The organism is Dyella sp., from assembly GCF_036746095.1.
In the GTDB taxonomy this organism is placed as follows: Bacteria; Pseudomonadota; Gammaproteobacteria; order Xanthomonadales; family Rhodanobacteraceae; genus Dyella_B.
On the sequence record NZ_DAIOEU010000001.1, the window covers coordinates 57,672 to 115,342 of the forward strand.

A 57,671-nucleotide genomic window follows, 5' to 3' on the forward strand; every position below is an offset into this window, starting at 1 on the left:
GCCTATGTCGTCGATGCTCAATCTTGCCTCTCCGTCATTCCGGCGAATGCCGGAATCCAGTTAAAGATGATGTGCGCAGCACACGACATAAAGGTTTTGCGTGCTTCGCACAACGTATTGAAACTGGATTCCAGCTTTCGCTGGAATGACGAACGCTTCGTAGAAACTTCCTGCCGACATTTGGTTTAGGGAATAAACGGGAACACGATTCAACATGCGCGCACAAGAACTCCGCACACTCTTCGTCCGCTACAAGATCCTGGCGCTGCTGCTTGCGCTCGCCGTCATCTGGGTCTTCTTCCACATCGCCACCGACGGCGCCTTCATCAGCTCGCGCAACATTTCCAATCTGCTGCGCCAGACCTCGATCACCGGCATGCTGGCTTGCGGCATGGTGTTCGTGATCATCGCCGGTGAAATCGATTTGTCCGTCGGTTCCTTGCTTGGCCTGCTCGGCGGCATCGCCGCGGTGCTCACGGTCAACCTGCAATGGGGCTCGTGGCCGGCCGTGCTGATGGTGCTGGTGCTCGGGCTCGTCGCCGGCCTGCTCAACGGCTTTATCGTGACGCGGTTGCGCGTGCCATCCTTCATCGTTGGCCTGGGCGGCATGCTCGCTTTTCGCGGCGTACTGCAAGGCATTACGCACGGCGCCACCATTGCACCGGTGCCGGCGGACATGGTGTATCTCGCGCAAGGCTACGTGAATCCCACCCTGTCGAATTGGCTGGCGGCGATCATCTTCGTGGTGCTGGTAGCGATGACCATCATGCGCCGCCGCCGTCGCGCCGCGTTGTCGATTCCGCAATCCGCTGCATGGCGGGATGCCGTAAAAGTGATCGCCATCGGCGCGGTGATGGTGGGCTTCCTGGTCGCGCTCAACCGCTACAACGGTGTGCCGCTACCGGTGATGATCCTGCTCGCCTTGCTGGCGATCTTCACCTACCTTGGCACGCAGACGGTTTTCGGACGACACATCTATGCGGTGGGCGGCAATATGGAAGCCAGCCGCCTGTCCGGCATCGACGTGTCCGGCGTGAAGATGGTGGTGTTTGCGCTGATGGGCTTGATGTGTGCGTTTGCCGGCATCATCAACACCGCGCGTTTGGCGGCAGGGTCGCCTTCCGCAGGTACCAACGGCGAACTGGATGCGATTGCGGCGTGCTTCATCGGTGGCGCCTCGATGCGTGGCGGCGCCGGCACCGTGCACGGTGCGCTGATCGGCGCGCTGGTGATGGCGAGCCTCGACAACGGCATGTCGATGATGGACGTCGACAATTACTGGCAGTTGATCGTGAAGGGATCGATCCTGGTGATTGCCGTGTGGGTGGATGTGTTGTCCGGCACCAAGCGCGATTGAGCATTTGTAGGTTGGGGTGCAATCCCACCTTGCCATGCATGTCGGTAACGGATATTGGGGTTCGCGCCCCAACCTACGATCGTCGGAGTTGCGAGACACGGAATCTTGCCTTGTCGTCATTCCGGTCTTCGCCGGAATGACGACCCGGAGCTACAAACATTCCTGAGGGTGGATGAGTGGTCGATACTTCTCGCCGTAATACTTTCAAGCTGCTGCTGACCAGCGCCGCTGCCGCGCCGTTCATGACGAAGGCAAGCACCACACCATGCGCACCGTATAAGCCCCAATGGACACACGGCCTGGAAAACCAGCGCCAAGCCGACCTAGGCAACGGCACCTACCTCAACCCCATCGTCGCCGGCGATCACCCCGATCCCACCATCCTCAAGGATGGCAGCGACTACTACATGACGTTCACCTCGTTCTGCTACTACCCCGGCATCGTGATCTGGCATTCCACCGACCTGGTGAACTGGTCGCCGATCACCGCCGCCCTGCACAAACCGCTCGGCACCATCTTCGCGGTCGACCTGTGCAAGCACGAGGGCCGCTACTTCATCTACATTCCCGCCGACACCGGCAAGGGCTGGTCCATCCATGTGATCTGGGCCGACGACATCAAAGGCCCATGGAGCGATCCCATCGATATGGGCATCGAGGGCTGCATCGATCCGGGGCACGTGGTGGGCGAGGATGGCAAGCGCTATCTGTTCGTCAACGGCATTCGCATGGTGCGCCTGACCGATGATGGTCTTGCCGCGGATGGCCCGATGCAGCATGCCTACAGTCCGTGGCGCTATCCGGAAGATTGGGTGGTGGAGGATTTCGCGCCGGAAGGGCCGAAGCTTTTGCGCCATGGCGAATGGTTCTATCTGATCACCGCCGTGGGCGGCACGGCAGGCCCGCCGACCAGCCATATGGTGATCGCCGCGCGTTCCAAATCCATCCACGGTCCGTGGGAACATTGCCCGCACAATCCGCTGGTGCGCACGATCAGTGCAGATGAGCCGTGGTGGTCGCGCGGGCATGCGTCCTTGGTGGAAGGACCAGCGGGCGATTGGTGGATGGTTTATCACGGCTACGAGAACGGCTTCCGCACACTGGGGCGCCAGACCTTGCTGTCGCCCATGGAGTGGACTGCAGACGGCTGGTTCAAGGCGACCGGCGGCGATCTTTCCAAACCGTTGCCTGCGCCGAAAGGCGGCAAGCGCAGTGCTTCCGGCGCAGCCTTATCGGATGACTACAGCACCAACCGGTTGGGCACGCAGTGGACCTTCTACAACCCGAAACCGGAAGACATGCGGCGCGCGAGTTACGAGCCCGGCGGTTTGCGCATCGCCGGCAAGGGCGGGTCACCCGCGGATACTTCTCCACTGACGTGCCTGGTTGGCGATCGCTCCTACATTGCCGAAGTAAGCCTGGATCTCGAAGGCGACGCCGAAGGCGGCCTGCTGCTGTTCTACAACCCCAAGGCATTCGTGGGCGTCGGTTTTACGCCAGACACCATGAAAACCTTCGAATATGCATCGGAACTCACCTGGGCACGCAAGCCCATGCGTACGTCCAGCGTGCGCGTCCGGCTCGCTAATGACAACAACGTGGTGACGTTCCACTACTCGCACGATGAAGGCAAAACCTGGACGTTGCTCGATCTGCGCATGGAAGTATCTGGCCTGAATCACAATGTGTTCGGGGAATTCCTAAGTCTCCGCCTCGGCATCTATAGCGCGAAGACAGGCAGCGTGCGTGTGAGAAATTTCATCTATCGCGCCGTTGCTTGAGCGCATGGCCCATTAGGAAGCGGCAATCCATATTGCACGGATGCTTCTGTGAAAATGGATACCCGCTTCCGCGCACTGCTGTCCGGGGAAAATGAAGTTCTTCAGAAATGCGCGGGCATAGCACCCGGCATCGAAAATTTCCCATGGAAATTCAGTGCCATCAGCTCGTCATTCCAGCGAAAGCTGGAATCCAGTGCCTTTGCAGATTTTCAAGTCGCTGGATTCCAGCTTTCGCTGGAATGACGCCGTTTTAGCTTTCCCGCAAGAACGGCGAAAAATTTCCCCGGACAGCAGTGCGCGAAAACGGGAATGACGGCCATGAGGTGAAGAGTTGTCACTTCAGTCTTTGCGTCGACTCTCATGACAACCTGTCGTGACGCCACATTCACGCCATTTACCAAAACAAAAATCATCGCTTACGAATTTGAATGTTCAAACGCATATCTGCGTTTTTTGATTTGACCTCGCGTGCCTACGCGACTATCGATAACGACCAATCATGCGGCTGCATCAGCGCATGAAAAGAGGGGAGTAACAATCCACGTACGCACAAGGGGTTCAACTCCCCGCAGGTGTTTGCATGCCAACAACATGGCTTGAACCATTCACATCGGGAGACATAGAACATGAAGAAGATGCTTGCTTCGATGGTTGCCGGGGTTTTGCTTTGCACAGGTGCGGCCAGTACAGCGCACGCAGGTGCCTACAATCTTTATTCGCCGTATTTCGCCTGGGACAACAACTTCAACAACAGCAATATCGCGTGGAGTCCGTCCAGCGGCCAATATCCGCAATGGACGGCCTCGTTCAATTTCTCCAGCTATAGCCTGTACGGCTATCCGGCCAGCATCCGCGGCTGGCATTATGGCTGGAACCCGACGGGCGACACCTTGTTCCCGAAACGGCTTTCCACCGTCAGCACGATTCCGGCGGCGTTCTCGTATGCCTCCGGCGGCAGCAACATGGCCGGCGACTTCGCCTACGACATGTTCCTGCGCAACGATAGCCAGAAGTCCACGCCGCAGCTGGAAGTGATGATCTGGGCCGGCAACAACTCCTACCCGATCGGCTCGCCGATCGCCACCGGCGTGATCACCGAAAACGGTGTCACCTACGACCTGTGGTATGGCGACAACTCCGCCGCTGGGTACTACGTCTACACCTTCCTGCCCCAGCGCAGCAGCGTGCCGGCGAGCCTGCCGACCAGCGGCAGCGCCAACATCGACATCATGCACTTCTTCAACAAGCTGGTCGGTCGCGCCAGCTTCAGCAAGTCGATGTACCTGGACGTGGTGGAAGCCGGGTGCGAGATCACGCGTGGCAATGGCTGGGTGAGCACCACCTGGTTCCAGGTGAACGCGCAATAAAAAAACGGCGCCGAAGATGTGGGCGGATACATCTTCGGCGCCGTGAGTCGACAACGGTTGCAAAGGGAGGAAAGTCAACCGTTGCGCATGCCGCCGATGCTTGCCGCGTCGACCAGCCGATCACTGGGAGATCAACTGATCGGCGCCATCGCGCGGATGCGCTTGCAGTCTGGCCAAACACCGCTGACATGCCCATGGCGCAAAGGGTCAAATCCCTGTGCGAATGGGCCAACCTCGATCAGTTGAGGATTTCGCGCCAATTGGCCCGGTTGACTCTATTGGGGTTGGTGTTCGAATTGAGGCTATTCAATTTGGGGGTGTTGGTGGTGGTGTTGGTGCCGACCACGGCACTGCCGCCGTTCTGAAGAATCGACACGCCCGTTGGTGCCGATTGCGTCGTCAGGTAATTCACCACGCTGCCGCCGCTGCTCTCCAGCACGGAAACGCCGGCGTAGTTGGTGGCGTAGATCGCGCCTTGCAGCGAGCAAGGATCGGACGACGGAATCACCGTCACCCACGCCAACACGTTCAAGCCTGCCGTGGCCGCGGGGTTTACCACGATGCGTTCGGTGCCGCCGTTGGTGCCGCCAGCCGAACCGGTGAGGTCGTAATACCAGCCCAGCGAGCTGTCGCCGAGGGAAGCGCCCTGGGTGAGATCGGTTACCGCGGTCAGCGAGCTGCGCGTTAACGGAAGGTCGGAGGTGGAGGGCGTGGTGCCCGAGCCGTCGCGCAAGGCATACATGGTTTGCTGCTGCGTGGTGGTGAGGTCGCTGATGTCCAGGAACTGGCCGGTGCCCACGAACACCCAGCGCAGCGTGGTCAAACCGGTCGAACTGATGCTCAGCTCGATGCGCGGCGCGGTGGTGATGGGTTGCGGCTTGTTCGAAACGATGAGCGTGGCAAGCAACGTCGGCGAGGGATAGTTGCCGGTGGGATTGCCGGACGCATCCGTCGCGCCTTCGGTCAGATCGAAACGCCACACGTTGCCGAGCAGATCGCCCGCGTAAATCTGGTCGACGGTGCCATCGGTGATGTCCTGCGAATATGCCGTGGCCTGCGTCAGGCCGGCGGGCGCCGTGGCGCTGCCCACACCGGTATCGATCTTCTGCAGCATCTTGCCGGTCTTCGCGCTGAGCAGGTAGAGGATGCCGTGGCCAGCGAGCGTGCCGCCAGTGTTGTTGTAGCCGGAGGTAACCGCGACTACCCAGCCGTATTTGCGCGTCTTGATGATCAAGGGCGCACCATAGCTGTAACCCATGTCCGCTTCGGTGAATTCCCACAGGACGTTCGCCGCCTGAGAAGTTTCCACTGTCGAGCTGCTTGACGTATCGACGGCTTGCGGCACGCTGGTTACGTCCAGCGCGTAGATGCCCTTGCCGCCCTTGCCGAGGCCGCCCACCAGAATGGTGTGCCAGTCCGAGGTCGATGCCGTAGTGGCCGGCGCGGCCGTGCCATCACTGATATAGGTGAAGTCCACGTCCGCCACTTGCGGCGTAGCATCCACGTAGAAGTGATGCGCGAAATTATTGGTCGAGACGCCGTTGAGGTTGGCCAGCGCCGGCAGGCCATCCACCAGCGGCGTGTTGTTGGGGCCGTTGAACACCATGCTGGGCACATAGGCGAACAGCTCACTACCGCCGCCAGTGACGGCGTTAGTGCTGGTGGCGCCCGTGAAGTCCGCTTCGAACGCGTGCAGCATGCCGTCATTCGCGCCCACGTAGATCACCGGTTGGCGATTGGCGACGGTCTTGCTGAAAGCGGTATAGCCGGGATTGGCCGCTTCGGAATAGGAAGGCGACAGCGCGTTCTGCACCAGCGTCGCGCCGGAGTTCACGATGTCGCCCAGGATGTGGCTGCGTGTGCGGAACAGCGTGCCTTCATTGCTCTTGTCGCCGCGCAGGTAATCCACCAATTGCGAGCCATGCGTGGTGGTATCCATGGCAGCCTGTTCCGAGGTGGAAAGGTTGGCGTAGCGGAACGGCACGCCCTTGCTGCCATTCCACGTCACGATGCGTCTGCCGCTGCTCCAACCCATGGTGGTGGTGCCGCTGCTGCTGGTCGAGGTGGCCTGGGTCAGTGTGTCCAGCTGGATCTGCGCATGCCACGGCGTGCTACCGCTGGCCGTAGTGACGGACGTGCCGGAGGTGGCGGCCACGAAACCGGTGACGTCGCCGGTCCATACCACCGGTACATAGGCCGTGTTGTAGGCGGGAAAGCCAGTCACGGGTGCGTAGTAGGGCGCGGTGTTGGCGATGACGTTGGACAACACGCGCGAAGACGAAACAGTGAGCCCGGCGCCGGTCGCCGAGGCAGTGGAGGCCACGTTGTTGAAGATCTGCTTCAGGCCGCTCTGGATCAGGGTGGGCTGGTTGCCGGGGAAGTAATTGTCCGGCCGCAAATCGTTGGTGGCGGCGGAAGTGCCGTTCGTATGCCAGGTGAGTATGTCGGCCGGTTGGCCGTCACCATTGACGTCGTTGAATCCGCCATATTTCGCGGCCAGCCAGTACATGTCCGGGCCGGAGCCATTGCTCAGCCCGGATGGGTTGTAGGTCGGATGGCTCGAACTGCCGTCGTAGCTGCCCGGTTCCAGGACGTCGACGGTGTAGGTGGTGACTTTCTGGCTGCCGTTGATGTCGGCGCGAATATCCTTGGTGTGCGCGTAGTAGGCGAGACCTGCCATGTTGTACGTCGCGTATTCACCGCTGATTTCGTAAGCGCTCCCAAGTGCGGTGACATTGAGGTATTGCGCCATGGTGCCGGAAGCTGCCGTCGTGCCCTGCTTTTCGATCAGTGGCAGGTTGCCCAGGGTGGTGACATAGCTGGATGCGTCCAGCGCCGTACCCACGGTGCCGCCTACCGTTAATGGCGACAATAAGGTGCCAGCGCTGTTCTTGGCGGCGGGGGCCAACGTGGGCACGGCGGTGTCATACCAGGTGTGTGCATCGCCGATCGTCACGATGGCATTGTTCTGGCAGGTGTATTGGATCGGATCGTTGACCGTTGGGCTACTGGCGGAAGCCACCGCCGTGCCGGTGAATACCGGGAAACTCGGGTCCGCGCTGTTGCTCGATGTGAGACCTTTGGTGTAGCTCGCATCCAGCGGCACCTGCATGTAATAGGCGAGCGTGGCCCAGTACAGGTCGCCCACGTTGTCGTACTGCTCGTAGCCGTTGGAATAGCCGAACTTGTTGAGGTAGTTGATAGTGCCGCTGTCGGTGAATGCCGCGCCGCCAGGCGCTTTGGCGTAAGTGGAATCGGCACTGTCCGGATTGGTGTTGAAAATGCCGGTGCTGCCGTCCCATTCCGAATAGCTGTTGGTTTGCGGCGCGCCGTAGCCGTTGTACGTGGTCGGTCCGTTGTCGCGCAGCAGAGCGCGCACCGCGCCGTTGGGTTGCGTATCACCTCTCAGGAAGCCGTATGCCGAGGCGCCGACGCGGATCCTGGTGTAGTTCTGCTGGATCAGGCCTTCCGGCTTGTTGTACTGGCCTGCGCCGGTGTAATCGGTAGAGGCGTGCGCGCTGTTGCAATTGCTTTCCAGCATGCCTGGCACACACACCTGCACCTGTGCGTTGTAGACCGTGTAGAAATTGTTGTTGCCGTCGTTGACCACCGTGGGCGTGTTGTTGTTGTTTTTGTTGGGCGCCGTGTAGTTGTTGGAAATGATGAAGCTGGAACCCTGCTGGTACGAGAACAGATACACCGTGCTCAGCGAGGAATACTTGCTGTCGCCGATCACAGAGGCGGGCGAAAAGCTCGAACTTGAATTGAGTATCTTGATCGGGAAATTCTGGATGTTGGTCTGCGAATTGAGATTGGAGCGCTTCAGCACGGTGGTTGATGTGGTATCGATCGAACGATTGCCGCCGGTGAGTGCCTGGCGGAACTCGTCCAACGAGGTCATCAGCGCCCAGTTGAGCATGTTGCCGCTCCAGTGCCCGGTGCACACCGGGCCGGTCACGCCACTTACCGGCGTGAAGTAGCCCGCGCCAGTGTTGCTGTTGTAGTCGTAGCATTTGGCCGGATCGAAGTAGCCCAGGTAAGTCGTGCTTTTGGAGTAGTCGCTGCTGCCCTTATAGGCCGCCACCGTGCCGGTCGGATATTCCACCGACAACGCCAGCATCAAGTTCGCCGGTACGTTGGAAGTGCTGTACACCGGTGTATCCGACAGCGTGGTAGCGCCAGCGAGGGCGGCTCCGCTTGCCGTCAGCGCCCATACGCAGGCAAGCAGCTTCACGTTGAAACGCAGTGGACGTAAGGACATGAACATGGCCATTTCCGGAAGTTGGTCAATGGAAGAAGCGCGCGAACCCGCACGCATCAACGCAGAAAACTCTGTACGTACGCCACGGATCCCTTCTTGCCGTTCACGCGCACAGTGAGGCGGAACGCGGCAGTGGCACCGTTGTTGAACGGTTCGTTCTGGTCGGACGTCTGGTTGGAAACCGAAGCGCCCAGGATCTGCGCGCCCGGCGTCACGCAACCAGTCACGGTCGCCGGGCCGGCCGCCTGGCACAGACGTTCCACCACGTAGTAGATGTCGTCATCGTTGGTGTTGGCTTTCGTCATCTGCGCGATGCTGCTGCCGGTCAAGTTGATCAGCACGTTGGGAATGTCGCCCGCCGAACGCGCCGTCGCCGGTTGCGGCTCGGCGTAATAGCCCAGCTGGGATTGGTCGTTGTCGCTGGTCGGCTGTGCAAAGGTGATGTTCTGCTGCGCGTCGACGTAAGCGCGTTCGGCCGATTGCAGCGCACTTTGCCGGAACGTCATGCTGCTGGCGATGGTGTTGCTGGTGTCCACCGAGCGCATCAAGGCGAGCGCAGCAAGCAGCGTCACCACCAGTACGATCAGCGCAATCAAGGTGGAGACCATGCCTTTTTGCCGATGCCGGCTACCGGGGCGGTGCGAAGTGATGAAGTCGATCATGTCGCGTCGCCTGAGTAATACGCGGCAATCAGTGCGTTGCGCACGGGGATGGTGGTGTCGTAGACCTTGTAGTGGTACTGCGTGTTCGTGGTGACCGTGTATTGCAGCGTGGGATCCAGGTCGGGAAACAGCACCAGCTTGGTCGGGCCGGTGTAATCACTCGAACGCTCCGGCAGGCGGCCTTGCGCCACAATCGTTACGCGGATCGCCTTGATCTTCGCCATGGCGGCGCTGGCAGCCGCGGTGCTGGCGGTGAGCGTGCTGATCGAATAATTCCCGGTCGGCTGTACCCAGGTAAGGCTGCTGGAGCCGCTGGTCTGGATGCCGTACAGCGCCTTGATCTGCACGATGCCGTCGGCGATCGGCGTGACGGTGGCGGCGTTGCCGTTGACCGTACGCTGTAGCAGATCGTAGGAGACCAGCGAATTCGTCGAGGTGTCGATGCCGAACAAGGTGAACGCCGGCGCGGGGCCAAAATCGAACAGGTTGGTGGCGGTCTGCAAACCTTTCGTCGGACTGTTGGCGGCGCTCAAGGCAATGGTCGTACCGCTGACTTGTGCGGTCGGCGATGCCGTGGGTATCTGCGCCAAGGCACAGGTGCTGTCAGACAAAGTGCCGACCAGGTAGTCGCCACTGAGAATGCCGAAGCTGTTGCCCACCACCACGCTGGTCGCCGATGGCGTGCTGCTCACTGTGACCTTGAACACCTGCTGCGCCGGGTTGCCGGCAACGATGCCGATGACATCCGGAACGTTGCCGCCGCCGGCGGCGATCAGCACCGGCACCAGGCGCGTGGTAAGCGGCCATCCCGACGAGGTGAACGGCGCGGGCAGGGAAGCGGACGGCAATGTTTGCGTGCTATCGGTGTAGGCCGTGACGGGGCATCCCCACAGACCCCAGTTATTGCCCTGCGTAATGCCGGAACCTGCCGTGCGCAATTGCCGCTCCAGCGTGTACAGCGCATAGCTGCCGTTCTGCTGCGCATCGTTGCCGGTGGTGGTGGTGCGCTTCTTGCCTTCGTACACGGCAAACGCAGCCATGATCGCCAGCATGCAGATCATGCTGACCAGCATGCCGACCAGCAGCTCGATCAGCGAAAAACCTCGCTGATGCGCAGGCGCACGCGGCTTGGGGTACACGGAAGAATCAATTGCCGATCGCGGTGGTGGATACATAGGTATGCGCGCTGCTGTCGCTGGGAGCCTGCCACCGCAGCGTCACCGCGACCTGGTATTGCACGGTGCCGCTGCTGGAGATGGTCTGTGGAGTCACCACGATGGTGGGCGGATTCGAATTGACGCCTGGGAGGCAGTTGGGGAGCTTCGCCGACGCAGTGCAATCGAGCGTGTTGAACCAGCTGGTGTAAGCCGTGCCCCCCGTGCCTTTGCCGTCTTTGCCGGCTGTCCCTGCAAACAAGGTGGACAGCTGGGTGAAATCGGGCGTGGCCCACATTTGCGCGATCACCTGGTCGGTGAGCATGGCCGCGTTGATGCGGTAGCTGGAGGCGCTGGTCATGTCGATGGCCGAGCCCTGCAAGGACACCAGGCCCATGATGCCGACCGAAAAAATCAGGATGGCGACCAGCGCATCGATCAGCACGATGCCTTGGGTTCGCGACGCGCGTGCAGGCAGGTGAAGTTTTTTCATGGACACCCCATCGCGTTGCTACTGAGCAAGAACGCCGGGTCGCACATGCTCACCATGCCGCCGGCGGAGATGATGGTGACCAGCCGCCGGCTGGTCGCCTGCAAGGAGCTTTGTGCGGCAGTGACGTCGATGCGCAGGATGGAATTGCTGCCGTAACTGGTCGGCCGCCCCAAGGGATCGAAGGTGATGCCCGCAGGCAGGCCGCCGCTGATGGTGCTGCTGCCAAACTTGCCGGCGGCCACGTCGGTTACCGCAGTGGAAGCGTCCACCTGCACGTTGCTTGCGCTGCCGGGGGAGCTCCATTGCTGCACGGTGCTGGTGGCGGTGCTGCAATCCGTCGCGGCTGCTGCGCTCGCTGCGCTGGCCGGCAGCACGCACACTTGCCAGCTGCTGGCCGACGTCAACTGGAAGCGCACGTCGTTCGCACGCTGCGCGGCTTCATTGCGCGCCAGCCGCAAGCCGTTCTGGATCGACTCGCTGACCGTGCGGATGCGCGTGTTCAAGGTCCATTGCTGGAAACTGGGAATGCCAAGCACGGTGAGGATCGCCAGAATCGCCACGGCGACCATCAGCTCGATCAGGCTTACACCGCGCTGACCTGCCGTATTCATTGGCAGATTCCCTTGGCAGTTACCCAGCAGCTGGTCATCGTGCCGCTGTACCAGCCGTTGGGGCTGGTGGTGGCATGCGTGTTGTTCTGGTCGATGGTGAAAGCGAAGCCGGCGGTCTGCGTACCCGTCATGCCGGTGGCGGTGATCGTGTAACCCGGGAGACTGTTGACGGTCGTCAGCGCGCAGGTATAGGTGAAGTACTTCGTATTGGGCATGCTGTTGGTGAGCACGATGCCGCACGTACTGTTACTGCCGTATTGGCGGTTGTCTTGGTAGTACTGCTCCATCGCCACGCGATAGGCACTCAGGCTGTTCTGTGCATCGGTGAGTTTGCTGCGCGTGACGTATGTGGAGTAGATCGGTATGGCGATCGCGGCCAGGATCGCAATGATCGCCACCACGATCATCAATTCGATCAACGTAAAGCCAGCCGCTTGCCCGCAGCGCCTGCGTAGTGTGCCCATGGCCCGCCCCTGTACGGTGCGGAGCCTGCGCCAGGCTCCGCAAGATTGCGTCTAAAGAAGTGCTGACGGTGTTCGAATCACCCCTGTGAGTTGTCAGCACAGTGCGTTTGCGACTGCTGCGAATGGAATGATCCGGATTTGCGTGCCCGCTGCCCATTGCAGAAAGTGACAAAGTTGCTGTCAATTGAGGACAGTGTGCGAGCGGCGCGATGCGTGGCACATGTCTGCAAGGAACGCGTGCGCGTTACTGGCGATGGCCGCATCACGCTTGCCGCTGCGAACGGCGCAGGCCGGGATGAAATTCCTGCATGAACCTTTCGCGTGCATGACGAATGCTGGGAATTCATCCCAGGCTACTGGCTGGAGCCATTGAGGCGTCATTGCGGCACGAGCCGTGCCTCATCGCACACAGAGGCGGGAATAAATCGGCGGAGCCTGAGGTTATGCCTTATATGGGCGATCCGACCGTTTCCATCATTCTGCCGACGTACAACCGGCTGGCTTACTTGCGCGAGGCTGCCGCGTCGGTTTTCGTGCAGACGTACGACGATTGGGAAATGATCATTGCCGACGACGGCTCGTCGGAGGAGACGCGTGCCTACCTGCGCGCCATCGCCGATCCGCGTGTGACAGTGTTGTGGCTATCGCATACCGGCATTCCCTCGATCGCCCGCAACAAGGCCATTGGGCGTGCTCGTGGACGCTATCTGGCGTTTCTGGATTCGGACGATCAATGGCGCCCCGCCAAGCTCGCGGTCCAGCTGGATGCCTTGCGCGTATCGCCGGATTGCCGCTGGAGCTATACAGCGGTGGACTTGATCGATGCCGATGGGCATCCGGTCGACCGCGATGGATTGGCTCCCTGGGTGCCGTATGCGGGCGACATCACCGAGCGCCTCCTATGGATCCATGCACACATCGCCATCGATGCGGTGATCGCCGAACGGCGCCTGGTGCTTGAAGCGGGCGGTTTTGACGAACGCCAGCGATTCGGCGAGGACTATGACCTCTACATCCGCCTGGCGATGCGAAGTCCGGTGAAGGTTGTCGACGCCCCGTTGGCTGTCGTGCGTGCCGGCAACGGCGAGAACTACAGTGCCAATCGCATCGAGGCATACGAAGGATGGGTGCAGCTGTATCAGAAGCATTCGGCAACACTCCCCGGCAAACGGCTGCGCGCGATTGCACGGAGCCGTCGGGCTGAAAACCTGTTGATACTGGCGCGCCTCTATACCAACGCAGGTCAGTCATGGGCTGCTTTGCGCACGCTGCTGCTTGGCATCCCTGGGTCTTTGCTCACCTATCCGCCGTGGGCATGGCGCGCGGCGAAAGAGGTTGTTCGTGCCTGCTTCAAGGCAACGCAGCGGCGCATATGACCGATACGGCGCAAACGTAACCATCAAGTCCTTCCCGTTGTTGCCGAGAGCGCCTTCTCGCCATCTTCACAACAGCTCGTCCGGCACCCGCCCGGTTGTCCACGTGCTCGGAGAGTGGCGTAGGCAACACTCTGATCACGTATCGCCGTCGTCACCAGCCCCGTCTGTTCCAGGGCCACGGGGCCGGTGGCGAAGGCAGACTGGCGCATCGTCGAGACAGGGACCTGCGGCATGCGGACAGACAGGGCTGGCCCAACATGTTGAATTCAAAGAGATGGGGGACGCCGGGAAGGCCCGCAGGTTGCGCTTCGCGGCTTGGCAAAGACGGCCAGTCTTCCCGGCGCCACGCAATACACCCTGCGCGCCTTGCAGACATCATGACGACGGCGCTACTTGATCAGTGTTGCCTTAACTTGTTGACCTAAGTAGTTTGTGCGACGAAGCAAATACTCGGCGCCTGATCAGGGGTAGCGTAAGGTGATGGTGCATATGGAAGCTCGCTGGACATCGTTGCGCGCGTGGATGCCGGTGACGGCCCTGCTGGTGGCCATGCTGGCCGGCGGCTGCGCGAAGATCCTCAAGCCGAAGGCGGTTATTACGCCGCGCGCGCAGCCGGTTGCAGCCGCTCCCGTGGCCAGCACGCCAGGCGAAGAAGCGGCGCCACCCAGGCTTTCCCTCTCGGCCATCGTCCATCGGGACCTGCAGAACGGCCATTACGCCGAAGGCGAGAAGGCGCTGCGGCGCTATCTGCAGGATCATCCTGGCGATCGCGCCGCGCAGTCCTACCTGCGGCAATTGACCGATGATCCGAAGAAGCTGCTGGGCGCATCGTCCACGCCGCACATCGTGCAGCCGGGCGAGTCGTACAGCACGCTGGCGGCCAAATACCTTGGCGATGCCAATCTGTTCCTGGCGCTGGCCCGCTACAACGGCTCGACCAACCCGGCCTTGATCCTGGTGGGTTCCACGCTGAAGTTGCCGATGAATGACTCGGCCGCCGCCGCCGTCACTCCCGTGCAAGGTGCGGCCGCCCCCACGCCCGTGGCTACACCCACGATCGTCGCGACACCACCGCCATCTTCGGCGGCGCCACCTGCGCAGAGCGCGCAGCAACTGGAAGGCCAGAGCCTTGCCTTGTACCGGGAGGGCCACAAGGACCAGGCCGTCGCCACCTTCGACAAAGCGCTGGCGCTCAATCCGCAGCTCAAATCTTCCGACCCCAATTTCGCCGCGCTCAGCAGGATCTGGGTGGCGGACACGCATCAGCAGGCGATGGTGTTGTATCTGGACCAGCACCTGGACCAGGCGATTGCGTTGTGGAACCGCATCCTGGCGGTCGACCCAGGATATGAACCTGCGGTGGTCTATCGCACGCGTGCGATGGAGCTTAAGCAACGCTTGCAGCAGTATTAGCGCGACCATTTTCGTTTATCGGCCTGATGGCCCCGTGTTAGTCACTCCGCTTTTGCGGGAATGACGGGCGTGAGCTTCGTAGACCGGGATGAAATCCCGGCTTCGTTGCGTCTTCCTATGCTGGGATTTCATCCCGGTCTACGAGTGCTGCCGCTCTTGCGTTCCAGCCACGGGGAGTATTTGCGTTGGCTGCAGTGCCAAATCCGGCTTGGGCACATCCGATACCACGGCGACTTTTCCCGGTGGCGTGCCCAAGGTTTCGCCCATCAGATTGAACGCGGCAAACAAGCGGCCCAATTCATCGTGGCGAACGATGCGGATGCGATGCTGGTAATCCCCGCGCGCCACGTGCAACAACGAGGCGACCATCAGGTCGAGCGCGCCGCGCAAACGGCGAAATAGCCAATAAGCCGTGAGCAGCACGGTCGCCAGGGTCGTGAGCAGCACCAGGCCGATCACGCCCAAGGCGGTGTTTTGCGCGGTGTGCAAGGGCGCCTGGCTGACGCCGAGGCGCAAGCGGCCCACGGTCTTGGCCTGATAGCGGACCGGCACGTCGAACACGAGTGCATTCTGCAAACCATGCGCGCCGAGCAAGCGGGCGTGATAGCTCTGGGTGCCGTTGGACCACTGCCGCGTGGCGACGGTCACGGCTGGCAAGGTTTGATCGTTTTCGCCGGGTTGCGTGCTCGCCAGGATCTTGCCATCGCGATCGGCAATCGCCAGATAGTCGAGTTGCTCGTTGCGCGCCATGTCCTGCACCAGCGCGCGCGTGGCGGCGTGATCGTCCATCACGATGTCTTCGGCGGCGCTGCGGGCGATCATCTGTCCCAGCGAGCCACCGAAATCTTCCGCCAGGCCGGTGACGGCCACGTGCTGCACTCCGTAGATGGCCAGCATGCCGAGCAGCAGGACGGCTACCACCGAGGCTCCCAACGCCACGGCCCATTGCAAACCCAGCGATTGCAGGCGAGGGTGGGGCAGTTCTTCGCGCGATCGTTCATAGCTGCGGCGCGCCAGCCGCAAGTCGTCCACCACTTCCGCGCCGGATTGATAACGGGCTTCCGGCATCGGCGCCATCAGCGTGCGGATGATATCGACCAGAATCGGCGGGAGCGCCGGATCGCTTGGCTTGATCGGCGGCTCGGGCAGGCGTTGCCGTTGGCGCACATAGCGTTGCACGTCACCGGCATACGTCCACGGCAGTCGTCCGGTGGCCAGCCAGAACAACACGACGCCAAGGGAAAACAGATCGCTGCGCGCGTCCGCGCGTTCGCCGCGCAAGCGTTCCGGCGACATATAGGCCGGGGTGCCGCCGATCTTGCCTTGTGCGGCGGCGGAAGGCCTGCGTGTGGCGCGGCGTTCGGCAATGCCGAAATCGGCGATCTTTGCGTGCCAACCATCCAGCAGCATGATGTTGTCGGGCTTGATGTCGTGATGGATCACGCCTTGCGCGTGCGCGTAATGCAGGGCGTTCGCCAATTGCGCGGCCAGCTCCAACAATGCCGAGGCGGATGGCATGCCGTGCTTGGCGACATACGAATGAAGCGTTTCGCCCGACAGGCGCTCCATCGCGATGTAGGGGCGGCCGTCTTCCGTTTCGCCGGTGTCGAAAATCGTGACGATATGCGGATGGGTAAGCCGCCCCGCCGCGCGTGCCTCCACCTGGAAGCGCCGGCGGTAATCCGGATCTTCAGCGACGTTGCCATGCAGGCATTTGATCGCCACCTGGCGCTGGATTTCCGGATCGAAGCCGGCGTAAACCACCGCCATTGCCCCTTCGCCGAGAATGCCCTCGATGCGATAGCGCCCAATCGTGGCGGGAATGGCCTGGCTCATGCTGGCTGGGCTAAAACCGAAACGCCCACCACGCCACGCCGGCCAGCACCAGCAATCCCAACACCGCCCCGACGGTGTAGCCGATCACGCGTCGTCGCTTGGGCGTGCTTTGCTCGTGCGTCAAAAAGCTGAATTCGGCTTGGCCGAAGCGCAGCCGGTCGCCATGCACCAGCACGCTTTCGTGGATGCGCTTGTCGTTGACGAACGTGCCATTGGTGGAAAGCGTGTTCATCAGCGTGTAGTGACCGTGCTGGTTGACGATCCATGCATGCGTCGCCGATACGCTGGGATCGTTGATCACGATGTCGTTGTCGACGCGGCGTCCGATCGTTTGGCGGCCCTGGCGCAAGGTGAAGCGCTGCCCCTTGAGCGAGCCCTGTGCACCTTCCAGCACCGGTTCGCGCGAAGTGGCACGGCCATCTGACGCCGGCGCATCTTCCAGCGCCAGCCGTTGCATTTCCGCGGCAGACAGCAACTGCGTGCCCTGCGGGCCCGCGCGAAGCTTGCCGGCCTGGGTAGGCTGCGGCTGGCCAGTGTTCATAGACATTCCAGATCCCCTGTTGCAGGAGAAACTATAGCGAAATCGCCAAGGCTTGGGACACTCGGCAAGCCTGCATGCGCGCCGGTGAAGGATGTGTTGCTGACCGTCGCAGTATTTAACGCGCGCGTGCGGATCGAATGGAAATCATCGGATGCCGCGCCTTGCTGGTTCCTAGGCAGCCCGATGCGGTATCCGATGACGGGCGAGAAAATACCCGAAGGCAGGCGTTGCGCTTAAGAGCTATAAGGGCCCAATGACTGTCGCTTTGGGCCAGACGCGGAAATTAAGAAATGTGCGGGGGTGCACAATTCGCTGCGTAACCCCATGGCCGTCATTCCCGCCTACGAGTCAGGCCAACGTCAGGCAGGCGACTTTACTAAAAATAAACCCGTGAAAGCCTGGTAAATAAACGACGAAACGCGGTAAGTTTCTGTTCCTTCCCGGCATCACCGCCGTGAGTTCCAACTGGTAATGGAAAACGCCTATGCGCAATCGCATCAAGCCCACCATGACCGTCTATCCATGCCGCTTTCGCTCGCAGGCCACGCCCGCCGAGGAGCCGCAGGTGTGGGTTACCTGGGAAGCCATCGAGCGTGAGCATTTCAATCCGAATGGATCGCTTGTTGCCGATTTCTCCCATCCGATCGAAGTCGATCCCTCGCTGGTAAGAGACCATCGCTACAAGCCGGAATTGGACACGGTGACGTGAAGCGTGGCCTGTGCGTTTAACGGTGATATTGGTTTCGCTGCAAGACGCGGAAGCCGAACCATCCCCAGTAAACGCAATGCCGCTCTATGAGCCCCTCATCGTTGATGTCCATCACCTCGGTGAAGTCCATCTGCTCGCCGTGGCCGGCATCGCGTGGGTATTCCCAGATCAGGCGCTTGCCATCGGTCAGATAAGGTGTGCGGTAATACTGCCGCACCGGCGGCTTGCGGTCGGCGAGCATGGCAAACAACGGGCGAAGCTCATCGTGTCCATGCAGCACGCCCTTGTCGCCGCCGAGCAGATGCGGAACGAGCGGGCTCTCGAAGTGAGTGTCGCGTGCGTAGAGCGCGAGCAACGCGTCCGCATCGTTGCGCGACAACGCGTCGTTCCAGTTGAAATACATGCGTTCGATAGGAGTGGATCCGCTAGCCATGAGTGCGACTTCCGGTTTGGCTGGAGGTGGCCGCAAGTTAGCGGGCGCGCTGTTTCGCCAAAGTGATCGGCAAGTGTGAGTCGCGGCAAAACCGTAGGTTGGGGTTCGGCTGTGCCTCACCCCAACCTACATCCAATGAATAAGTCCATTTCCAGGACGCTGGGTACTTGTAATCCCTTTCCGACTGTCTGTAAATTTCGCACCCTACGGTTGAGTGGGGTTCCCCGCGCTCCGTTGCCAAGCATCAGTGATGGTGCTTTGCCGCACGACCTGTGCAGGCCTTATCAGGGATGACCATAGTGACTAAAGAAGAAGCTGATGTCGCTGCGTTTTTAAAGTTTATTCGCTTTGCGGAACATCACAACGATAGCGACGACGTCTATTTCCTGCTGTACGGTGGCAAGCAGCGTTTTCTTGACACCAGCAAGCATCCGAACCAGCGCGTTAAAGCTTGGGGAAAAGAGTCCACGGCGGCTGGCGCGTATCAAATCCTTTATCCCACTTGGTATGAAGCCTGGAAAAAAGGCATCGTGACCGATTTTTCCAAAGCGTCCCAAGACAAGCTGGCCATTGAAAAACTGCGCAGCCGCCATGCATTGGGCTACGTTCAACAGGGCGATATTGACCATGCTATTCCGCTGTTGCGTAACGAATGGACGTCACTGCCAGGCGCTTCGCAATCGAAAATGACCATGGACGGAGCCCGTACGCCGTTTGCCAAATACCTGAGCGAGGTAACAGGCAAACCATGAAGCTGCCATTTTTGCCAATATTTCTTGCCGCCATCCTGGCTGTCGCCTGTGCGCAGGCCAGTCCTCAACGTGCGGCGCCCAAGCAAATGACGGCTACCGGCCACCTGAGCTGTGGTGGCGCGCAACTGATGGCCGAAACGGTGTATCTCGACGTACCGGACCAGGATCTCCAGCCGCTATCGCAACGTATTACCTTGCAGCGGCAGGGGGCGAATGATTCTGTAGCGTTGCATCACGATGGGCGTCCATTACGCCAGCCGTTTCTAAAAGACACCCCTGTTTTGGACGCGGCCGTAAGCAGTTGGACGTGCCTGACGGCTGCCGATGGCAAGGCATACATCTATTTGTTTTACGTGTGCACGGAAAGCGATTTGCGTCCTGATTGCGTGGGCACATCCCGTGAGTGGGGGCGTGTGTTCGACCTGCAAGGTAAGGAGCTCAGCGCGGGATTTCCGCACGATGGACCGCGCACGTCTGCGTTGATGAAGCGGTTGGGTCTTGGGCGTTACGAGGACCGGCCCATGCCACTGCAAAGTATCGACGACTCGGCCAATTTACCATGACAATCATGTTGCAGCTGTGCGCACTCTGCAGAAAGAACTTGCGTCCAATCAAAAGGTTGGTTGCTGAGGCCTATCGGCGCCTAACATTTTTTCACCAGATTTTCACATGTCAATTTGGCGTTGCGAGCCGGCTCAATTGAGCATAAATTTAGATGGGTAACAGGGACCTTCTCTTTCGCGTCGTAACCCGTCCTTTTTGCGGCGGTTGCTACGCGCTCGCTTCGCTACGCAGGCCCACGGGGGAGGGCCGCCGAGCCGCTTTGTTTCACCTTTGAAGCCGGGTGCAATGTTTGCTCCGCCGGGTGACGCACGTCTGTCATGTGGCTGTAAACCGCGCTATCCGGCAGCGGTATTCGAATACAAGCAGTTCCACTGTAGTTGATCCTTATTCCAAGGAGACGTCGTATGGCCAAGCAGAGCAGTCAGAAATTCATCGCGCGAAATCGCGCACCTCGAGTGCAGATCGAATACGACGTCGAGGTTTATGGCGCCCAGAAAAAAGTGCAGGTACCGTTCGTGATGGGCGTGATGTCGGACCTCTCCGGCGCCAACAATGCCGAACTGCCGGCGATCGAAGAGCGCAAGGCGCTGGAAATCGACGTCGACAACTTCGACACCCGCCTGCAGGCGATGAAGCCGCGCGTGAGCTTTGCCGTGCCTAACACCTTGACTGGCGAAGGCAATCTCAGCGTCGACATCACCTTCGAGAGCATGGACGATTTCTCGCCGGCCGCCGTTGCGCGCAGGGTGGCGCCGATCGCCAAGCTGCTCGAGGCACGTACGCAGCTGGCCAACCTCGGCACCTACCTGGATGGCAAAGCCGGCGCCGAAAAGCTGATCGCCCAGGCCATCAACGATCCAGCCCTGCTGCAATCGCTGGCCTCCGCGCCCAAGCCGGAAGGGGAGTAATCGATCATGGCAACCGAAAAACTGGCCGAACAAGGTGGCGCGGTACAAACCGTCGACGCCGGCGACTTTGCTTCGCTGCTCAACAAGGAATTCAAGCCCAAGAGCGACCGTGCGCGCGAGGAAGTGGAATCGGCGGTGCGCACGCTGGCCGAGCAGGTGTTGAACAAGGCGGACATCGTTTCCGATGACGTCACCCAGACCATCAACGCCTATATCGCCGAGCTGGATCGCAAGATCAGCGAGCAGCTCAACCTGGTCATGCATCATGCGGATTTCCAGAAGCTGGAAAGCGCCTGGCGCGGCCTGCATTACCTGGTCAACAACACGGAAACGGATCAGCTGTTGAAGATCCGCGTGTTCAACATCTCCAAGAAGGAACTGGGCAAGACGCTGAAGCGCTACAAAGGCACGGCGTGGGACCAGAGCCCGATCTTCAAGAAAGTCTACGAAGAAGAATACGGCCAGCTGGGCGGCGAGCCTTATGGCTGCCTGGTCGGCGACTACTACTTCGATCACAGCCCGCAGGATGTCGAGATGCTGGGCGGCATTGCCCAGGTCGCCGCGGCCGCGCACGCACCGTTCATCAGCGCCGCCAACTCCACCCTGATGGGCATGGACAACTGGAACGAGCTGGCCAACCCGCGCGACCTGGCAAAGATCTTCTCCACGCCCGATTACGCTTCCTGGCGTTCGCTGCGCGAATCGGATGACGCCAAGTACCTCGGCCTGACCATGCCGCGCACGCTGGCGCGCCTGCCGTACGGCGCCAAGACCAACCCGGTGGACGAGTTCGATTTCGAAGAAGACACCACCGGCGCCGACTCGTCCAAGTACACCTGGCAGAACGCGGCTTACGCGATGGCGGTGAACATCAACCGCTCGTTCAAGGAATACGGCTGGTGCTCGCGCATCCGCGGCATTGAATCCGGCGGGGCGGTAGAAGGCCTGCCGGTGCACACCTTCCCGACCGACGACGGCGGCGTGGACATGAAGTGCCCCACCGAAATCGCCATCACCGACCGGCGCTCGGCGGAACTGGACAAGATGGGCCTGATGCCGCTGGTCCACCGCAAGAATTCCGACATGGCCGCCTTTATCAGCGCACAGTCGCTGGCCAAGCCGGAGGAATACGACAACCCCGACGCCACCGCCAACGCGGCGTTGGCTGCGCGCCTGCCGTACATGTTCGCCTGCTGCCGTTTCGCGCATTACCTGAAGTGCATCGTGCGCGACAAGATCGGTTCGTTCAGCAGCCGCGAATCGGTGGAGAAGTGGCTCAGCAACTGGATCAGCCAGTACATCGACGGCGACCCGGACAACTCCAGCGAAGAAACCAAGGCGCGCAAGCCGCTTTCCGCCGCGGAAGTGGTGGTCGAGGAGGTCGAAGGCGCGCCCGGCTATTACACCTCCAAGTTTTACCTCAAGCCGCACTACCAGCTTGAGGGTTTGACCGTGTCGTTGCGCCTGGTCTCGCGTCTGCCGTCGGCGGCGAAGGCTTGAATCAGGAAGTAGTGCAGTAAAAGGAGCCGCCAGTGCGGCGGTAGCCCTCATCAATCAGACCATCATCAATCAGAGCAGCGAGGAGAGGATTTATGGCATTCGACATGCATATCAAGTTTGAAGGCGGCAGCGTGGCGGTCAAGGGCGCTTCCAACCACAAGAAGCACAAAGGTGAAGTGCCGATCCTGGCGTGGTCGTGGGGCGTGAGCAACACCGGCGACCTGCACACCGGCGCAGGCTCGGCCAGCGGCGGCAAGGCGCACGTGCAGGATATTTCGGTCACCAAGTACGTGGACGGTTGCTCCAACGCGCTGTTGCAGGCTTGCGCCACCGGCGCACGCATCGAAAAGGCCACGCTGTACGTGACCAACGCCACCGGCGAGCAGACCGACTTCCTCACCATCGAGCTGAGCGAAGGCGTGCTGGTCACCTCCGTGTCCACCGGAGGCAGCGGCGGCGAAGATCGCCTCACCGAGAACGTCACGCTGCACTTCGGCAAGTTCAAGTACTCCTTCCAGCCGCAGGACGACAAGGGCGGCAAGGACGGCGGCACGAAGGACTTCACCTTCGACATGCAACAGGTCGCCAAGGGCTGAGTCTGATGCCTGCGTTGCAGGCACCCATGCAATGCGAGGAACGGCCTCCTCCCCTGCGTGCAGGGGAGGAGCCATGTTCGTCATTCCGGCGTTCGCCGGAATGGCGGGAGCGGGTTGGCGGAACGCAGGGGCTTAGGACATGACTCCCGAAAACATGCTCAAAGAAGGCCGCCTCGACGAGGCGCTGCAAGGCCTGACCGCGCAGGTGCGCGGCAATCCGGCCGACGCCAAGGCACGCGTGTTCCTGTTTCAGCTGCTGTCGCTGCTGGGGCAGTGGGAGCGTGCGCAAACGCAGTTGAAGGTGAGTGGCGAGCTGGATGCCGGCAACACCTTGATGGTAGAAGCGTACAGCCGCGCCTTGCAGGGCGAGTTGAAGCGCGCGCACGTCATAAACGGCGAGCAGCTGCCGACGGTGATCGGCGAGCCGGCGCAATGGCTGGCGCTGCTGCTGCAATCGCTGCAGCTGATTGGCCAAGGGCATGTCGCACAGGCCGTGGCATTGCGCGAGCAGGCCTTTGAGCAGGCCCAGGCGGTAAGCGGCAACATCGACGGCACGCCGTTCGAATGGCTGGCCGATGCGGACCCGCGTTTTGGCCCCTGCCTGGAAGTCGTCGTCAACGGTGGGTATGCATGGGTGCCGTATGCGCGCATCCGCCAATTGAAATTCGACCCACCCACCGACCTGCGCGACAAAGTGTGGGCACCGGTACAGATCACCTGGAACAACGGCGGCGAAGCAGTCGGCTTCGTGCCGTGCCGCTACCCGAATTCAGAACGTGCCGCCGACAGCGATGTGGTGCTGGCGCGCAAGACCGAGTGGATCGATCTCGGCGACGAGTGCTTCGTCGGCTCCGGCCAGCGCATGCTGGCGACGGATGCGGGCGAGTACCCGCTGCTGGACATCCGCACCATCACCTTCGACGCCTGATAGCTCATGGCCGAGCTCACCACCCAGGAACGCCTGCAGCCGTCGCTGCTGGACCGGCTGGCCGATGACGAGCCGGCCAAAGCCGAGGAAAGTCGCGAAAAACGCGTGATTTCCGCCTCGCGCCTGCGCGATTGCGTGGCCCGCGATATCTCGTGGCTGCTCAACTGCGTGAATCTCGGCATTGATGAGGAGCTGGCCGATTATCCGGAGGTAGCGCGCTCGGTAGTCAATTTCGGCATTCCCGATCTCACCGGCGTGGCCGTATCGGGCGTCGACGCGAAGGTGCTGCAGCGCCAGATCCGCGAAGCCATTCTTACGTTCGAACCACGCCTCACGTCGAACACCTTGCGCGTCCTCGTCAATGCCGATCTCAAGCACATGGATCGCCAGTCGCTCACCTTCAATATCGAATCGGAAATGTGGGCACAGCCGATTCCGCTGAATCTTTACCTCAAGACCGAAGTGGACCTGGAAACAGGCAAATTCAATGTTTCGGATGGCTAGGGCTACGAGGGCTCTGATGCAGGTATTTCCATCATCGCCAAAGACCGCTCCCTCCCCTGTTTGCAGGAGAGGGCTAGGGTGGGGTACGAGCGCAGCGAGCCGTGGGAGCGTTGAAACCATCCTGAAGCGAATCGTCATTCCTCGCTCCTCAAAGCCGAGCACATCCATGTGCTCTCCCCGCGTGCCGGCCTTCACCGGAGTGACGAAGCTGGAGCTCCCGGCAGCCGTTGCATCCTTAAGTTCGGAGCGTTAATCCATGGACCCGCGACTGCTGCGCTACTACAACCGCGAGCTGCAACACGTCCGGGAAATGGGCGCGGAATTCGCACGCGAATATCCCAAGATTGCCGGCCGCCTCGGCATGGAAGGTTTCGAGTGCGCCGATCCGTACGTGGAACGCTTGCTGGAAGGTTTTGCCTTTCTGGCTGCACGCATCCAGCTGAAGCTCGACGCGCAGTATCCAGTGTTCACCCAGCACCTGATGGAGATGATCTATCCGCACTACCTGTCGCCGATTCCGTCGATGGCCGTGGTGCAGTTGAATCCCGACACCAAAGAAAGCGCACTGGCCACCGGCCATACCGTCGCGCGCAACACCGCCTTGCGCAGCCTGATCAGCAACGACGACCGCACCGCCTGCGAATACCGTACCGCGCACGACGTGACCCTGTGGCCGCTGGAACTGGTCGAGGCCAAGTACTTTGAAACGCCAGCCGCCATTGCGGCAGCCAGCGTGCCGATTCCCGCCGGCAAGACCGTGCGTGCGGGCTTGCGGTTGAAATTCGTGATCACCGCCGGTGCACAGGCCAACATGCTGGCGCTGGACGAGCTGCCGATCTTCATTGCCGGCGCCGACGAATTGCCCAAGCGCCTGTACGAGCAACTGCTCGGCAACGCGCAGGGTTTCGTGGTGCGTATGCCCGGCCCCAGCGGCATGCTGGTCGAACACTTCGATGCATCGGCGATTCGGGACAAGGGTTTCGCCGACGACGAGGCCCTGCTGCCGTATTCGGATCGGTCGTTCAGCGGTTACCGCCTGCTGCAGGAATATTTCGCCTGCCCGGAGCGCTTCCTGTTCGCCGTGTTTACCGGCTTGAAACAGGTGCTCGGACGTTCGCAGGCCACCGAATTCGACATCACCGTTTTCTTCGACCGCAGCGTCAGCCGGCTGCACAACGCCGTCGATACCGGCAATTTCCGGCTGTTCTGCACACCGGCCATCAATCTGTTTCCGCGCCGCGCCGACCGCATCCATCTGCAACAAGGTAAGACCGAATACCACGTGCTGGCCGACCGCACGCGGCCGATGGATTTTGAAGTGCACAGCATGAGCCAGGTGGAAGGCTTTGGCGATCGCGCGGAACCCGAGCAGAGCTTTCAACCGTTCTACGGTTGCGACGAGCGCGTGTGGCATAGCGGCAGTGCCGCTTTCTACACGCTGCGCCGCGAACCGCGCCTGTTGTCAGCACGGCAGAAATTGCATGGCGCGCGTTCCAGCTACGTGGGCAGCGAAGTATTCATGTCGCTGGTGGATGCCAACGACGCACCGTATTCCACCAGGCTGCGGCAGGTCGGCATGATGCTGATGTGCACCAATCGCGACCTGCCGTTGCAGATGCCGGTGGGCAAGTCGCGTACCGACTTCACGCTGGAAACCGGCGCGCCGATCACCTCCATCCGCTGCGTCGCCGGCCCCACCAAGCCGCGTGCACCGACGGCGAATGGCGAAACCGCGTGGCGCCTGCTTAGCCATCTGCAGCTCAACTATGTGTCGCTGCTCGGCGACAGCGGCGAGGAAGGCGCCGCGGCGCTGCGCGAAATGCTGACCTTGTATTGCGATGAATTCGACGCCAGCGCACGCCGCCAGATCGAAGGCGTCAAGGCCGTCGGCTGCCAACCGGTGGTCAGGCGTATTCCGGTACCGGGACCGATCGCTTTCGGGCGCGGCCTGGAAATCACATTGACCTGCGATGACGGTGCTTTCGAAGGCACGGGGGCCTTCCTGCTCGGCTCGGTGATGCGGCATTTCTTTGCGCGCTATGTCTCGGTGAACTCCTTCACCGAAACCGTGCTGCGCACCCTGGAACGCAACGAGGTAGCGCGATGGCCGGCCCGACTCGGCAAACGCCAGATCCTGTAGCGCACGACCGTGTAGCGCTTGAGCAGGCGCTGCGCGATCAGCCGGAGCTCTTCGAATTTTTCGAAGCGCTGCGCCGGTTCGAATGCGCCTATCCGGAGCGGCCGCGTTTTGGGCGCTCCACCAAACCGGCGGAAGATCCCGTGCGCCTATGCCAGACGCCATCGCTGGCGTTCGCACCGCGCACGGTGGATCGCTTCGAACCACAAGCCGATGGCAAGCCGCCGCGCATGTATGGCTTGTTCTTCGGCCTGTTCGGCCCGAATGCGCCGTTGCCGCTGCATCTCACCGAATACGCGCTGGACCGCAAGCTCAACGCGCGCGATGGCACCTTCATCGCGTTTGCGGACATCTTCCATCACCGCATGCTGAGCCTGTTCTATCGCGTGTGGGCCGATGCGCAGCCGACCATCCAGCTCGATCGCCCCGGCGAAGACCGCTTCAGTCTTTACATGGGCGCGCTGGTGGGATTGTCCACCGCCAACCTGCAAAGCCGCGATGCACTGCCGGACCGCTACAAGCATTTCTTTGCCGGACGCCTGCTGGCGCAGGCCCGCAATGCGGAAGGCTTGAAACATCTGCTGGAGCATTTCTTCGGCGTTCCGGTCAGCGTGATCGAATTCACCACCGAGTGGATGCGCTTGCCGGCTTCCGCGCATTTGCGCCTGGGCCAATCGCGCGACGTCGCGGGCCTGGGCTCCACCGCGGTGATCGGCGAATACGTATGGGGTGCGCAACAACGCTTCCGCCTGCGTCTTGGCCCCTTGACGCGCTCGCAGTTCAACAACTTCCTGCCGGGTGGTGAAGCGCTGCGCCAGTTGATGGCGGCGGTGAAAACGTACGTCGGCGAGGAAAAAGCGTGGGACGTGCAACTCGTGCTCAAGCACGAAGAGATACCGACCACGCGCATGGGGCAGACCGGACGGATGGGGTTGACCACGTGGCTGGGGCAACCGCAACGCAAGGCGGATAACGATGATGTGGTGTTGAGGCCGGTGGGATGAAATCCATGCGCATACCAATCCCATTTCGAAGCAGGCTGTCATTCCGGCGAAGGCCGGAATCCAGTGAAGCACGTCGTGCGAAGCACACAAAATCTTTGTGTCGTGTGCTGCGCACGCCACTTTTGACTGGATTCCGGCCTTCGCCGGAATGACGACAAGGCGACGTAGGCTGGGATGAAGTCCCGGCTGCTTTGACAGATGCAAGCGCTGGAGTCGCTATGCCAGCGGTGGACTATCAAAATGAAAGGAGATCGTATGTCAACCTGTCCAGCAGATCTTTGGCGAGCGGCCCACACGAGCGACTTTCCACATGGCCCGATCGTAGACGGCGAGCCAGCCGAAGGCATCCTCCATCCGACTTTTGAGCGCAAGCTGATCGGCACGCTTCCCAATGGGAAACCGAAATACCGTAAGCCTGATATCAAGATCAGCGATGACGATGGGAAGGTGAGGCCGGGCGCTGGTACTTCGCTGTTTGACAAAGAAAAGGTATTCAAAGGGAACGCTTGGCGTTCTTTCTATATACCCAAGGACACGCTGGTTGATCCGAATTTGGCTATTACCGGCCCGGACTACAACGAAGTTTTTGATGCCAACCATTATCAAATAGAGCCAGCCAAGCCGATGTTTCCCGACGTATATAAGGGAGCGTTGGACAACTTCGCCAGAGCCGCCGTGGCGAAGGCCTGTGAACTGGCTCGTAGTTAAAGGTCGAATCATGGCAATAAGTATTCACACGCTGACGATGTGCGTCCTTGCAGTCGATGCGAAGGTCAAGGAATTGCAAGAGCAAATAGAAGTTGCGGAGGATCCGGAAATTTCGCACTTGGAAGAGGAGTTGCTTTCCTACTCCAAGGCAAAAATGGAGCTGAAGCGACTTTACATCGAGGAGCAGAAGACCTCTAAGAATCTGCTTCCTTATGAAGATCTTCTGGAATGAATCGGTTGGGATGAAAATCCCAGCTGCTTTAACGGATGTCTGGTGCTGGGATTGTCATCCCAGCCTACGGTCAAGGTGAAGTCGGTGAGCTGGTTCGAAATCGCGCGGTGCGCGTATCAAAAATTTCAGGGGTAGTCGTCATGGCAGAAATCAGTCGCAGTGCACTGTTTGGCAAGCTCAACAAATTGGCCTACCGCGGTATCGAAAGCGCCACGGTGTTCTGCAAGCTCCGGGGCAACCCCTACGTCGAACTGGTGCATTGGATCCACCAGGTCCTGCAACTGCAGGACTCGGACCTGCACCGCATCGTCAAGCAGTTCAATCTCAACCCGTCCAACCTTGCGCGCGACGTTACCGATGCATTGGATCGCCTGCCGCGCGGTTCCAGCAGCATTTCGGACCTTTCCAGCGATGTGGAAGAAGCCGTTGAGCGGGCCTGGGTCTTCGCCACCTTGATGTTCGGTGAAGCGCAAGTGCGCACGGGCTATCTCATCTTTGGCGCCATGCGCACGCGCAACCTGCGCAACACGCTGCTCAGCATCTCCAAGGAGTTCGAGAAGATCAAGCCGGAAACCCTGGCGGAGAAATTCGCCGAAGTGGTGAGCGGCTCGCCGGAAGATGGCCAGAACGCCAACGATGGATTCCGCCTCGGCAGCGCTGCAGTACCCGGTGAAGCCAGTGGCGCCATGCCGCCGGCGCAGATGGGCAAGCAGGAAGCGCTGCGCCAGTTCACGGTGGACCTGACCGAGCAAGCGCGCAACGGCAAGATCGATCCCATCGTTGGGCGCGATGAGGAAATCCGCCAGGTGGTCGACATCCTGATGCGCCGCCGCCAGAACAACCCGATGCTGGTCGGCGAAGCCGGCGTGGGCAAGACCGCCGTGGTGGAAGGCTTCGCCTTGCGCATCGCCGCCGGCGACGTACCGCCGCCATTGAAAGACGTGGCACTGCGCACCCTCGACGTCGGCCTGTTGCAAGCAGGCGCCAGCATGAAAGGCGAATTCGAAAATCGCCTGCGCCAGGTGATCGAGGAAGTGCAGTCCTCGCCCAAGCCGATCATTCTTTTTATCGACGAAGCACATACCTTGGTCGGTGCTGGCGGCGCGGCTGGTACCGGCGACGCCGCCAACTTGCTCAAGCCAGCACTGGCGCGTGGCAACCTGCGCACGGTCGGAGCCACCACCTGGGCCGAATATAAAAAACATATCGAGAAAGATCCGGCGCTCACGCGCCGCTTCCAGACCGTGCAAGTGGACGAGCCCAGCGAAGATAAGGGCATCCTGATGATGCGCGGCGTCGCCAGCGTGATGGAAAAGCATCATCGCGTGCAGATCCTCGACGAAGCACTCGAAGCTGCGGTGAAGCTCTCGCATCGCTACATCCCCGCACGGCAATTGCCGGATAAAGCCGTGAGCTTGCTCGATACCGCTTGCGCACGCGTCGCCATCAGCCAGCACGCCGTGCCGCCGGAAGTGGACGATACGCGCAAGCGCATCCAGGCATTGGAAACGGAACTGGCCATCATCGCCCGCGAAAAGACCGTTGGCGTGAACGTGACCGAGCGCGAAGCCGCCGCCAACGAGAAGCTTGCCGAGCAAAAAACGCGGCTGGAAAAACTCGAAACCAACTGGCAAGCCGAGAAAGTACTGGTCGAAAAGATCCTCGCCATCCGCGCCAGGCTGCGCGGCGATCATTCGCCGGTGGAAGGCACCGGCAGCAAGCTGGAAAAAGCGGCAGAGGCCGAAGCCGCGGCCGACAACGTATCACCTGAACTCAGCGATTCAGAACGCGCCGGCCTGCTCGAGGAACTGCATGGATTGCAGGCCCAACTGGCCGAACTGCAAGGCGAACATCCGCTGATTCTGCCCACGGTCGACTACACCGCCGTCGGTTCCGTCGTGGCGGATTGGACCGGCATCCCTGTCGGCCGCATGGTGAAGAGCGAGCTGGAAACCGTGATGAACCTGGCCAAGCTCATGAGCCAGCGCGTGATCGGCCAGAACCACGCGATGGAGATGATTGCCAAGCGCATCCAGACCTCCCGCGCCGGCCTCGACAATCCGAACAAGCCGATCGGCGTGTTCATGCTCGCTGGCACCTCTGGTGTCGGCAAAACCGAGACCGCGCTGGCACTCGCCGAGGCGTTGTACGGCGGCGAACAAAACCTCATCACCATCAACATGAGCGAGTTCCAGGAAGCGCACACCGTTTCCACGCTCAAAGGCGCACCTCCCGGTTATGTCGGCTATGGCGAAGGCGGCGTGCTCACCGAAGCCGTACGCCGCAAGCCGTACAGCGTCGTGCTGCTGGATGAAGTGGAGAAGGCGCATCCTGACGTGCACGAAATCTTCTTCCAGGTGTTCGACAAGGGCGTAATGGAAGACGGCGAAGGCCGCCAGATCGATTTCAAGAACACCCTGATCCTGCTCACCACCAATGCCGGCACTGATTTGATCGCCAGCCTGTGCAAGGACCCCGACCTGATGCCCGATCCCGACGGCATGGCGAAGGCGCTGCGCGAGCCACTGCTGAAAATATTCCCGCCGGCCTTGCTTGGCCGCCTGGTGACGATTCCGTATTACCCGCTGAGCGAGACGATGCTGGGCGAGATCGTGAAGCTGCAATTGGGCCGCATCAAGAAGCGCATCGAGGCGCGTTACAAGATTCCGTTCGAGTACAACGACGACGTGGTGAAGCTGGTGGTGAGTCGTTGCACCGAGAGCGAGTCGGGTGGGCGCATGATCGACGCGATTTTGACCAACACGATGTTGCCGGATGTTTCCCGAGAATTCCTCAATCGCATGATCGCCGGTATGCCCGTAACTGGTGTGAAGGTTGGTACCGGCGAAGCAGGGTTTTCGTATGCATTAGGATGATACGCCTGATCAAGCGCGAGTCCGACGCGCTCTCGGTCATGCACCACATTCATCTCTTTAAGAGTGAGAGGCAAGCGGCACACCTGACTATTTGCGAGTTCTTGGTCGCGTATAAGCGGTGGTTACCGGAACAGCCTGGTCACTTTTTAGCACCCGCATGGAGGACGACATGGCATATCAATGTAAAGGCTGTGACGAGACAGTCGATGTCTCCGTCAAGCCAAAAACTTGTCCCAAATGCCAACAAAAATTCAAAGGATGGACGCTCGTCGTTTCAAGTCCTGCTGTTGAAGCGAGGGAGACCTCCAGCGTGCCTGAATGGGATGGCGCAGCTACTGTCGCGCTCACGACGGCCAATCTTGTTACTGGCCAGACGCTCGATGCTCTCGGAGGACAACATGGATTCCCCTCGGCGACGTGCCTCAATGCGCTGTATGCGGCCATTGAGGTTCCCAAAGGGGGCAAGCTCGCTAAAAGTATTTACTTCAACGCATTTGCTGCCAATTACGACAAAGATACGGCGAAGCTGACAGGAAAGGTGAGCATAGCCACAAATACTCCTTACACCATCAATAGCACTGCCTCGCAATGTGCTGAGCGTGGCCTCTGGAAAAGCGTCGGAACGAGCTTGACTGGCGTGACCCTGCTGGGCATTGGCCAAACTACGCGTCCCTGCCTGCTATGTTGCGCCCGCTTCAGTGCCCTTGCAGCCAGCAAAGGTGTCACGATCATGATTTATTTCGAAAAGAAATACGATGCTCTGCCTGGCAATACATGGCTGTTGTTTCCTCCAACGGTAGGAACGGCGGGTTATACGAGTTGATGGCGCGCGAAGAATTTGAGGTCTTCGGAGGTGAGAACTCTTTAAAAAAAAACTGGCCTCTCCAAGTGGCGGTTTTTGCTGTGAGTCTTTCCAGGTCAGTGCTGACGGCAGATGGCTGGGTGTTTTTCACGCTTCCTTGGTTCCGACTTGAATCAAACGTCTGGAGGGTGGGCATATGGCTGCCGTTTGGGTGAATTGTGTTGAATGTGGAGACCGTTACCTCAGTTATGCGGAGCACCGATGCGACGGGCGAAAGCCCAGGTCTCTTGTCTCGACCGCGTTTACCAGCAAGGTGAAGCAGCTTGCCTCGAGCTGTTTCGGGGTAGAGGAAAAGCAGTTTTTGCTGAAGGAACATACGAGCTTGGGGTTTGCGCTAAGCGCCACTACGCAGATCCTGGAGCGGGGTTCGATCTACGATTCGACTCTGAAGTCCGTTCCCGAAGATCTGGACGAGCATAGGAAGACGCAGCTGCTTGGCCTTCAGGTAGGAACCAAGGGGCTTACCGTCCACGACGATAGCCACGGCACGATCGTCCATCTGCTGCAAACTCAGAACAGGGTGGATGAGATGCAAGGCACCTACGTTCACGAAGCCATGCATGCCTACTCGCACGACGATTTCAAGGAGCAATTCGGCAAGGATCTCGATGAAGGGACTACCGAATTTTTCGCACGGGAAATCATGGGGAAAATTGATCCTGATCTGCTAGGCAAGCGAAATAGGGTCTACAACCACGAACACGCCTTGGCAGTGACATTCGTGGACACGTTTGGCAAGAAAGATGTGATCGATGCTTACTTTCGCGGCGACAAGCGCATCATTGGACTGGCTGGAGCTGGTTTGCGGGCCAAACCGTTGATGTCCGAGTGGAGAAGATACAAGGCGGCGATGGGTAGAGAGACCGATCCTCCTTTCTTCCAGGTGCTCGGCGCATAAGCAAAACATGGTGCTGCGGCGCTTGCCGCTCGTCGTGTTGGAAAAGCGCAGGCTCTTGTTACCTGTTGTTTTGTAATTTTGACAAAGATCGATGGCCGACTTGATCGAGGAGAAAAGGCATGGGGCGGAGTTTGCGGGCGCGCAAAAAAGTGGACTACGCAGGAATTCTCCACAAATACGACAAGCACTCTTTCGTTTCGACCAAGAAACCGAAGACCAAAGTCATCAGGATCAACGCTGCCAATGGGCGGGCTCTCGCAGCGCCTGTTCTTACGTCATGGCCATTTCTGGGCATGCATCAGGACGTCACGTATCATGACGATCTGAACAATACCTTTGGCTGGAACCTGAGGACAACAAACGAAATCTACCTGCCGTTCGCATGGCTGGATGTGCATGGCCAAGCGGTATGGCAAGGCCTTGAACAGGAGGTTGCAGGATTGGGCGGCGACGCGGTCGCGTGCCAGCACTTCGATCAGATCGCTACCGACATGCGTCAGTTGCTGGCCAATACGCGCATCACCGAATGCGTCGGTGAAGCGGCTGCCGCAATCTATGTGCTCGAGCGGCATCCCGGCCTCCAGATGATATGGGGCTACCATGTTCATTCCGGCACGGGCATAGATCAGATCTGGGAAATTCCGAATCAATCAGGGGGTACGGACTTTCTGATCGTCGAGGCGAAAGGGCCCGGCGCGAACCTGAATTTCTCGGTATTCGTGCCGCCTGGATATAGCCAGATGGAAGAAGGGTGGATAGCGAACCACTTATACAGCATGAGTCAGAACAACCATGCCGCCGGCCTGAAGATTGTCAATGCGTTAGGCCTGCAATTTGTAAATGCGTATCCCAATTATCAGGGCGCCACCAAAAGCTACTATGGTTTGGCAGGGACGAGCAGGCATAAGCAGTCCGCTTCCCGCGTGTACGGAACAGTGGTCCAGGCGCAGTGGCTTTCTGACGGGCGCCTCGGTTACAGCGCCAGCCCTGTGGTTCAATATTTCACCTGATGCGGGACTTGGGGCCGGAGTATTTAGTCATAACTTGAAGCGCTAACGGCAAGGGGGACTTATGAGGCTGAGCGAAGGCCAGACGGGTGCATGTCATGCTGGAGGCGAAGATATCGTGTATCCGGAGATCAACACTTGCATGACCTTGACCGTGGTCTATAAGGACCCCGCGTATGTGATTGGCGGTCATTTTTCACGGCCAGTGGCGGGCATGCAGAGTGTTGCGCCGCTTCAGGTCGTGCAGAACATGCGCTCCAAGCAGGCCCTGATCGGAACGGTCTCGTCGATATTCCTGATCGGGGCAAGGAGCGTTTGGGGCGCTACGGAGATGCAGCCGATTTACGCTTTTATCGGCGAGTTGGACGGAGAGTTCGACAAGTTGCAGGAATTCGATACGACGAGTTGGCAAAGCGTCAACATCACATTTGGATACCTGGGGAATATCGTGGTGGCGCCAACGGCGAGTGGTCACGTTGGGCAAGGGCAGCCGCCCACGCAGTGGCCGTAGCTATTCGGTGACATGACGGGCGAAGCCATTTATAGAGGGCGTTTTTTTCATGAACGGCAATAATGCGAAATTCAAAGCCGATCCCGAAAAGTTTCTGAAAAACACGGGTATTCTGTGCTCGAAGATGGTCAGGAACTCGCAGGTCGACGGCTTCAAGGATATCCAAGGTCACGATGCGGTGGAGTTCGACCTGGTGCCCAAGGGGCGGTTTGTGGAATTGACCATCCTTGGTGCGGTGGGCAGCTATGCCAAGACCAAGCGTCGAGGCAGCCCGATCGTTGGGCATTTTCTGCACTGGAATGGGCAGACCGCATCTTCCGGTTCTGGCAGCTTTGGCAGCATCGATCTGTCCAGCTGCACGGCAGATTACATATTCACCGCCCCATTTACCGGCTGCCGCTTCGTGATGACACGAGATGGCGGTGTTCTTCGTGCCTACCATGAGCCGACACAGGACAACGTGACCGTCAACTACAGCGGTAGCGTGCTCTTGACGCTTGGGCCGGATTACGACGCAGGTGACGGCGTATCGGGCAATGGTGTCATCGTGCGCCGCCCAGGCGGCTGGAAAGCGATCGTCAGCACCATGGTTTTCGGGGCGACATCGGCGGCGGTCCAGAGCGGCGATGTTTAGTTCAGGCTCAAAAGGGCAGTGATCACCTTGCAGGAAAGACGATCTTGAAGAAGGGATGGCTATTTGCCGAAAAGCGAGATCGCCATTGACCATCATTGCGGCCTCCGCCGCTGATGGAAAGTAAGTTGTCCGAAGACATTATCGTTACCAGCGTTTGGAGTACCCCCCATGCAACCCGCAGCCCGCCTTGCCGACATGCACACCTGTCCGATGACTACCGGGCCAGTGCCCCACGTTGGCGGCCCGATATCCGGCCCCGGTGCGCCAACCGTATTGATCGGTGGCATGCCGGTGGCATGCGTTGGCGACATGGCGGTTTGCGTGGGGCCACCGGATGCGATCGCGATGGGCTCGCCGAAGGTGTTGGCGGGCGGCCGGCCGGTCGCGCGCATGGGAGACAGCACTGTCCATGGCGGCGTGATCGTGCTGGGGTGCTTCAAGGTGATGATCGGCTAAGACGTGGCAAGCCATGTGGAGTTCGCGGCGGGACAAGGGGTGAGGCGAAGAATGCATGTGAAGCCGTGGCTGATTTACCTGTTGATTGCCTGTATCGGTCTGTTGCCGATACTACTTGCCATGCTGGCGAGTGCCCTGGCCAATTGGGCGAAGTGTGAGTTGAACGAGGCAAACGTTGGGCCGTGCGTCATTGCAGGCAGGGATGTGGGAAATGTGCTTTACGGTATGTTCGTGTGCGGTTGGTTCTCATTGATAATCATGCCTGCCGCCGGCCTCGCTGCATTGGTTTATTCGATTTACTTGCTGGTGAAACGCTAGGAGGTTCTGATCTATTCCACGTACCACTCACCACATTGATTCATATTGTTAGGGTGGCGGTTGTAATGTTCTTGTTGTCAGGTTGGCGGGATGGGTCCACGGCAGGCCTCTCTCACCGTTGAATCTGTGTTTCCAAACACTAGTGAGCAAAGGGCGAAGTGCGATGCGCAAACAGTGGGTCATATCGCGTTCGGTCTGCAAGGTTTTGCTTATCGTTCTGGTATTTTTGTTGTCTGGCTTATCTGAGGGATGTGCGATGGGTGCGTTCGATCGTCTGGTTCTGATTTCCGAAGTACATGGCACCGTCTTGAAGGACGGCAAGCCGGTGGAAGGCGCCGAGCTGACCGAAAAGGTGGTGTGGTCGGACAATGAGAACGAAATTCCGCCGCAGCAGACCGTCACCGATGCCAAGGGTGCGTTTGGGTTTCCGGCCATCGAGCGCAAGGCCGGCTTGCTGCGACTGGTTCCCGCCCAGCCGACGATCCAGCAAACCATCACGATCAAGTACCAGGGCGTTGAGTACACCGCCTGGCTGCATGGCAAGACTTCTTACAACGCCAATACGGAGCTCGACGGCAAGCCCATCAATCTGGTTTGTGAATTGACTCGCCAGCCGGATTACGAGGGCAAGCACTACGGCATTTGCAAAGCCGTGTAAGACGCGGCTCCTTCATTTTTTCAGGGGATTACGATGGCCATGGAACTTTCTCCGATTCAGGCGGCCGAGATTGCCGACAGTACTTACCAGGTGCGCCTGAGTTCGAACATGCGGTTTGCCGAGGCGGCGGCGCCAACTGCGCGCGAGGCTTTCGACATCGGCGGGGGCACCCATGTGGTTGGCAGCACCGGCATGGGTGTGATCGAACAGCAGACGGGCTTCGGCTACGTGGCGTGGGGAAAGGCGGCCCGCCAGGGCGAATGTCTCGTCACCGTGCGCGGTACGCATCCCAAGAGCGGCTACGACTGGCTGAGCAACGTGCGCATGGGCGGTATCATCGGGCCCAGCGGCTATATCGTGCACACCGGGTTCTGGCGCGCGGCGCAATCGGTGTTGCCGCAGATCCTGCAACAGTTGCGCGGACGCAACCCTTCGGCATTGCACATTGTCGGCCATAGCCTGGGCGGCGCGATGGCCACCTTGATCGCAGACAGCCTGAGTGGCATCGGTTGCGGCGTGCGGCTATATACGTTCGGCGCGCCGCGTAGCGGTTTGGAGGGGCATGCCGAATATCTCTCCGGCCGATTGGGCGAGCAGAACATTTACCGTTGCTATCACGATACCGACCCGGTGCCCATGGTGCCGATCTTTCCGTATTTCCATGTGCCATACGGCAGCAATGCGTATCGCCTGAAAGGCCCTGGCAAGTTGGTCAGCATCGAGGCGCACTCCATGCCCGATGCGTACGAAAAAACGGTGGCGGGCTGCTCCTGGTCTTCATTGCCGGTCATCTTGCCCAAGCACAGCAGCTTCGAGAAAGCGAGCGAATGGCTTGCCGATGCGGCGAAGGATAGCGGCCCCTTCATCATGCGCTCGGCCGCTGCACTGCAATTGATCTTGTCCGCCCTGGACTGGATCGTAAAGCAGGTGAGCAATACGCCGCGCAACGTGTTGGGGGTGGGTTTGTTCGCGGGTACGACCGTACTCGATACTCTTGCGCGCCTGCTCTACAGCGGCGTGCTGCAATCGATTCGCCTTGGCGAGGCTGTCCGCAACTTGATGTCTGCGGTCATGCGGTTTATGGGGCGCGTCGTTGCTTCAACGGTCCAGATGACGGTGGGGTTCATCGAGTACGTACTTGGCTTGCTGTTCCGCTTCCTGTCGGCGATAGCAAGGCGTGCGTTGGACATGTTCTCCTAAGAACGGGGTCATGGGCATGAAGCGAGATTCTGCGCATATGTCGGCTCGTCGGTCTGCGGTTGCTGCGGCGGCGACGGACTATCGCGTCGCGCTGAACCAGGCCATGCAATCCCATCAGGCCGGCGACCTGGACACGGCCGAGCGCCTGTACCGCGATGTGCTGGAACGGCGCGCCGGCCAGCCTGATGCCATGCACTACCTCGGCGTCCTTTGTCATCAGCAGGGACGCAGTGACGAAGGCGTGCGCCTGATCGAAGCGGCGCTGAAGATCACGCCCAAGCACCCGGATGCGCACAACAACCTCGGCAATATCCATAAGGAATGCGGACGGCTGCGCGATGCCGAGCGTAGCTATCGCAAGGCGCTGGAATGCGGCCCGCAGCATTACAACGCGCAGAACAATCTGGCCGTGGTGCTGGAAGCGCAGGAGCGGCTGGAAGAGGCATTCGAGGCATACGCCAAGCTGCTGCAGCAGGCGCCGAAGTTTGCGCAAGGGTATTACTTGATGGGCATGTTCCTGCGCAATCATGCGCAGAGCAGGGAGCACGTCGAGCAGTCGGTGGAATGTTTTCGCACGGCATATCAATTGAACCCGCGTAATGTACGGGCGCTCGAATCGCTGGGCATGTCCTTGTACGCCCTGCATCGGCTGGAAGAGGCGGCGCAGGTTTATCGCGATTGGCTGGCGCGCGAACCGGAGCATCCGGTGCCGCGGCATATGCTGGCGGCTTGTGGCGCCGCGGAGGCCCCGTCGCGTGCGGCTGATGACTACGTGCGTGAAGTGTTCGATGCCTTCGCCGAGAGCTTCGACGAACAGCTGTTGAAGAATCTGAACTATCGCGCGCCGCAAGTCCTTGCGGAGGCGTTAGGTGGCGTGTTGCCAGGCGTCGTAGGCGCTCTCGATATCCTGGATGCTGGCTGCGGTACCGGGCTTTGCGCGCCATGGCTGCGTCCTTATGCCAAGCAACTGGTGGGCGTGGATCTTTCCGGCGGCATGGTCGACAAGGCGCGCGCGCGCGGCGGCTATGACGGGCTTGAGGTGGCGGAACTTACTGCCTATTTGCAGGCGCACCCGGATACCTACGACGTCGTGTTTTCCGCTGACACGCTGGTGTATTTCGGCGAACTGCGGGACGTGCTGGATGCCTCGCACGCTGCATTGCGTCCAGGCGGCTGGGTGGCGTTCACGGTGGAAGCTGCCGAGGGTGAAGACGACAGCGTCGTCCTTTCGCCCAGTGGCCGTTATCAGCACACGCGTGGTTACGTGGAACGTGTGTTGGCATCGACGGGTTTTTCGCACATCAGTATTCGCACGGACACCTTACGCAAAGAGGGTGGCCAGCCGGTGATGGGGTGGGTGGTGTTGGCGCAGCGCACACATTGAACAGCATGGTTCGTGATCAAACGTTGCAATCGACGCGATAACCGTGCACTGATTGACCAGGCAGGTTCAGGGTTGGTGGCAACCGTCCTCCACGCCGCCGTTTAGAAGATCGTCTGGATCACATTTCAAGTGTTTGCCGACCTCGTCCAGATCGCCTTGAACTTTTCCAGCGCAAACCACCTTGTGCTCGATTTGGTCTTTGCCTTGTGCAATGACGCCGGTATAACGGCTTCCATGAGTGTGGTGTAGATCGAATACTTGATAGCGGTAACCGCCGTGGGTGAAATTTAGATCAGAACTGTTGTCGTTGTCGTCGATTTGTCGAGCGTACAACATGCTGGAGGTTCCCTTCGACGCGTCTGCGGGGTAACGCAGTTCGACTTTGGACGGCCGCCCAAAACGGTACTGCAAGGCATTTGGCAGTGCGCCACATACGCTGATTATCTTGTGGTTTTCTGTCTCACAGCTCAGGTAGGTCTTTTCACTGGCAGCGCACAAAGTAGCCGACGAGGGGGCGTCAGCCGCGAGGGAAGAGCCGCTTGCCAAGGGGGCCAGAACCATTAAAAGAACGAATGCCGAGTTGAGTTTTTGCATGATCGAGACGGGTTGGTGGGCTATAAAAATGGAAAGAGGGTTCAGCGGTGGCAGCTATCAGGAACGCTGCTGTCGTTGAGAGCGTTGTCTGGATCACATTTCAAAAACTTGCCAGGCTTAACCAAATCCCCTTCCACAGGTTCCTTGCATTTTATTTCGTGTTCGACGGCATCACTGCCAGTGACGCGGACCCCGGCGCTGCGGCTGCCGTCGCCCTCGTCGTAGTCGAATACGGTGTAGTTGTAGTTGTCGTGATCAAACACCACTTCTGTGTAGTTGGTTCTAAAGCGGAAATAATAGGTGTAGCGCATCAGCTTGGTACCGTCCTTGGCGCGGGCAGGGTATTGCAGTTCGACTTTGCCGGGGCTGCCGAAGCGATACTGAAGCGCATTGGGCAACGCGCCGCACAGGCTGATGATTTTGTGATGGGTGGTGTTGCAGCTGTAATAGGTTTTTTCCGGAGGGCGGCAGAGCGAGCCTCGGGGAGGCTGCTGAGCCATTCCTGCGGAGGCGCAGCAGAGCAGGGCAAGCAAGGCTGGTTTGCGAGCGGAGGCGTAGTGCATGGGCTGGATGAGCGGATGGGTGGCTTGGGGCGCCGTAAAGTGGACGATTTATTTTGTTCTGGTCAATTCGGCATAGGCGTCGCTAAGTTTTTAGCGTATATAGGCTTTTTCCGATCTTTTAATTTTCTTGTTTGGTGTCGTCGGACCCTTGTAGAGAGCTGCCGCCGCGTTCCAGTCTTTTTCTGGTGGGCAGCCTGTGTCTCGAAGTGTGGTGGATAAAGTGACCAAATGCTTCAATATGGACGACAATCCGATCGCATCATGGCCGAGACTGGGGTTGCGCACTATGCTAGCCAATCCGATGTAAGGAGGGAGGACATCGTGGCGAATTACAACAAACCTTTTCCGACGGTTGCTGATGCGATTCCAATGCTAACCCCCTGGCAAGCCCAGCCATCTCTCTTCACTGTGGATGCTCCCTTCCAAATGCTGGCGGCGCCTTGGGAACAGGGTTACGGCCCTTCCGATCTCACCTGCTATTCGCTGCCGCTTCCATTCGTGCCGCAGCGCGAACCGAAGATTGATCCAAAGCTTGGTACGCTGTCGCCGATGGGGTGGCGATTTATCTATGTCCATGAGCGATGGAAGGGCAAATCCAACCATCTGCATTGGCCCGGTGGATCAAGCGGCATCACCTTGGGCCCAGGCTATGACATGAAGGCCAGATCGGCCGATGGCGTCACCGCAGACATGAAGGCCATCGGCTTATCCGACACCATCGCAAAAAACATCGCGCAAGCTGCGGGTATGGCCATTGGCAAGATGATTGGCGGGAAGACGCTAACCAAAGCTGACATGGAAAATTACCCCACCGATCATAAAGGCGACGTTGACTTGACTGAAAAACAGGAGATGGCGCTGCTGAAACACATTGGCGGCCACTACGAGAGCATGGTGCGCAGCGCATTGAAAATTCCGTTAGCACAGCATGAGTTCGATGCCCTGGTCAGTTTTGCGTACAACCCTGCAGGCCGCTGGCATCGCCTGTCACATCTGTTGAATGCTGGCAAGGTCGCTGAAGCCATGCAGACCATCAGGGCCGGCAATACTAGTGGAGGAAAGGTCAGCAAAGGGTTGACACATCGTCGTACCGATGAGGTTACGCTTTTCATGCAGGGCAAATATGAGATGAATGGCCAACCTATTTCCTTGTCGTAAGAGCAACGTCGAGGCTACACGCTTGCAAAACGCTTCTCGCTTATTATTGGTCTGGCTGGTTTTCCTCTGTACGCTCGTGCCTTGTCGTGCGTCAGATCTTCCCAGCGCATTGCTCGGCCGCTGGCAAGTGGTCGAGGTACATACCAACGACAATGTGACATTCAAAACGCATTACGTCTGGAACGATGCAAGATTGCGTTGGCGCATCTTCAATTTTTCCAACACCCGGTTGAGCGACGATACGTCGGACTCAGGAGCCTGCGAAGCGCCAATGGCGACGGTAACGAGCATGCCATTGCGGAAACTTATGGACGACAGCTTGGCGCATCCCGATGGCGACGATGCCGATTCGCACCCAACGCCGGAAGCCTATGATTTGAAGGCATCGCCAAACGAGCAAGTGGAGGTCATGAGCATCCATTGCAAAGACAGGTTATGGCAAGGCGACCTGGGTACGGGCAAGGGAATGATGGGTGCGTGGATGTATCTCACTCACACGGGGCAACTGGTTGTACGCTGGCGCGATGAGACCTTGCTTGTTCTTGATCGCCTACCTGCCGACGCCAGGCCACAGGCCTCATTCGATTGCGCTAAAGCAAGCTCGGCCGCCGAGAAAACCATCTGTAGCTCGCTGCAACTTGCATCCTTTGACCGCAGCGTGAATTGGTCTTACAAGGTTGCGCGTGATGGCATCAAGGATACCGATTACAGTCCAGCGCAGCTGGCTGACAGCCAGCGCGCCTGGCTACACAAACGCGACGCCTGCGGTGCGAATGCACCATGTCTGCTGACGGCTATGAAGCAGCGATTGGAGGAATTGGCTTCTTATCCCTAATTGCAGACGTTGGTGGCCCCAGCCGTGTTGGCCTGCATGGCGACGAGGATGCTAAAGCAGCCTGGTTCATGACGGCCTACGTGGGGCGCACCATGCATGGTTAGGGGCCCATGAGCATGCTAATGTTGCGCCCGTAACGGGGTGACGACTCTGGCGTTTGGTTTGGGTAATGCGCTTTCAACAGGGCGCAAAAGGGGAAAGGGATGTCCGACGGGGGACGGGATGGCTTTTGGAGTTCGCTGCAGCGGGCTGAGCATCGCTTTGAAGCCGAAGCCACGGAAACGGAGCGCAAACTCTATCGAACGGTCTATGGCTACAAGAGTCGCGTTATGCGCTTGCGTTCGGCCTTGGCCAAGTCCGGCCCGATCGCGTTCCAGACCGTAACCTCGAAGCTGGAAGGCATCAAACTGGATGCCATCTGGGGCATTTTGTTCTCCGCCGTGCGAGACATGGCGCTCTACTACGGTGGAAGTGTCGTGCTCGGCACGGCGATCGGCGCCGGCTTGGGTTCTCTGGCCTTTGGCGTCGGCGCGATACCCGGCGCTGCCATCGGTGCCGAAGCAGGGAATGTAGTGGGTGAATGGGTCCTGATGTATCTCGGCCTGAAGATGCTGGCCGAAGGATTGGTCAACACCATTCCACCCGCGCTGCGCCTTTACGTACAAGGCTTTCGCATTGCATGGGGGCCGACGGAGAAAGATCGGCCCGACGCTCGCTATAGCGCGGACTATCACCACGGCGAGGACATGGCGGCGCACCGCTTCGCCGACGGACATGTGTTGATGATCATGGCCATACTGATCGCGATAGTGGCCTACCTCACTCGCGGCAAAAGCGAAGAAGCGCTGATGCAGGCAGTCCGTAAAAGCGAACGCTTGGGCGTCAAGATGGCGGACTGGTTGGCGGACAATAAGGAGAGGTTGCTGAAGGAGGAGCGCTTGCGGCCGAAGGCGCAGATGCGGGCATCTTCACAAGACTGTGCCGATGAGTCATCAAGCAATGCGTCCAGAGGATCTCCTAGGCCAAAATCCTCTGCTCCCGAAACGCCTCCTAAGCCAACAGTTATGTCTCCTGCGGAGACGGCTCGAAGTTGGCAAGGTAGTGGTTCATATCCAGGTGTCGACGCATGGTCAGACACAAAACTGGCCAAAGGGACTTACGTGGTCGGTGCTGCCCCAGGGCAATCTGAGTTCTACACAACGCTAGATGGATTCAATGCTACGGATGGTACCGCAGAAGACTATTATCAAAATTTGCAGATAGGACCCAACACAACGAATCCAAATTATCCACCGTATAGAAGCGGAGTGACTATCTACCAGGTCAACACGGATAATGTGCCGGCCGCCATGGGTAACGCGCTGGCGAATCCTCAGTTTGGTCCAGGAGGCGCGCCTCAGTTGTTCATTCCGGGCTACAAGGATGCGCTCACTCCTGTTTACTCGATACCATTTAAATGAGGACTATCAGTGTCTGGCTTATTTGACATCACCAATGGGGCGGTCAGCCTTGATTCGAAGCTGACTTTTCTAACGGGTATGACGCTGCAGGACGTCGAGTTGCAAGGCGTGAAATTTGTCCGCGAAATCGATATGAAAACCGGTTGGGTATTCCGCACTGCGGGTCCCTATGCGATCTCTGGTCAAGACGCTTATCTTTCTCTGGGTTTCGAAAACGACAAGCTTCAAAGAATTGCTTTTTCGTTTGCCTCCGAGGAGGGTGATGACCCTAGAAGGCTACATGAGAAGCATGATCGCCTTTTGTCGCGGGAACTCGGGCGGCCTTCTGAAAAAAATGAGCGCAATACAATTTATCGTTACCCCTGGGGTGAGATTACATCTGAGATTGATCCCCGTGGGGGTTCCTGTCAGATTTTGGTACGTTGGGCTTGAGCGAATTTTTCAAGGGCATTGACTATGGGCAAAGCGAATTGGAACTGAAGGAGCTGCAGCGACCAATGGTCGAACGATCCAACCCTGGGCTGCCTGGTTGTCGACTTTCCCTTGCAGTAAACATAGAGAACTAAGTGCCTATTCCCCGAGTCTCAGCCGCCAGGGTCGGTATTGAGACACGCTAAATATTTCAAATTTCTTAAGCCCGCGACGAAGCCCCGGCCCCTCGGGAACACTCCGCAAACCAAGTGCCCCAAGTCGCACTTTTCGTTAAAAAAATCGCTGGATTAAGACGCGCCACTAGGCGAAACTTTACCCCTCGGGGGGATAGGGGAGTCAAGGCAGGTTCCACCCGCTGCGCGTCGGTTTCGGTGCGCGGGGCCCCTCGGACATGAGTGCACCATGGAAACGTATAGGGCCGAGCAGGCTCCGAGGAGATTCGCATCATGACCGCCCAGACCACCATTTCTTCCGCCAGCGTCAGCGGCTTGCTGTTCCGCAGCATGACTGCCGATGAGCATCTGGGGCGGCTGTTCTCCTTTTACGTGCAGTTCGAGAGCCAGGACCCCAACATCGACCTCAGCGCCATCCTGGGCTCGCCAATGACGGTGAAGGTCGCCACGGAGGATGGTTTCACGCGCTACTTCAACGGCATCGTAAATGAGGCGCAGCAGACCGGCGTGGAGACGGTGGACAACCTGGTTTACGCGCAGTATGGCGTGCGGTTGGTGCCCAAGCCCTGGCTGCTGGGGCAGAAGGTCGATTGCCGCATCTATACCGACATGACGGTGCCCGACATCGTGAAGTCGGTGCTGAGCGACGCCGGCTATACCGATGTGAAAGTGAGCCTCAGCGGCAATTACACCTCGCGCGAATATTGCGTGCAATATCGCGAGGATTGCCTCAATTTCATCAGCCGCCTGATGGAACAGGAAGGCATCTATTACTTTTTCACGCACGATGACAGCAAGCACACCATGGTGCTGGCCGATAGCGTGAGCGCACATGCGGTGGGCAAGAACTTTGCGCGCGTGCCATATCTGAGCAACAGCGACAGCGTATTGCGCCGCGAGGCCACCATTACGGCCTGGGCGTCGGCACGTGGCATGGATTCGGCCAAGTATCAGCTCATCGATTACGACCCGATGGCCCCCAAGACCTCGCTGCTGTCCACCGGCACCAGCGACGGCCATGGTACGGCAGGTACCAATGGCATGGTGGCGTTCGATTTCCCAGGTGCGCACAAAGTTGCGGACGTCGGGCAGCATTTTGCGCAGGTGCGCGCCGAGGCGCTGACGGTGGCGCGCTCGCACTACACCGCTACAACCATGGCCCCCGGTGTAGAGATCGGTGGGCTGTTTACGATGACTGATTACCCGCGGCAGGCGTTTAACCGCGAATACCTGATCGTTGGCACCACCATCCATCTGGCAGGTGCGGCGGCTGCCTCTGGCGGCGGCGACAGTGAGCCGTCGTTCCAGTGCAGCTTTGAAGCCATCGAAAGCAGCCAGGTCTTCCGCACGTTGCCGACCGCGGTAAAACCCACGATCGTGGGCCTGCAAACCGCCATCGTCTGCGGCAGCAAGACCGACGAAGACATCGCGGTGGACGAGCATGGCCGCGTGCAGGTCACCTTCCACTGGAACAAACCGGACAAACCCAACGCCAAGAGCTCCTGCCCGGTGCGCGTGGCCACCCCGTGGGCCGGCAAGAACTGGGGCGCCATCAGCATCCCGCGCGTGGGCCAGGAAGTGGTGGTGAGCTTCCTGGAAGGCGATCCGGATCGCCCGCTGATCATCGGCAGCGTCTACAACGGCGACAACACCGTGCCCTACAGCCTGCCGGACAACAAGACGCAAAGCGGCATCAAGAGCCGCAGCCTGCTGGGCGGCGCGGCGGATTTCAACGAGCTGCGTTTCGAAGACAAGAAGGGCAGTGAAGATTTTTTCATGCATGCGCAGAAAGACATGCACGAAGAGGTGGAAAACGATCACGTGGTGACCATCGACCACGACGAAACCGTCACCATCAAGAACGATCGCCACCACACCATCAACAACAACGACACGCAGGACGTGGGCAAGGTGTTCAAGCTCACGGCCGGGCAGGAGATTCAGCTGGTCACCGGCTCGTCGAGTATCATCTTGAAGAGCACGGGCGAGATCCAGATCACCGGCATCAACGTCACCATTACCGGCAATTCGTCGGTGAAGGTGGAAGGCCAGGTGCAGGTGGGCATCAAGGCGGGTGCCACCATGGACATCGGCGCGGGGGCCAGTTTGAAGGTGCACTCGGATGCGATGCTGGACGTGGAAGGCGGTGCGTCCACCAGCATCAAGGGGGCGATGGTGACGGCCAGCGGCGATGCGATGACGCAGGTGTCGGGTGGGATCATCATGATTGGGTGACACGATTTGCTCCCTCTCTATAAGGAGGGAGCACACTTACTCCCTCTCCCCTGCGGGGAGAGGGCTGGGGTGAGGGGAGGATCTCGCGGAAGAGTTTGTTCTGTGCAGGATTGAAGCCGAACTTGCACGTAGTAAATAAGTTTCCCGCAAGCCCAGTCCCTCACCCCAACCCTCTCCCCTGCGGGGAGAGGGAGCTGGTTTTACGGCAATCGAGATTGGGCAAGTAACAGACGCAGTAACACGGATCAGCAAGGGGGAACTGGATGTCGGTCGTTACACAGGCTTCGATGCAAATGGGCTTGTCGGCCCTGGCGAGCGCCAGGCTGCGCCCGGAGATGACGCCGCAGTTGGCGGTGCAGACGCTGCTCGATGCCGGCGACACCCAGGATGCGCTCAAGCTGCTCGCCCGCTTGCTGCCCAAGCGCTATGCCGTGGCCTGGTTGTTGCAATGCGCCCGCGAACAGCCGCTCGGCCTGGAAGACAAGGCCGGCGCATCGCTCGCCGAAAAATGGGTGCGCGAGCCGAACGAAGACAATCGCCGTGCCGCCTATGAATTCGCCAACGCCGGCGGCTATCGCTCGCTGGGCGCGTGGCTGGCCGCGGCGGCAGGCTGGTCCAGCGGCAGCCTTGCCCCGGCCTCGCAGGAGCAAACCGTACCGCCACCGGAACATCTCACCGCGCGCGCCACCGTGGCCGCCATCAACCTGATGGCCGCGCTGGTGAGCGAGCAATTCGAAGTACGCCGCACCGCTTTCATCGAGCGCGCCATGAGCCTGCTCAATGCCAGCGCCAACGGCGGCAATCGCTAAGGCAGGGGATTTACGTGTCGACGCCACAGACATTGACGCTCGTCGTGCAAGGCCCGCAGGCAGCGCAATTCGGCAGTCGCAGCCAGAAGAGTTTTCATGCGAAGGACGGCAGCATCGGGCGTTCGGAGGATTGCGACTGGGTGTTGAGCGCGTCCGGCGTATCGCGCGTGCACGCCATGGTGCGCTATCTCAACGGCATCTATTTCATCGAGGATCGCAGCACCAACGGCATGCTGCTCAATGGTTCGCCGCTGATCAAAGGCGATCCGGCGGCGTTGAAGAACGGCGACCGCCTGCAGATCGACACGTTCGAAGTTGCGGTGCGCATGGAGGCCGATAGCGAAACCATCGTGCAGATCGGGCCGCCGGTGGCGCATCCGATGCCTGCGCCCGCACCACCGCCGGTATCGGCGGCTTTCAACAACGACCCACTGGATTTCGATTTCCTCAATCCCTTGCCGGCCGCACCATCGCCGTCGCGCGCTTCCTCGATCGACAGCCTGATTCCAGGCGTACAGCAGGCCCCGGGCAGTTCCGATCTTGATCCGCTCAGTTTCCTGGACGAACCGTTCGGCGCGTCCGCACCGGAACCGGCGCCCGCGCCGAGCTGGAATCATGCGCCCAGCGTCAATGATCACTTCCGCCCGCCGACCACGGACGTGCGCAAGCAGGCGAACACCCTGCCGGAAAACTGGGACCTGACCACCGGCGATTTCGCCCCCGCACCCGCCGCTCCTGCGCCGCCTCCCGCACCGGAACCGGTCGTGGCATCACCGCCGCCACCACCGCCGCAGGCCGCCGTGCCGATACCATCGCCGGCACCGGTCGGCGCGTTGCCGCAAGACGTGGACCAGATCTTCCGCATCGTGGTCGATGGCGTGATGGACGTGCTGCGCGCGCGCGCCGAGATCAAGAACACCTTCCGCTTGCCGGTCACGATCATCCAGCGCTCGGAAAACAACCCGCTGAAATTTGCGCTGGGTACCGATGAGGCCATGCAGAAAATCCTCGGGCCCGCCAATCCCGGTTTTCTTTCCGGCACGGCGGCGTTCCAGGATGCGTTCGAAGATATCCGCCTGCACCAGATGGCCATGCTGGCTGGCGTGCGCGCCGGTTTCGAAGCCTTGCTGATGCATTTCAATCCGGATCGCTTCGAGCATGACGTGGATGGCGGCAAGCGCGGCGGCGTGGCGTTTGGTGTCAAAGGGAAGTACTGGGACAAATACCGCGACAACTTCGAAGGCCTGGTGAAGAACCCGGACGATACGTTCCGGCGCTTGTTTGGGGATGAATTTGCGCGGGCGTATGAGGAGCAGTTGGCGCGGCTCAAGGGGAGTCGTCGTAAATGAACACCCATGGTTCCACCTTCTCGTCATTCCGGCGAAGGCCGGAATCCAGTGCAAACATGCTGTGCGCAGCACACAACATTTTTTTGTTGAGCGCTTCGCGCAACGTATTTGCACTGGATTCCGGCCTTCGCCGGAATGACGGCGGAGCCAGGCACTTGGCCAGCTTGAAAAGATTGCAAGACGGACCCGATACATGACGCAAAACAACAAAGTGGTTTGGAGCGAAGGCCTGTTCCTGCGGCCCCAGCATCTGCAGCAGCAAGAGCGTTACCTGGAGCGCTTCGTCGAAGTGCGCGCCGGTGCGCTGCGGCCTTATGCCTGGGGCTTCCACGAACTCGAACTGGAAGCGGACCTGCTGGCGATCGGCAAGATCGGCATTAAGCGCGCACGCGGCGTATTCCCCGATGGCACGCCGTTCTCCATGCCCGGCGACGATCCACTGCCGCCCGCGCTGGACGTGGATCCGAACTGGCGCGACCAAACGGTATATCTCACCTTGCCGCTGCGTTCGCCCACGCAACCCGACAGTGGACGCCCGGAAGCCGCGCCGGAAAAACTGTTCCGTTACCGCGTGCGCGAAGCCGAAGTGCGCGATGCCTCCGGCAGCATGGACGGGCTTACCGTATTGGAAGTCGGCGGCATGAGCAGCCGCCTGCTGCCGCAATCGCAACCGATGGAAGGCTTGTCGCAAATTCCGTTGGCGCGCATCGTCGAGTGCCGCGCCGACCGCCGCGTGGTGTTGGACGACACCTTCATGCCGACCGGGCAAACTTGCCAGGCGGTGCCGCGGCTGGTGACCTTCCTTACCGAATTGCTTGGCCTGCTGCATCAACGCGGCGAAGCATTGGCCAGTCGCGTGGCGGTGACCGATCGCGGCGGCGCGGCGGAAATCGCTGACTTTCTGCTGCTGCAAGTGGTCAATCGTTATCAGCCGTTGATCGCGCACCTGGCTTCCGCCCCGATTGCGCATCCGGAAGACCTCTATCGCATTGCCGTTGCCATGGCCGGCGAACTGGCTACCTTTACCGCGCCGAGCAAACGCGCACAGGCGTTCCCGCTGTATCGCCATGAATTGCTACGCGAAAGTTTCGATCCGGTGATCATGGCATTGCGCAACAGCCTGAGCGCGGTGATGGAACAGACCGCCACGCCGATTCCGTTGCAGCAGCGCAAGTTCGGCGTGTGGGTGGCGGTGGTGCCGGACCTCACCTTGCTCGATACCGCCGCGTTCGTGCTCGCCGCCAAGGCAGACATGAAATCGGAAGACTTGCGTCGCCAGTTGCCGGCACAGTCGAAGATCGGTCCGGTGGAAAAAATCCGCGACCTGGTGAACCTGCAGTTGCCGGGCATCGTGGTGGCGCCGATGCCGGTGGCGCCGCGGCAGATCCCATACAACTCCGGCTTTCTGTATTTCGAATTCGACAAGAACTCGCAGATGTGGCGGATGCTGAAGACGTCCGGTGGGATCGCGTTCCACTTCGGCGAGGAATTTGCTGGGCTTGATTTGCAGTTGTGGGCGATTCGAGGCGGGACATGACGTACGTCATTGCCAGTTCAGAGCGAGTCGTCATTCCGGCGAACGCCGGAATCCAGTCAAGTACGACGTGCGTAGCACACGATAATAAAAAATTTCGTGTGCTTCGCACGCCATATTTAAACTGGATTCCCGCTTTCGCGGGAATGACGGCCATGAAGGTGCACGGCACACGCTTGGAGCATTAAGAACATGAGCCAGAACAACGGCCCCAACGACGACATGCGCGACGCCACCATCGTGCGTCCGCACGGCTCCGCGCCGGCACCTGCGCCGGCAGCGCCGCCACCTTCCGCGGCACGCACACCCGCGCCGTATGCGCCATCGGCGGAAATCAACCAGTTCCTGGAAGGCGGCCCCAATCCGCTGGTGCAAGCAGCCAGCCCCTTGCTGCTGCTCGCGGTGCAATTGCGCCACAGCGTGGCCCCGCCGGATGCCATGCACCTGCGCGAACAGGCCATCGCGCAAATACGCCGTTTCGAAACCCTCGCGCAGGCGGCGAACATTCCGCAGCAAACCATCCTCGCGGCGCGCTACGTGCTGTGCACCATGCTCGATGAAGCCGTGCTCAACTCGCCCTGGGGCGAACACAGCGGCTGGGCGCAGAAAACGCTGCTGGTCACCTTCCACAGCGAATCCTACGGTGGCGCCAAGTTTTTCCAGATTCTCGAGCGCCTGTGTTCGGATTTCGCCAAGCACATCGACCTGATCGAACTGATGTACATCTGCCTGGCGCTGGGTTTTGCCGGCCGCTACCAGATCGAATCGGGTGGACGCGCCAAGCTCGCCGATATCCAGGAAGATCTGTACCGGCGCATCCAGGCGCAACGCGCCAAACCGGCGGACGAACTGGCGCCGCACTGGCGCGGCATCGAAGACCGCCGCAATCCGCTGATCCGCTACGTGCCGCTGTGGGTGGTGGCTGCGTTTGCGGCGGTGATCCTGCTCGGTGCGTTCCTGTTCTTCTACACGCGGCTCAATGCATTGTCCTCGCCGATCAGCGCGCAACTGGCGCAAATCGGCCTGGAAAACGGCACGCCGCCGGATACTTCGCGCCAGCTGCATCCGGCGCGCAAGAGCCTCAAGCAACTGCTGTCACCGGAAGAGCAGGCCGGCCAGCTCACCGTGGATGAAAAGCCCGATGGCGAGGCGATGGTGCGGCTTGCCGCCACCGGCATGTTCCCGTCCGGCGGCGTCGACGTGAGCGCGGATGAAATCCCGCTGCTGCACAAGATCACGGCTGCGCTCAATCAGGTGCAGGGCAGGGTGATCGTGGTGGGGCATACCGATGACCAGCCGATCCGCTCGCTGAAATACAAGGACAACTTCGAGCTGTCCAGCGCGCGTGCGCACAGCGTGGCGCAGATCCTCGGCGACGGCCTGGACAATGCCGCGCGGATCGAATCCAGCGGCGCAGGGTCCTCGCAACCGATCGCGCTGCCGCCGGATACGCCCGACAACCGCACGCGTAACCGGCGCGTGGAAATCAAGTTCATTCCGGAGGATTGAACCCTGTGAAGATTTTTGCGCTGTTCAAATCCGGTTGGTTCATTGCGCTGATCGGCATCATCCTGCTGTCGATCCTGATCTGGCTCGGCGGCCCTTATCTGGGCATTGGCGATTCGCAGCCGCTGGCCGGCGCCGTGGCGCGCCTGGTCACCATCATCGTGATCATCGCCATATGGGCGATCTGGTTGCAGGTGCAGCAGCTGCGTGCACGCAAGAAGGCGCAGCAGATGTCCGGCGACATGGTGTCGCAAGACGCCAAGCCCGTGGGCAACGATAGCGACCAACGTAGCACCGCCGAACGTACGCAGCTGCAGGGTCGCTTCCAGGAGGCGGTCGACACGCTGCGCAAGACCAAGCGTGGCGGCAACCTCTATACGTTGCCGTGGTACGTGGTGATCGGTCCGCCGGGTTCCGGCAAAACTACCTTATTGCAGAATTCGGGCCTCAATTTCCCGCTCTCCGATCGCTTCGGCAAGCAAGCGCTGCGCGGTGTCGGCGGTACGCGTAATTGCGATTGGTGGTTTACCGATGAAGCGGTGTTCCTCGACACCGCCGGCCGCTACACCATGCAGCAATCCGACCAGGCGGCGGATTCCTCGGCATGGGGCGAGTTCCTGAAATTGCTGCGCAAATACCGCAAGCGCCGCCCGATCAACGGGGTGCTGATCGCGATGAGCATGTCCGACTTGCTCACGCTGGACCAGAACGGCATGCAGGAACACGTGCAGGCGATCCGCCGCCGTCTGGACGAGCTGTCCACGCAGTTGCGCATCGGCGTGCCGGTGTACCTGGTGCTGACCAAGTGCGACCTGATCGCCGGCTTTACCGAATTCTTCGACGATCTCAGCCCGGAACTGCGCAGCCAGGTGTGGGGCGCGTCGTTCCCGGTCGATCAGACCATGAATGGCAGCGCGGCCAAGCAATTCAGCAGCGAATTCGAATTGCTGTTGAACCGCTTGCACACGCGCATCCTGAGCCGCCTGCACGCGGAACGCGATCCGAATCGGCGCGGCGCCATCCTGTCGTTCCCGCAGCAATTGGGTGCATTGCGCGAAACCCTGCGCCAGTTCGTCGAAGGCGTGTTTACCGGTTATGCCTATGGAACGCCGCCGCTGTTGCGTGGCGTGTACCTCACCTCCGGCACGCAGGAAGGCACGCCGATCGATCGCATGATGGCGGCGGTGGCGCGTACCTTCGGCCTGGATGCCGCGCAAGTGCATACACCCGGCGCGCAGCAGCGCACGTTCTTCGTCGAGCGCCTGCTGAAGGATGTGCTGTTTCGCGAATCCGGTTTTGCCGGCACCAATCCGAAACTGGAGCGGCAGAAGATCCTGCTGCAGGCTGCGTCGTATCTGGGCGTACTGGTCGTGACGGTGCTGTTGCTGGCCGGTTTCCTTGAAAGCTATGGGCGCAACAGTGCGTACCTTACGCAGGTCGAAGATGCGCTGAAGAACTATCCGGCCACCAGCGACGTCTCCGGTGCCACCACGCAGAAGGATTATTTCGCGCGCGTGCTGGAACGGCTGGAAGGTTTGTCCGGCGTGCAGGACATTGCGCAGCAGTACAAAGACAACGTGCCGCTGTCGATGCGTTTCGGCCTGTTCCAGGGCCACGCGGTAGGTAGCGAAGTGCACGACGCCTACGTGCGCGAACTCAACGGCCTGCTGCTGCCTGGCGTGGCATCGCAGTTCCGCACCGGGCTGACCACCAGCGCGAGCGATCCGCAGGCGTTGTACTACTACCTCAAAGGCTATCTGATGCTGGGCGAGCCCAAGCACCAGAACGCCGATGAGCTAGTGGCGCTCACCGATATCGAATGGCGCAAGATCTTCCCCAACGATGCCGTGCTGCAAAAGGCGCTGGGCAAGCACTTCCATGCACTGGTCGGGCAGCCGGGACAGCTGCGTCCGCTGCACCTGGATGATCAACTGGTGGAGCAGGCGCGCAGCACGCTGCGCACGGCCGATCTTTCCACGCTGATCTATGGCAGCTTGAAACTCAGCATGGACAGCTCGGACCACGCGCCGCTGCAGCTGGACAAGGAGCTGGGCCTGCTCGGCAACGTATTCCGCCGCGGCAGCGGTGCGCCGCTGTCCGAGCCGATCCCGGCGCTCTACACGCAGCCGGTGTTCGCGATGGAGGTGAACAAGGGCATCGAAGCAGCGGTGAAGCAATTCACCCAGGACGATTGGGTGTTCGGTACAGGCAAGATCGATGCGATCCAGCAGGCCAGGCTCGCGCAACAGGTGCTGGCGCTGTATCAGCAGGATTACATCAAGGTGTGGGATGCGTTGCTCAACGATCTGCAGTTGCAGCCCATCACCAATATCCAGGATGCCAGCGCCACCGCAGCGAAACTGTCAGGCCCCAGTTCGCCGCTGAAATCGCTGCTGATGGTGGTGCGCGACAACACGCACGACCTGCTGCGTGCGCCGCCGGAAAGCGATGCCGACAAGGCGGAAGGCGCCTTGAAGAAAGCCGCGGAAAAGAAGGCCGAACAGCGTGCGGAGCAAACGGCCGTGATGCGCGCGCTGGCCAGTGCCGGCGTCAAAGCCAATGGCGGCGAAGGGCAGGCCGCGCCCGCCAAACCAGGCGATGAGATCGCCGCGCACTTCGACACGCTCAACAAGCTCACCGAGGGCGGACCCGGCAGCACGCCGATCGACCATACACTGAGCGTGCTCGACCAACTCAGCAAGACCTTGCTGACCATGACCGATTTCAGCAGCGCGGCGGGCCAACCCAATCCGCAATTGCTGATGGCGCAGCAGGAAGCCTCGCAACTGCCGCCGCCGGTTTCCGGTTGGGTGGCTGCGTTGACTGGCAAGAGCCAGGCGCTGGTCGCCACCGGCACCAGCGGTGCGCTCGGCGATGCGTTCCAACAGACGGCCGGCAAGGATTGCGCGGACTTCACGCGTGGCCGTTATCCGTTCTCGCCGAACAGCGCCACGGATATTCCCTTGCAGAACTTCGGCGAATTGTTCGGCTATGGTGGCCGCTTCGACAGCTTCTACAAACAGACGCTGGACAAGCTGGTGGATGCCAGTGGCCCGACCTGGAAGTGGAAAACCGGCCCCGGCGCAGTGAGCGGTTCGCCCGGCATGCTCGCGCAAATGCAACTGGCCGACAGCATCAAGCAGATGTACTTCCGCAACAACGGCGCCACGCCGGAGGTGGATTTCACCTTGGTTGCGCCATCGCTCGATCCTGGCATCGGCAAACTGGCCATCACGATCGACGGGCAGAAGTTCGAATACCAGCCGGGCAGCACCAGCAGCATGGGCATGAAGTGGCCTGGTCCGCAGCCTGGCCACGTGAGCATTTCCGCATGGGATACGAGCGGCAATTTGCTCAGCACGTTCGACTACCAGGGCGATTGGGCGTTCTTCCATGCCATGCAGGCCGCCAACCTGCAAAAGCAGTCCGACCTGCGCTATCTCGCCAGCTTCAACTTTGGCGGCCATGTCGCCAAAGTCACCGTGCAGGCGGACAACCTGAAGAATCCCTTCCTCAATACCACCGTGCAACGTTTCAGGTGTGGAGGTTGAGCTGGACATGAATCAGTGCTGCGAAATTAAGCACGACCAGGCCGCCGGAAACGCCACGTTCGTCATTCCAGCGAACGCTGGAGTCGAGTGCCTTTCGAGCCCAAGGTCGCTGGATTACAGATGGCTCCTGCCATCTGCCCTTCGGGCCGCCTTCGGCGTTCGCTACGGCATCCTGCCTTCGCAGTCCAGCTTTCGCTGGGATGACGGTAAGTGGGGATCGCCACTAAGTTCGGAGCCATAAGCGATGAATCCGACAGGGGCGGGATTCTTCGGCAAACTTCCCAGCGCGGGCGACTTCGTGCAGCGCCGCTTGCCGTCGTCCTTCGTGGATGTGTGGGATCAACACTTCGAGCGCGCGGTGGACGCAAGCCGCCAGGCGCTGGGCACTGCCTGGCAGCATGCCTATCGCAGCAGCCCTGCATGGCGATTCCTGTTGTCGCCTGGTGTATGCGGCGCATCGGCATGGACGGGCGTGATGGGGCCGGCCGGCGATCGCGTGGGCCGCAGTTTCCCGATGGTGATTGCGGTGCCGTTGGATGATGCTGCGATGGCCGCGCAAGCCCTGCGCGATGGCGAACGCTGGTTCGCCGCCATGGAACACGTGCACGTCGCCGCGCAATCCGATGCCACCACCAGTGTCGAAACCTTCGACGCGCAATTGCTTGCCCTCGCCGGCATGCCGCTGGCGGCGCCGGCATCATGGATGGTGGATGGCCTGGAGCACGTCGCGTTCCACAACGCCGGCCAATGGCGCATGCCGCTGCCGCGCGCACGCGCCGATGGCGATTTTCTTGCGCGCTTGTGGACGCGCGTCAGCGAGAGCGGCAGCGGTTGGTGCCTGTGGTGGACGCAAGGCGGCGGCCACGTACCGGCCAGCGTGTTGGTGACGCGCGGTCTGCCGGAACCGTCGAGCTATGCCGGCTTTCTCGATGCGCAGTACGCGGACGAGGGTTGGCAGACGCTCGGTACGTTCGAAGACACGCCGCATCAGCATCACCACGCACCGCATGTTTCCGTGACGGCGCCGGTCGTGGCGCCACCAACACGCACGGTGCTGCCGGACGACTTGAGCGAATTGTTCGCCGATCTGGTGCCGTCGGTATCGATGTCGGTGGCCGCCGGCATGGCAGCCGGCGAGGGCGCGCCGCCTTCGCAAAGCAACGGTGCCACCACCACTTATCGCAGCGATATCGCGCTGGCCCTGGTGGCCGCTGATGAAGGTGTCGCCGATGAGCGCCGGCAGGCTGCCGCGGCCGCCAATCAAGTCGCCAACGAGCTGCGCGCGGACGAGCTGGCCGGCGATCTGAAGGTGTTGAGCCAGCGCTTGCTGGCCTTGCATCCGCGGTTGCGTGAGCGCAGCGAAGACCTGATCAACCCGGTGCCGGAAGATGGCTCGGTGATCGCCGTGCATATCACCCGGCGCTGGGCCAACCTGCTGCGCATCGGCACCGCTGCGGCATGGCACTGGCATAAAGGTTCGCTGCAATCCCTGTTCGCCTCGGCGGCGACGCCCGGCGATGGCAACGCACTGGGCGGCGACTTCGACGATCTGCTGTTCACGCGTGCCGCACCGGTGGCGTCGGGCTTGGGCGGGCCCACCGAACCGCTGTGCGACGAAGTGGTATGTGCGGTGGAAGCGGGTGATCGTTTGCTGTTGGTTGCCACCCAAAACCTGGTGCAACTCGCACCGGACGTGTATGCGCGTGCGCTGGCCATGTCTTCCTGCGAAGAGGCGCGCGCACGCATCGCCGCCGCCGCCGGGCTTGGCAGCGAACCGGCCCGCTGGCCGCTGGCCGTGATCGAGGTGACTGCATGACCTTACGCTACGAATCCGTCGGCCACACCGACACCGGCAAAGTCCGCGCGCACAACGAGGATGCGATCCTGGTGCGCGACGACGTCGGCTTGTGGGTGGTGGCCGATGGTTTGGGCGGCCATACCGCCGGCGACGTCGCCAGCGGCATGATCGTGGACCGCCTGCGCGCGCTGCCGCGGCAAGGCGACGTGTTCGACTTCGTGGAGGCGATCGAAGATACCCTGTCGCAAGTCAATGCGGAACTGCGGCGCGTGGCGCGCGAGCAGAATGTCGACGTGATCGGTTCCACCGTGGTGGTGCTGGTGCACGACAAGGACTTCATGCTGTGCGGCTGGGTCGGCGACAGCCGAGGTTATTGCTTCGAGGATGGACATCTGCGGCAGATCACGCGCGATCACGTGCATGGTGCGAAAAGCGATGTGACGCAACTGGGCCAGGCGCAACCGGCGGGAGCCGGCGTGCTGACGCGTGCGATCGGCGCCGAGGAACAGTTGTTCGTGGATTGGGTGGTGACGGGTAGCCGGCCTGGCATGGCGTTCCTGTTGTGCAGTGACGGTATCA

52 protein-coding genes (1 of these 52 only partly in view) are annotated in these 57,671 nt (G+C 60.3%); 41 read left to right on the plus strand and 11 right to left on the minus strand.

Annotated features, from left to right (window positions below; genetic code table 11):
- The first annotated feature begins 214 nt into the window (after window positions 1-214).
- The 4 genes from V7M64_RS00235 to V7M64_RS00250 all read left to right on the plus strand — a co-directional run bounded on the left by V7M64_RS00235 (window position 215) and on the right by V7M64_RS00250 (window position 4,505).
- The gene (locus V7M64_RS00235) at window positions 215-1,357 is read left to right on the plus strand and encodes a sugar ABC transporter permease (protein WP_333676190.1); all 1,143 of its coding nucleotides are present in this window, start codon (window positions 215-217) and stop codon (window positions 1,355-1,357) included.
- Window positions 1,358-1,533: 176 nt separating this feature from the next.
- Window positions 1,534-3,138 carry a family 43 glycosylhydrolase gene (locus V7M64_RS00240; RefSeq protein WP_333676191.1) on the plus strand — a complete coding sequence of 535 codons (1,605 nt, stop codon included), beginning with the start codon at window positions 1,534-1,536 and terminating at the stop codon, window positions 3,136-3,138.
- 48 nt (window positions 3,139-3,186) lie between these two features.
- Window positions 3,187-3,381 (plus strand): hypothetical protein, encoded by a 195-nt coding sequence (locus V7M64_RS00245; protein WP_333676192.1) that lies wholly within the window; start codon window positions 3,187-3,189, stop codon window positions 3,379-3,381.
- Between the two features lie 383 nt (window positions 3,382-3,764).
- Window positions 3,765-4,505, plus strand: a complete 741-nt coding sequence (locus V7M64_RS00250; protein WP_333676193.1) for a cellulase — start codon at window positions 3,765-3,767, stop codon at window positions 4,503-4,505.
- 238 nt (window positions 4,506-4,743) lie between these two features.
- Here the strand turns inward: V7M64_RS00250 and V7M64_RS00255 are convergent, their stop codons facing one another.
- Genes V7M64_RS00255 through V7M64_RS00280 form a run of 6 tightly spaced genes read right to left on the minus strand, consistent with a single transcriptional unit; the run spans window position 4,744 to window position 12,150 of the window.
- Window positions 4,744-8,772, minus strand: a complete 4,029-nt coding sequence (locus V7M64_RS00255) for a PilC/PilY family type IV pilus protein (RefSeq protein WP_333676194.1) — start codon at window positions 8,770-8,772, stop codon at window positions 4,744-4,746.
- A gap of 50 nt (window positions 8,773-8,822) precedes the next feature.
- Window positions 8,823-9,428: a hypothetical protein gene (locus V7M64_RS00260; RefSeq protein WP_333676195.1), complete on the minus strand. Its 606-nt coding sequence runs from the start codon at window positions 9,426-9,428 to the stop codon at window positions 8,823-8,825.
- Window positions 9,425-10,567, minus strand: coding sequence for a PilW family protein (locus V7M64_RS00265; RefSeq protein ID WP_333676197.1), 1,143 nt, complete (start codon window positions 10,565-10,567; stop codon window positions 9,425-9,427). The genes V7M64_RS00260 and V7M64_RS00265 overlap by 4 nt, the downstream gene beginning before the upstream one ends.
- 7 nt (window positions 10,568-10,574) lie before the next feature.
- Window positions 10,575-11,075 carry a hypothetical protein gene (locus V7M64_RS00270; protein ID WP_333676199.1) on the minus strand — a complete coding sequence of 167 codons (501 nt, stop codon included), beginning with the start codon at window positions 11,073-11,075 and terminating at the stop codon, window positions 10,575-10,577.
- The gene (locus tag V7M64_RS00275) at window positions 11,072-11,686 is read right to left on the minus strand and encodes a GspH/FimT family pseudopilin (RefSeq protein ID WP_333676200.1); all 615 of its coding nucleotides are present in this window, start codon (window positions 11,684-11,686) and stop codon (window positions 11,072-11,074) included. Before V7M64_RS00275 ends, V7M64_RS00270 begins: the two co-directional genes overlap by 4 nt.
- Window positions 11,683-12,150 (minus strand): type IV pilin protein, encoded by a 468-nt coding sequence (locus tag V7M64_RS00280; protein WP_333676201.1) that lies wholly within the window; start codon window positions 12,148-12,150, stop codon window positions 11,683-11,685. Before V7M64_RS00280 ends, V7M64_RS00275 begins: the two co-directional genes overlap by 4 nt.
- Before the next feature lie 443 nt (window positions 12,151-12,593).
- Between V7M64_RS00280 and V7M64_RS00285 the strand changes: the two genes are divergently transcribed.
- Window positions 12,594-13,526 carry a glycosyltransferase gene (locus tag V7M64_RS00285; RefSeq protein ID WP_333676202.1) on the plus strand — a complete coding sequence of 311 codons (933 nt, stop codon included), beginning with the start codon at window positions 12,594-12,596 and terminating at the stop codon, window positions 13,524-13,526.
- 489 nt (window positions 13,527-14,015) lie between these two features.
- Complete coding sequence (locus tag V7M64_RS00290; protein WP_333676203.1) at window positions 14,016-14,939, plus strand: LysM domain-containing protein; 924 nt, start codon at window positions 14,016-14,018, stop codon at window positions 14,937-14,939.
- Window positions 14,940-15,077: 138 nt separating this feature from the next.
- On the opposite strand, the gene V7M64_RS00295 is transcribed toward V7M64_RS00290, so the two are convergent.
- Together V7M64_RS00295 and V7M64_RS00300 are read right to left on the minus strand one after the other, a co-directional pair.
- Window positions 15,078-16,775 carry a protein kinase gene (locus V7M64_RS00295; protein ID WP_333676204.1) on the minus strand — a complete coding sequence of 566 codons (1,698 nt, stop codon included), beginning with the start codon at window positions 16,773-16,775 and terminating at the stop codon, window positions 15,078-15,080.
- Window positions 16,776-16,785: 10 nt separating this feature from the next.
- A complete protein-coding gene (locus V7M64_RS00300) occupies window positions 16,786-17,322 on the minus strand; it encodes an FHA domain-containing protein (protein WP_333676205.1) in 537 nt (178 codons plus the stop codon).
- A gap of 478 nt (window positions 17,323-17,800) precedes the next feature.
- On the opposite strand from V7M64_RS00300, the gene V7M64_RS00305 reads away from it, so the two are divergent.
- On the plus strand, window positions 17,801-18,025 hold the full coding sequence (locus V7M64_RS00305) for a hypothetical protein (protein WP_333676206.1): 225 nt from the start codon (window positions 17,801-17,803) through the stop codon (window positions 18,023-18,025).
- A 16-nt stretch (window positions 18,026-18,041) separates the two neighbouring features.
- Here the strand turns inward: V7M64_RS00305 and V7M64_RS00310 are convergent, their stop codons facing one another.
- On the minus strand, window positions 18,042-18,458 hold the full coding sequence (locus tag V7M64_RS00310; protein WP_333676207.1) for a nuclear transport factor 2 family protein: 417 nt from the start codon (window positions 18,456-18,458) through the stop codon (window positions 18,042-18,044).
- A gap of 299 nt (window positions 18,459-18,757) precedes the next feature.
- Here V7M64_RS00310 and V7M64_RS00315 point away from each other — a divergent pair, with 299 nt between their 5' ends.
- The 22 genes from V7M64_RS00315 to V7M64_RS00420 all read left to right on the plus strand — a co-directional run bounded on the left by V7M64_RS00315 (window position 18,758) and on the right by V7M64_RS00420 (window position 39,095).
- Entirely contained in the window at window positions 18,758-19,210 is a 453-nt protein-coding gene (locus V7M64_RS00315; protein WP_333676208.1) for a glycoside hydrolase family protein, read from the plus strand.
- Window positions 19,207-19,773 carry a hypothetical protein gene (locus V7M64_RS00320; protein WP_333676210.1) on the plus strand — a complete coding sequence of 189 codons (567 nt, stop codon included), beginning with the start codon at window positions 19,207-19,209 and terminating at the stop codon, window positions 19,771-19,773. The genes V7M64_RS00315 and V7M64_RS00320 overlap by 4 nt, the downstream gene beginning before the upstream one ends.
- Before the next feature lie 405 nt (window positions 19,774-20,178).
- A complete protein-coding gene (gene tssB, locus V7M64_RS00325) occupies window positions 20,179-20,682 on the plus strand; it encodes a type VI secretion system contractile sheath small subunit (protein WP_333676212.1) in 504 nt (167 codons plus the stop codon).
- Window positions 20,683-20,688: 6 nt separating this feature from the next.
- Entirely contained in the window at window positions 20,689-22,182 is a 1,494-nt protein-coding gene (tssC, locus tag V7M64_RS00330) for a type VI secretion system contractile sheath large subunit (protein WP_333676213.1), read from the plus strand.
- A gap of 92 nt (window positions 22,183-22,274) precedes the next feature.
- Window positions 22,275-22,778 (plus strand): type VI secretion system tube protein Hcp, encoded by a 504-nt coding sequence (locus V7M64_RS00335; RefSeq protein WP_333676215.1) that lies wholly within the window; start codon window positions 22,275-22,277, stop codon window positions 22,776-22,778.
- 139 nt (window positions 22,779-22,917) lie between these two features.
- Window positions 22,918-23,706, plus strand: coding sequence for a type VI secretion system accessory protein TagJ (locus tag V7M64_RS00340; RefSeq protein WP_333676217.1), 789 nt, complete (start codon window positions 22,918-22,920; stop codon window positions 23,704-23,706).
- Window positions 23,707-23,712: 6 nt separating this feature from the next.
- Window positions 23,713-24,210 (plus strand): type VI secretion system baseplate subunit TssE, encoded by a 498-nt coding sequence (tssE, locus tag V7M64_RS00345; protein WP_333676219.1) that lies wholly within the window; start codon window positions 23,713-23,715, stop codon window positions 24,208-24,210.
- Between the two features lie 256 nt (window positions 24,211-24,466).
- A complete protein-coding gene (gene tssF / locus V7M64_RS00350; RefSeq protein ID WP_333676222.1) occupies window positions 24,467-26,350 on the plus strand; it encodes a type VI secretion system baseplate subunit TssF in 1,884 nt (627 codons plus the stop codon).
- On the plus strand, window positions 26,314-27,351 hold the full coding sequence (gene tssG / locus V7M64_RS00355; protein WP_333676223.1) for a type VI secretion system baseplate subunit TssG: 1,038 nt from the start codon (window positions 26,314-26,316) through the stop codon (window positions 27,349-27,351). Before tssF ends, tssG begins: the two co-directional genes overlap by 37 nt.
- 255 nt (window positions 27,352-27,606) lie before the next feature.
- Window positions 27,607-28,059, plus strand: coding sequence for a hypothetical protein (locus tag V7M64_RS00360; protein WP_333676224.1), 453 nt, complete (start codon window positions 27,607-27,609; stop codon window positions 28,057-28,059).
- 10 nt (window positions 28,060-28,069) lie between these two features.
- Window positions 28,070-28,291 (plus strand): hypothetical protein, encoded by a 222-nt coding sequence (locus tag V7M64_RS00365; protein ID WP_333676226.1) that lies wholly within the window; start codon window positions 28,070-28,072, stop codon window positions 28,289-28,291.
- Between the two features lie 140 nt (window positions 28,292-28,431).
- Complete coding sequence (gene tssH, locus V7M64_RS00370; protein WP_333676227.1) at window positions 28,432-31,167, plus strand: type VI secretion system ATPase TssH; 2,736 nt, start codon at window positions 28,432-28,434, stop codon at window positions 31,165-31,167.
- Between the two features lie 169 nt (window positions 31,168-31,336).
- Window positions 31,337-31,990: a hypothetical protein gene (locus tag V7M64_RS00375; RefSeq protein WP_333676228.1), complete on the plus strand. Its 654-nt coding sequence runs from the start codon at window positions 31,337-31,339 to the stop codon at window positions 31,988-31,990.
- Between the two features lie 175 nt (window positions 31,991-32,165).
- Window positions 32,166-32,927, plus strand: coding sequence for a hypothetical protein (locus tag V7M64_RS00380; protein ID WP_333676229.1), 762 nt, complete (start codon window positions 32,166-32,168; stop codon window positions 32,925-32,927).
- Between the two features lie 119 nt (window positions 32,928-33,046).
- Window positions 33,047-33,937 (plus strand): hypothetical protein, encoded by an 891-nt coding sequence (locus V7M64_RS00385; protein WP_333676231.1) that lies wholly within the window; start codon window positions 33,047-33,049, stop codon window positions 33,935-33,937.
- A gap of 61 nt (window positions 33,938-33,998) precedes the next feature.
- Window positions 33,999-34,445 (plus strand): hypothetical protein, encoded by a 447-nt coding sequence (locus V7M64_RS00390; protein ID WP_333676232.1) that lies wholly within the window; start codon window positions 33,999-34,001, stop codon window positions 34,443-34,445.
- Between the two features lie 49 nt (window positions 34,446-34,494).
- Entirely contained in the window at window positions 34,495-35,079 is a 585-nt protein-coding gene (locus tag V7M64_RS00395; protein WP_333676233.1) for a hypothetical protein, read from the plus strand.
- 168 nt (window positions 35,080-35,247) lie between these two features.
- Complete coding sequence (locus tag V7M64_RS00400; protein ID WP_333676234.1) at window positions 35,248-35,535, plus strand: PAAR domain-containing protein; 288 nt, start codon at window positions 35,248-35,250, stop codon at window positions 35,533-35,535.
- Window positions 35,536-35,592: 57 nt separating this feature from the next.
- A complete protein-coding gene (locus V7M64_RS00405) occupies window positions 35,593-35,853 on the plus strand; it encodes a hypothetical protein (RefSeq protein ID WP_333676235.1) in 261 nt (86 codons plus the stop codon).
- Window positions 35,854-36,109: 256 nt separating this feature from the next.
- On the plus strand, window positions 36,110-36,511 hold the full coding sequence (locus V7M64_RS00410; RefSeq protein WP_333676236.1) for a DUF6795 domain-containing protein: 402 nt from the start codon (window positions 36,110-36,112) through the stop codon (window positions 36,509-36,511).
- Window positions 36,512-36,550: 39 nt separating this feature from the next.
- Window positions 36,551-37,711, plus strand: a complete 1,161-nt coding sequence (locus V7M64_RS00415) for a lipase family protein (protein ID WP_333676237.1) — start codon at window positions 36,551-36,553, stop codon at window positions 37,709-37,711.
- 16 nt (window positions 37,712-37,727) lie between these two features.
- Window positions 37,728-39,095, plus strand: coding sequence for a tetratricopeptide repeat protein (locus V7M64_RS00420; RefSeq protein ID WP_333676239.1), 1,368 nt, complete (start codon window positions 37,728-37,730; stop codon window positions 39,093-39,095).
- A gap of 66 nt (window positions 39,096-39,161) precedes the next feature.
- Here the strand turns inward: V7M64_RS00420 and V7M64_RS00425 are convergent, their stop codons facing one another.
- Both V7M64_RS00425 and V7M64_RS00430 read right to left on the minus strand, forming a co-directional pair.
- Window positions 39,162-39,689, minus strand: coding sequence for a hypothetical protein (locus V7M64_RS00425; protein WP_333676240.1), 528 nt, complete (start codon window positions 39,687-39,689; stop codon window positions 39,162-39,164).
- Window positions 39,690-39,730: 41 nt separating this feature from the next.
- Window positions 39,731-40,252: a hypothetical protein gene (locus V7M64_RS00430; protein ID WP_333676241.1), complete on the minus strand. Its 522-nt coding sequence runs from the start codon at window positions 40,250-40,252 to the stop codon at window positions 39,731-39,733.
- A 321-nt stretch (window positions 40,253-40,573) separates the two neighbouring features.
- Here V7M64_RS00430 and V7M64_RS00435 point away from each other — a divergent pair, with 321 nt between their 5' ends.
- The 12 genes from V7M64_RS00435 to V7M64_RS00490 all read left to right on the plus strand — a co-directional run.
- On the plus strand, window positions 40,574-41,410 hold the full coding sequence (locus V7M64_RS00435; RefSeq protein WP_333676242.1) for a glycoside hydrolase family protein: 837 nt from the start codon (window positions 40,574-40,576) through the stop codon (window positions 41,408-41,410).
- A gap of 22 nt (window positions 41,411-41,432) precedes the next feature.
- Complete coding sequence (locus tag V7M64_RS00440; RefSeq protein WP_333676243.1) at window positions 41,433-42,245, plus strand: lysozyme inhibitor LprI family protein; 813 nt, start codon at window positions 41,433-41,435, stop codon at window positions 42,243-42,245.
- Window positions 42,246-42,448: 203 nt separating this feature from the next.
- Complete coding sequence (locus V7M64_RS00445; protein WP_333676244.1) at window positions 42,449-43,705, plus strand: DUF6861 domain-containing protein; 1,257 nt, start codon at window positions 42,449-42,451, stop codon at window positions 43,703-43,705.
- 9 nt (window positions 43,706-43,714) lie between these two features.
- On the plus strand, window positions 43,715-44,137 hold the full coding sequence (locus tag V7M64_RS00450) for a hypothetical protein (protein ID WP_333676245.1): 423 nt from the start codon (window positions 43,715-43,717) through the stop codon (window positions 44,135-44,137).
- A gap of 446 nt (window positions 44,138-44,583) precedes the next feature.
- The gene (gene tssI, locus V7M64_RS00455; RefSeq protein ID WP_333676246.1) at window positions 44,584-46,545 is read left to right on the plus strand and encodes a type VI secretion system tip protein TssI/VgrG; all 1,962 of its coding nucleotides are present in this window, start codon (window positions 44,584-44,586) and stop codon (window positions 46,543-46,545) included.
- Window positions 46,546-46,808: 263 nt separating this feature from the next.
- Window positions 46,809-47,354: a hypothetical protein gene (locus V7M64_RS00460; RefSeq protein WP_333676248.1), complete on the plus strand. Its 546-nt coding sequence runs from the start codon at window positions 46,809-46,811 to the stop codon at window positions 47,352-47,354.
- Between the two features lie 14 nt (window positions 47,355-47,368).
- Entirely contained in the window at window positions 47,369-48,703 is a 1,335-nt protein-coding gene (gene tagH, locus V7M64_RS00465; RefSeq protein WP_333676249.1) for a type VI secretion system-associated FHA domain protein TagH, read from the plus strand.
- Window positions 48,704-48,896: 193 nt separating this feature from the next.
- Entirely contained in the window at window positions 48,897-50,240 is a 1,344-nt protein-coding gene (gene tssK, locus V7M64_RS00470) for a type VI secretion system baseplate subunit TssK (protein ID WP_333676250.1), read from the plus strand.
- A gap of 219 nt (window positions 50,241-50,459) precedes the next feature.
- Window positions 50,460-51,746, plus strand: a complete 1,287-nt coding sequence (gene icmH, locus V7M64_RS00475) for a type IVB secretion system protein IcmH/DotU (RefSeq protein ID WP_333676424.1) — start codon at window positions 50,460-50,462, stop codon at window positions 51,744-51,746.
- A gap of 5 nt (window positions 51,747-51,751) precedes the next feature.
- Window positions 51,752-55,294: a type VI secretion system membrane subunit TssM gene (tssM, locus tag V7M64_RS00480; RefSeq protein ID WP_333676251.1), complete on the plus strand. Its 3,543-nt coding sequence runs from the start codon at window positions 51,752-51,754 to the stop codon at window positions 55,292-55,294.
- A gap of 244 nt (window positions 55,295-55,538) precedes the next feature.
- Window positions 55,539-57,110, plus strand: coding sequence for a type VI secretion system-associated protein TagF (gene tagF / locus V7M64_RS00485; RefSeq protein WP_333676252.1), 1,572 nt, complete (start codon window positions 55,539-55,541; stop codon window positions 57,108-57,110).
- Window positions 57,107-57,671, plus strand: partial view of a PP2C family serine/threonine-protein phosphatase gene (locus V7M64_RS00490; protein ID WP_333676253.1) — the 5' portion only. 146 nt of this gene lie beyond the right edge of the window; only the first 565 of its 711 coding nucleotides appear in the window; its start codon is at window positions 57,107-57,109; its stop codon lies beyond the right edge, outside the window. The genes tagF and V7M64_RS00490 overlap by 4 nt, the downstream gene beginning before the upstream one ends.

Coding starts and splice junctions, on each gene's coding strand:
- V7M64_RS00235 (WP_333676190.1), top strand. CDS start 215: ATGCGCGCACAAGAACTCCGCACACTCTTCGTCCGCTACAAGATCCTG.
- V7M64_RS00250 (WP_333676193.1), top strand. CDS start 3,765: ATGAAGAAGATGCTTGCTTCGATGGTTGCCGGGGTTTTGCTTTGCACA.
- V7M64_RS00255 (WP_333676194.1), bottom strand. CDS start 8,772: ATGTTCATGTCCTTACGTCCACTGCGTTTCAACGTGAAGCTGCTTGCC.
- V7M64_RS00260 (WP_333676195.1), bottom strand. CDS start 9,428: ATGATCGACTTCATCACTTCGCACCGCCCCGGTAGCCGGCATCGGCAA.
- V7M64_RS00270 (WP_333676199.1), bottom strand. CDS start 11,075: ATGAAAAAACTTCACCTGCCTGCACGCGCGTCGCGAACCCAAGGCATC.
- V7M64_RS00275 (WP_333676200.1), bottom strand. CDS start 11,686: ATGAATACGGCAGGTCAGCGCGGTGTAAGCCTGATCGAGCTGATGGTC.
- V7M64_RS00280 (WP_333676201.1), bottom strand. CDS start 12,150: ATGGGCACACTACGCAGGCGCTGCGGGCAAGCGGCTGGCTTTACGTTG.
- V7M64_RS00285 (WP_333676202.1), top strand. CDS start 12,594: ATGCCTTATATGGGCGATCCGACCGTTTCCATCATTCTGCCGACGTAC.
- V7M64_RS00290 (WP_333676203.1), top strand. CDS start 14,016: ATGGAAGCTCGCTGGACATCGTTGCGCGCGTGGATGCCGGTGACGGCC.
- V7M64_RS00295 (WP_333676204.1), bottom strand. CDS start 16,775: ATGAGCCAGGCCATTCCCGCCACGATTGGGCGCTATCGCATCGAGGGC.
- V7M64_RS00300 (WP_333676205.1), bottom strand. CDS start 17,322: ATGTCTATGAACACTGGCCAGCCGCAGCCTACCCAGGCCGGCAAGCTT.
- V7M64_RS00305 (WP_333676206.1), top strand. CDS start 17,801: ATGCGCAATCGCATCAAGCCCACCATGACCGTCTATCCATGCCGCTTT.
- V7M64_RS00310 (WP_333676207.1), bottom strand. CDS start 18,458: ATGGCTAGCGGATCCACTCCTATCGAACGCATGTATTTCAACTGGAAC.
- V7M64_RS00320 (WP_333676210.1), top strand. CDS start 19,207: ATGAAGCTGCCATTTTTGCCAATATTTCTTGCCGCCATCCTGGCTGTC.
- tssB (WP_333676212.1), top strand. CDS start 20,179: ATGGCCAAGCAGAGCAGTCAGAAATTCATCGCGCGAAATCGCGCACCT.
- tssC (WP_333676213.1), top strand. CDS start 20,689: ATGGCAACCGAAAAACTGGCCGAACAAGGTGGCGCGGTACAAACCGTC.
- V7M64_RS00335 (WP_333676215.1), top strand. CDS start 22,275: ATGGCATTCGACATGCATATCAAGTTTGAAGGCGGCAGCGTGGCGGTC.
- V7M64_RS00340 (WP_333676217.1), top strand. CDS start 22,918: ATGACTCCCGAAAACATGCTCAAAGAAGGCCGCCTCGACGAGGCGCTG.
- tssE (WP_333676219.1), top strand. CDS start 23,713: ATGGCCGAGCTCACCACCCAGGAACGCCTGCAGCCGTCGCTGCTGGAC.
- tssF (WP_333676222.1), top strand. CDS start 24,467: ATGGACCCGCGACTGCTGCGCTACTACAACCGCGAGCTGCAACACGTC.
- tssG (WP_333676223.1), top strand. CDS start 26,314: ATGGCCGGCCCGACTCGGCAAACGCCAGATCCTGTAGCGCACGACCGT.
- V7M64_RS00360 (WP_333676224.1), top strand. CDS start 27,607: ATGTCAACCTGTCCAGCAGATCTTTGGCGAGCGGCCCACACGAGCGAC.
- V7M64_RS00365 (WP_333676226.1), top strand. CDS start 28,070: ATGGCAATAAGTATTCACACGCTGACGATGTGCGTCCTTGCAGTCGAT.
- tssH (WP_333676227.1), top strand. CDS start 28,432: ATGGCAGAAATCAGTCGCAGTGCACTGTTTGGCAAGCTCAACAAATTG.
- V7M64_RS00375 (WP_333676228.1), top strand. CDS start 31,337: ATGGCATATCAATGTAAAGGCTGTGACGAGACAGTCGATGTCTCCGTC.
- V7M64_RS00380 (WP_333676229.1), top strand. CDS start 32,166: ATGGCTGCCGTTTGGGTGAATTGTGTTGAATGTGGAGACCGTTACCTC.
- V7M64_RS00385 (WP_333676231.1), top strand. CDS start 33,047: ATGGGGCGGAGTTTGCGGGCGCGCAAAAAAGTGGACTACGCAGGAATT.
- V7M64_RS00390 (WP_333676232.1), top strand. CDS start 33,999: ATGAGGCTGAGCGAAGGCCAGACGGGTGCATGTCATGCTGGAGGCGAA.
- V7M64_RS00395 (WP_333676233.1), top strand. CDS start 34,495: ATGAACGGCAATAATGCGAAATTCAAAGCCGATCCCGAAAAGTTTCTG.
- V7M64_RS00400 (WP_333676234.1), top strand. CDS start 35,248: ATGCAACCCGCAGCCCGCCTTGCCGACATGCACACCTGTCCGATGACT.
- V7M64_RS00410 (WP_333676236.1), top strand. CDS start 36,110: ATGGGTGCGTTCGATCGTCTGGTTCTGATTTCCGAAGTACATGGCACC.
- V7M64_RS00415 (WP_333676237.1), top strand. CDS start 36,551: ATGGAACTTTCTCCGATTCAGGCGGCCGAGATTGCCGACAGTACTTAC.
- V7M64_RS00420 (WP_333676239.1), top strand. CDS start 37,728: ATGAAGCGAGATTCTGCGCATATGTCGGCTCGTCGGTCTGCGGTTGCT.
- V7M64_RS00425 (WP_333676240.1), bottom strand. CDS start 39,689: ATGCAAAAACTCAACTCGGCATTCGTTCTTTTAATGGTTCTGGCCCCC.
- V7M64_RS00430 (WP_333676241.1), bottom strand. CDS start 40,252: ATGCACTACGCCTCCGCTCGCAAACCAGCCTTGCTTGCCCTGCTCTGC.
- V7M64_RS00445 (WP_333676244.1), top strand. CDS start 42,449: ATGTCCGACGGGGGACGGGATGGCTTTTGGAGTTCGCTGCAGCGGGCT.
- tssI (WP_333676246.1), top strand. CDS start 44,584: ATGACCGCCCAGACCACCATTTCTTCCGCCAGCGTCAGCGGCTTGCTG.
- V7M64_RS00460 (WP_333676248.1), top strand. CDS start 46,809: ATGTCGGTCGTTACACAGGCTTCGATGCAAATGGGCTTGTCGGCCCTG.
- tssK (WP_333676250.1), top strand. CDS start 48,897: ATGACGCAAAACAACAAAGTGGTTTGGAGCGAAGGCCTGTTCCTGCGG.
- icmH (WP_333676424.1), top strand. CDS start 50,460: ATGCGCGACGCCACCATCGTGCGTCCGCACGGCTCCGCGCCGGCACCT.
- tagF (WP_333676252.1), top strand. CDS start 55,539: ATGAATCCGACAGGGGCGGGATTCTTCGGCAAACTTCCCAGCGCGGGC.